The organism is Scytonema hankhaensis NUACC26 (genome assembly GCF_045865695.1).
GTDB lineage: Bacteria > Cyanobacteriota > Cyanobacteriia > Cyanobacteriales > Nostocaceae > Scytonema.
This window is the reverse complement of record NZ_BAACAP010000250.1, coordinates 115,343-167,926: the sequence shown is the minus strand read 5'-3', so window position 1 is coordinate 167,926 and position 52,584 is coordinate 115,343. Positions and strand designations below refer to the sequence as shown.

54 protein-coding genes (1 of these 54 running past the window's edge) are annotated in these 52,584 nt (G+C 43.6%); 30 read left to right on the top strand and 24 right to left on the bottom strand.

Going from position 1 to position 52,584, the window contains the following annotated elements; translation table 11 throughout:
- From ACKTT2_RS47505 to ACKTT2_RS47415, 19 genes are all read left to right on the top strand, one after another.
- On the top strand, positions 1–291 hold a 291-nt coding region (locus tag ACKTT2_RS47505; protein WP_407899928.1), incomplete at its 5' end, for an NHLP leader peptide family RiPP precursor.
- A 183-nt stretch (positions 292–474) separates the two neighbouring features.
- A complete protein-coding gene (locus ACKTT2_RS47500) occupies positions 475–801 on the top strand; it encodes an NHLP leader peptide family RiPP precursor (RefSeq protein ID WP_407899926.1) in 327 nt (108 codons plus the stop codon).
- Positions 802–1,161: 360 nt separating this feature from the next.
- Positions 1,162–2,670, top strand: a complete 1,509-nt coding sequence (locus ACKTT2_RS47495) for a radical SAM family RiPP maturation amino acid epimerase (protein ID WP_407899924.1) — start codon at positions 1,162–1,164, stop codon at positions 2,668–2,670.
- A 109-nt stretch (positions 2,671–2,779) separates the two neighbouring features.
- On the top strand, positions 2,780–4,768 hold the full coding sequence (locus tag ACKTT2_RS47490) for a RiPP maturation radical SAM C-methyltransferase (protein WP_407899921.1): 1,989 nt from the start codon (positions 2,780–2,782) through the stop codon (positions 4,766–4,768).
- Between the two features lie 77 nt (positions 4,769–4,845).
- The gene (locus ACKTT2_RS47485; protein WP_407899919.1) at positions 4,846–6,558 is read left to right on the top strand and encodes an ABC transporter ATP-binding protein/permease; all 1,713 of its coding nucleotides are present in this window, start codon (positions 4,846–4,848) and stop codon (positions 6,556–6,558) included.
- A 525-nt stretch (positions 6,559–7,083) separates the two neighbouring features.
- Positions 7,084–7,266: a hypothetical protein gene (locus ACKTT2_RS47480; RefSeq protein ID WP_407899917.1), complete on the top strand. Its 183-nt coding sequence runs from the start codon at positions 7,084–7,086 to the stop codon at positions 7,264–7,266.
- Positions 7,267–7,466: 200 nt separating this feature from the next.
- Positions 7,467–7,742: a Nif11-like leader peptide family RiPP precursor gene (locus ACKTT2_RS47475; protein WP_407899915.1), complete on the top strand. Its 276-nt coding sequence runs from the start codon at positions 7,467–7,469 to the stop codon at positions 7,740–7,742.
- Positions 7,743–7,774: 32 nt separating this feature from the next.
- Positions 7,775–8,071, top strand: a complete 297-nt coding sequence (locus ACKTT2_RS47470) for a Nif11-like leader peptide family natural product precursor (RefSeq protein ID WP_407899913.1) — start codon at positions 7,775–7,777, stop codon at positions 8,069–8,071.
- 127 nt (positions 8,072–8,198) lie between these two features.
- Positions 8,199–9,464, top strand: a complete 1,266-nt coding sequence (locus ACKTT2_RS47465) for a nif11-class peptide radical SAM maturase 3 (protein ID WP_407899911.1) — start codon at positions 8,199–8,201, stop codon at positions 9,462–9,464.
- Between the two features lie 5 nt (positions 9,465–9,469).
- Positions 9,470–9,673, top strand: a complete 204-nt coding sequence (locus ACKTT2_RS47460) for a hypothetical protein (RefSeq protein WP_407899909.1) — start codon at positions 9,470–9,472, stop codon at positions 9,671–9,673.
- 31 nt (positions 9,674–9,704) lie between these two features.
- A complete protein-coding gene (locus tag ACKTT2_RS47455) occupies positions 9,705–11,438 on the top strand; it encodes a Nif11-like leader peptide family RiPP precursor (RefSeq protein ID WP_407899907.1) in 1,734 nt (577 codons plus the stop codon).
- A gap of 40 nt (positions 11,439–11,478) precedes the next feature.
- The gene (locus ACKTT2_RS47450) at positions 11,479–12,252 is read left to right on the top strand and encodes a MinD/ParA family ATP-binding protein (RefSeq protein WP_407899905.1); all 774 of its coding nucleotides are present in this window, start codon (positions 11,479–11,481) and stop codon (positions 12,250–12,252) included.
- A 31-nt stretch (positions 12,253–12,283) separates the two neighbouring features.
- Positions 12,284–13,450, top strand: coding sequence for a DUF7005 family protein (locus ACKTT2_RS47445; protein ID WP_407899903.1), 1,167 nt, complete (start codon positions 12,284–12,286; stop codon positions 13,448–13,450).
- Between the two features lie 172 nt (positions 13,451–13,622).
- Complete coding sequence (locus tag ACKTT2_RS47440) at positions 13,623–14,702, top strand: cyclic nucleotide-binding domain-containing protein (RefSeq protein WP_407899901.1); 1,080 nt, start codon at positions 13,623–13,625, stop codon at positions 14,700–14,702.
- Between the two features lie 325 nt (positions 14,703–15,027).
- Positions 15,028–15,264 carry a hypothetical protein gene (locus ACKTT2_RS47435; protein ID WP_407899899.1) on the top strand — a complete coding sequence of 79 codons (237 nt, stop codon included), beginning with the start codon at positions 15,028–15,030 and terminating at the stop codon, positions 15,262–15,264.
- A 192-nt stretch (positions 15,265–15,456) separates the two neighbouring features.
- The gene (locus ACKTT2_RS47430; RefSeq protein ID WP_407899897.1) at positions 15,457–15,642 is read left to right on the top strand and encodes a hypothetical protein; all 186 of its coding nucleotides are present in this window, start codon (positions 15,457–15,459) and stop codon (positions 15,640–15,642) included.
- A gap of 39 nt (positions 15,643–15,681) precedes the next feature.
- On the top strand, positions 15,682–17,127 hold the full coding sequence (locus ACKTT2_RS47425; protein WP_407899895.1) for an NHLP bacteriocin system secretion protein: 1,446 nt from the start codon (positions 15,682–15,684) through the stop codon (positions 17,125–17,127).
- Positions 17,114–19,588 carry an NHLP family bacteriocin export ABC transporter peptidase/permease/ATPase subunit gene (locus tag ACKTT2_RS47420; protein ID WP_407899893.1) on the top strand — a complete coding sequence of 825 codons (2,475 nt, stop codon included), beginning with the start codon at positions 17,114–17,116 and terminating at the stop codon, positions 19,586–19,588. The genes ACKTT2_RS47425 and ACKTT2_RS47420 overlap by 14 nt, the downstream gene beginning before the upstream one ends.
- Positions 19,589–19,608: 20 nt before the next feature.
- A complete protein-coding gene (locus ACKTT2_RS47415) occupies positions 19,609–22,545 on the top strand; it encodes an NHLP bacteriocin export ABC transporter permease/ATPase subunit (protein ID WP_407899891.1) in 2,937 nt (978 codons plus the stop codon).
- Positions 22,546–22,657: 112 nt separating this feature from the next.
- Here the strand turns inward: ACKTT2_RS47415 and ACKTT2_RS47410 are convergent, their stop codons facing one another.
- Entirely contained in the window at positions 22,658–23,008 is a 351-nt protein-coding gene (locus ACKTT2_RS47410; RefSeq protein WP_407899889.1) for a YkgJ family cysteine cluster protein, read from the bottom strand.
- Between the two features lie 129 nt (positions 23,009–23,137).
- Here ACKTT2_RS47410 and psb30 point away from each other — a divergent pair, with 129 nt between their 5' ends.
- Positions 23,138–23,257 carry a photosystem II reaction center protein Ycf12/Psb30 gene (gene psb30 / locus ACKTT2_RS47405; protein WP_017740085.1) on the top strand — a complete coding sequence of 40 codons (120 nt, stop codon included), beginning with the start codon at positions 23,138–23,140 and terminating at the stop codon, positions 23,255–23,257.
- A gap of 43 nt (positions 23,258–23,300) precedes the next feature.
- On the opposite strand, the gene ACKTT2_RS47400 is transcribed toward psb30, so the two are convergent.
- The 5 genes from ACKTT2_RS47400 to alaS all read right to left on the bottom strand — a co-directional run bounded on the left by ACKTT2_RS47400 (position 23,301) and on the right by alaS (position 29,308).
- Positions 23,301–24,836, bottom strand: coding sequence for a glycosyltransferase (locus ACKTT2_RS47400; RefSeq protein WP_407899886.1), 1,536 nt, complete (start codon positions 24,834–24,836; stop codon positions 23,301–23,303).
- 364 nt (positions 24,837–25,200) lie between these two features.
- Entirely contained in the window at positions 25,201–25,509 is a 309-nt protein-coding gene (locus ACKTT2_RS47395) for a VanZ family protein (RefSeq protein ID WP_407899884.1), read from the bottom strand.
- 81 nt (positions 25,510–25,590) lie between these two features.
- Positions 25,591–25,971: a VanZ family protein gene (locus tag ACKTT2_RS47390; RefSeq protein WP_407899882.1), complete on the bottom strand. Its 381-nt coding sequence runs from the start codon at positions 25,969–25,971 to the stop codon at positions 25,591–25,593.
- Between the two features lie 330 nt (positions 25,972–26,301).
- Entirely contained in the window at positions 26,302–26,562 is a 261-nt protein-coding gene (locus ACKTT2_RS47385) for a hypothetical protein (RefSeq protein WP_155748133.1), read from the bottom strand.
- 94 nt (positions 26,563–26,656) lie between these two features.
- A complete protein-coding gene (alaS, locus tag ACKTT2_RS47380; RefSeq protein WP_407899880.1) occupies positions 26,657–29,308 on the bottom strand; it encodes an alanine--tRNA ligase in 2,652 nt (883 codons plus the stop codon).
- 262 nt (positions 29,309–29,570) lie between these two features.
- Here alaS and ACKTT2_RS47375 point away from each other — a divergent pair, with 262 nt between their 5' ends.
- Both ACKTT2_RS47375 and ACKTT2_RS47370 read left to right on the top strand, forming a co-directional pair.
- A complete protein-coding gene (locus ACKTT2_RS47375) occupies positions 29,571–29,780 on the top strand; it encodes a heavy-metal-associated domain-containing protein (protein WP_407899878.1) in 210 nt (69 codons plus the stop codon).
- 1,095 nt (positions 29,781–30,875) lie between these two features.
- Entirely contained in the window at positions 30,876–31,913 is a 1,038-nt protein-coding gene (locus tag ACKTT2_RS47370; protein ID WP_407899876.1) for a GGDEF domain-containing protein, read from the top strand.
- A 37-nt stretch (positions 31,914–31,950) separates the two neighbouring features.
- Here ACKTT2_RS47370 and ACKTT2_RS47365 read toward each other — a convergent pair whose 3' ends face one another.
- On the bottom strand, positions 31,951–32,670 hold the full coding sequence (locus ACKTT2_RS47365) for an ATP-dependent Zn protease (protein ID WP_407899874.1): 720 nt from the start codon (positions 32,668–32,670) through the stop codon (positions 31,951–31,953).
- A 150-nt stretch (positions 32,671–32,820) separates the two neighbouring features.
- Here ACKTT2_RS47365 and ACKTT2_RS47360 point away from each other — a divergent pair, with 150 nt between their 5' ends.
- From ACKTT2_RS47360 to ACKTT2_RS47340, 5 genes are all read left to right on the top strand, one after another.
- Positions 32,821–32,925: a DUF4058 family protein gene (locus tag ACKTT2_RS47360; RefSeq protein ID WP_407899872.1), complete on the top strand. Its 105-nt coding sequence runs from the start codon at positions 32,821–32,823 to the stop codon at positions 32,923–32,925.
- Between the two features lie 55 nt (positions 32,926–32,980).
- Positions 32,981–33,649, top strand: a complete 669-nt coding sequence (locus ACKTT2_RS47355) for a DUF4058 family protein (protein ID WP_407899870.1) — start codon at positions 32,981–32,983, stop codon at positions 33,647–33,649.
- A 76-nt stretch (positions 33,650–33,725) separates the two neighbouring features.
- Positions 33,726–34,205, top strand: coding sequence for a pentapeptide repeat-containing protein (locus ACKTT2_RS47350; protein ID WP_407899868.1), 480 nt, complete (start codon positions 33,726–33,728; stop codon positions 34,203–34,205).
- Positions 34,206–34,665: 460 nt separating this feature from the next.
- Complete coding sequence (locus ACKTT2_RS47345; RefSeq protein ID WP_407899866.1) at positions 34,666–35,007, top strand: DUF2281 domain-containing protein; 342 nt, start codon at positions 34,666–34,668, stop codon at positions 35,005–35,007.
- Positions 35,007–35,345 (top strand): PIN domain-containing protein, encoded by a 339-nt coding sequence (locus ACKTT2_RS47340; RefSeq protein ID WP_407899863.1) that lies wholly within the window; start codon positions 35,007–35,009, stop codon positions 35,343–35,345. The genes ACKTT2_RS47345 and ACKTT2_RS47340 overlap by 1 nt, the downstream gene beginning before the upstream one ends.
- A gap of 323 nt (positions 35,346–35,668) precedes the next feature.
- Here the strand turns inward: ACKTT2_RS47340 and ACKTT2_RS47335 are convergent, their stop codons facing one another.
- The 3 genes from ACKTT2_RS47335 to purU form a co-directional block, all read right to left on the bottom strand.
- The gene (locus ACKTT2_RS47335; RefSeq protein WP_407899861.1) at positions 35,669–35,953 is read right to left on the bottom strand and encodes a hypothetical protein; all 285 of its coding nucleotides are present in this window, start codon (positions 35,951–35,953) and stop codon (positions 35,669–35,671) included.
- A 359-nt stretch (positions 35,954–36,312) separates the two neighbouring features.
- Positions 36,313–36,540: a bromodomain-containing protein gene (locus ACKTT2_RS47330; RefSeq protein ID WP_407899859.1), complete on the bottom strand. Its 228-nt coding sequence runs from the start codon at positions 36,538–36,540 to the stop codon at positions 36,313–36,315.
- 137 nt (positions 36,541–36,677) lie between these two features.
- Positions 36,678–37,532: a formyltetrahydrofolate deformylase gene (gene purU, locus ACKTT2_RS47325; protein ID WP_407899857.1), complete on the bottom strand. Its 855-nt coding sequence runs from the start codon at positions 37,530–37,532 to the stop codon at positions 36,678–36,680.
- A 157-nt stretch (positions 37,533–37,689) separates the two neighbouring features.
- On the opposite strand from purU, the gene ACKTT2_RS47320 reads away from it, so the two are divergent.
- Entirely contained in the window at positions 37,690–37,962 is a 273-nt protein-coding gene (locus tag ACKTT2_RS47320) for a hypothetical protein (RefSeq protein ID WP_407899855.1), read from the top strand.
- A 405-nt stretch (positions 37,963–38,367) separates the two neighbouring features.
- Here ACKTT2_RS47320 and ACKTT2_RS47315 read toward each other — a convergent pair whose 3' ends face one another.
- From ACKTT2_RS47315 to ACKTT2_RS47300, 4 genes are all read right to left on the bottom strand, one after another.
- On the bottom strand, positions 38,368–39,561 hold the full coding sequence (locus ACKTT2_RS47315; protein WP_407899853.1) for a site-2 protease family protein: 1,194 nt from the start codon (positions 39,559–39,561) through the stop codon (positions 38,368–38,370).
- 301 nt (positions 39,562–39,862) lie between these two features.
- Positions 39,863–40,141 carry a photosystem I reaction center subunit PsaK gene (gene psaK / locus ACKTT2_RS47310; protein WP_407899851.1) on the bottom strand — a complete coding sequence of 93 codons (279 nt, stop codon included), beginning with the start codon at positions 40,139–40,141 and terminating at the stop codon, positions 39,863–39,865.
- A 204-nt stretch (positions 40,142–40,345) separates the two neighbouring features.
- Positions 40,346–40,567 (bottom strand): hypothetical protein, encoded by a 222-nt coding sequence (locus ACKTT2_RS47305; protein ID WP_407899849.1) that lies wholly within the window; start codon positions 40,565–40,567, stop codon positions 40,346–40,348.
- An 82-nt stretch (positions 40,568–40,649) separates the two neighbouring features.
- Positions 40,650–40,904 carry a photosystem I reaction center subunit PsaK gene (locus ACKTT2_RS47300; RefSeq protein WP_407899847.1) on the bottom strand — a complete coding sequence of 85 codons (255 nt, stop codon included), beginning with the start codon at positions 40,902–40,904 and terminating at the stop codon, positions 40,650–40,652.
- A gap of 121 nt (positions 40,905–41,025) precedes the next feature.
- Here ACKTT2_RS47300 and ACKTT2_RS47295 point away from each other — a divergent pair, with 121 nt between their 5' ends.
- A complete protein-coding gene (locus tag ACKTT2_RS47295) occupies positions 41,026–41,658 on the top strand; it encodes a phosphoribosylanthranilate isomerase (RefSeq protein WP_407899845.1) in 633 nt (210 codons plus the stop codon).
- Positions 41,659–41,751: 93 nt separating this feature from the next.
- Here ACKTT2_RS47295 and folE read toward each other — a convergent pair whose 3' ends face one another.
- The 10 genes from folE to ACKTT2_RS47245 form a co-directional block, all read right to left on the bottom strand.
- The gene (gene folE, locus ACKTT2_RS47290) at positions 41,752–42,459 is read right to left on the bottom strand and encodes a GTP cyclohydrolase I FolE (RefSeq protein WP_407899843.1); all 708 of its coding nucleotides are present in this window, start codon (positions 42,457–42,459) and stop codon (positions 41,752–41,754) included.
- Between the two features lie 137 nt (positions 42,460–42,596).
- Complete coding sequence (locus tag ACKTT2_RS47285) at positions 42,597–43,322, bottom strand: SDR family oxidoreductase (protein WP_407899841.1); 726 nt, start codon at positions 43,320–43,322, stop codon at positions 42,597–42,599.
- Between the two features lie 383 nt (positions 43,323–43,705).
- The gene (locus ACKTT2_RS47280; RefSeq protein WP_407899839.1) at positions 43,706–44,689 is read right to left on the bottom strand and encodes an acetyl-CoA carboxylase carboxyltransferase subunit alpha; all 984 of its coding nucleotides are present in this window, start codon (positions 44,687–44,689) and stop codon (positions 43,706–43,708) included.
- A gap of 166 nt (positions 44,690–44,855) precedes the next feature.
- The gene (locus tag ACKTT2_RS47275; RefSeq protein ID WP_407899837.1) at positions 44,856–45,875 is read right to left on the bottom strand and encodes a long-chain acyl-[acyl-carrier-protein] reductase; all 1,020 of its coding nucleotides are present in this window, start codon (positions 45,873–45,875) and stop codon (positions 44,856–44,858) included.
- A 133-nt stretch (positions 45,876–46,008) separates the two neighbouring features.
- The gene (locus ACKTT2_RS47270; RefSeq protein WP_407899947.1) at positions 46,009–46,704 is read right to left on the bottom strand and encodes an aldehyde oxygenase (deformylating); all 696 of its coding nucleotides are present in this window, start codon (positions 46,702–46,704) and stop codon (positions 46,009–46,011) included.
- 378 nt (positions 46,705–47,082) lie between these two features.
- Entirely contained in the window at positions 47,083–48,096 is a 1,014-nt protein-coding gene (locus tag ACKTT2_RS47265; RefSeq protein ID WP_407899835.1) for a hypothetical protein, read from the bottom strand.
- Between the two features lie 323 nt (positions 48,097–48,419).
- On the bottom strand, positions 48,420–48,557 hold the full coding sequence (locus ACKTT2_RS47260; RefSeq protein WP_407899945.1) for a type II toxin-antitoxin system HicA family toxin: 138 nt from the start codon (positions 48,555–48,557) through the stop codon (positions 48,420–48,422).
- Positions 48,558–48,597: 40 nt separating this feature from the next.
- Entirely contained in the window at positions 48,598–48,822 is a 225-nt protein-coding gene (locus ACKTT2_RS47255) for a type II toxin-antitoxin system HicB family antitoxin (RefSeq protein WP_407899833.1), read from the bottom strand.
- A gap of 214 nt (positions 48,823–49,036) precedes the next feature.
- The gene (locus ACKTT2_RS47250) at positions 49,037–49,663 is read right to left on the bottom strand and encodes a hypothetical protein (RefSeq protein ID WP_407899831.1); all 627 of its coding nucleotides are present in this window, start codon (positions 49,661–49,663) and stop codon (positions 49,037–49,039) included.
- Positions 49,664–49,871: 208 nt separating this feature from the next.
- Positions 49,872–50,753 (bottom strand): 4-hydroxybenzoate solanesyltransferase, encoded by an 882-nt coding sequence (locus ACKTT2_RS47245; protein ID WP_407899829.1) that lies wholly within the window; start codon positions 50,751–50,753, stop codon positions 49,872–49,874.
- 279 nt (positions 50,754–51,032) lie between these two features.
- On the opposite strand from ACKTT2_RS47245, the gene ACKTT2_RS47240 reads away from it, so the two are divergent.
- On the top strand, positions 51,033–52,584 hold the 5' portion of the coding sequence (locus tag ACKTT2_RS47240; RefSeq protein ID WP_407899827.1) for a Ppx/GppA phosphatase family protein. It continues 101 nt past the right edge of the window; the window shows 1,552 of its 1,653 coding nt (coding positions 1–1,552); it begins with the start codon at positions 51,033–51,035; its stop codon lies beyond the right edge, outside the window.

Here is a 52,584-nt window from a genome sequence, read left to right as displayed (position 1 = left end):
GAATTTGAATTGGAGTTGATTGCTAAATCTTGGAAAGATCAAGCCTTCAAACAAGAACTGCTCAATAACCCGAAAGCAGTGTATGCCAGAGAGTTGCAGCAAGAACTGCCGCAAGGATTAGAAATTCGGGTACTAGAGGAAACTCCCAGCACTCTCTATTTAGTCATTCCTCGCAATCCGATGAACGCGCAAGTTACTGAAGATTTATCTGAGGAAGCACTCGAGTCTGTTGCTGGCGGAGGTTTTGTTGGTGGGATCAGTGTAATAGCCGAGGGTCATCTGATCACCTAACTTGAAGTTGGTGTTTTTTTTAGTATAGTCAACTTGGGAAGACTTGTAAGAAAAATTAAAAGTTTATGGCTAAGAAGCTGCTAGCTATTTTTTCTAAAGTTTTCCTGAAAAGTTAATCTTTTTCTGCCGATTTTCGCGCTAATAAACTACTCAACGTTAACCCTGAAACTTGGAGAGTTTGATATGTCTGAACAACAGCCCAAACGCCTGAACCGACACGAATTTGAATTGGAGTTGATTGCTAAATCTTGGAAAGATCAAGCCTTCAAACAAGAACTGCTCAATAACCCGAAAGCGCTGTATGCTAGAGAGTTGCAGCAAGAACTGCCGCAAGGATTAGAAATTCGGGTACTAGAGGAAACTCCTAGCACTCTCTATTTAGTCATTCCGCGCAATCCGATGACAGCGCAAGTCACCGAAGATTTATCTGAGGAAGCACTTGAGTCTGTGGCTGGCGGAGGTCTTGCTGTTAGTGTTGGCATAGCAGCTGGACTTGAAGCAATCTGGTGATTTGAAGTTGGTGTTTTCTCAAAGTAGTTAACTTGTCAAAACTTTAGGGGGAACTCAGAGTCAAGGCTACGCTAGTTGTTTTCTCGAACTGAGACTACCCCTAGAGTGATTTCATCTGACCCGAAAGGCATTAATACTTACATCCAGCACTTTACTTATCCTGACTGTTTTATTAGTAAAATCAACTGGAGTAGACTAATCCTCAAACTCCTACTTCATTCTAGTTAGACAGTCAGGACATTACTAAAGTAGAGCAAATAATTTTTGCTTCTCCCAAAGTTTAGTCAGTAAATTACCTATTTTTAATGCCGCTATCGGTATTAAAGCTCTGATGTAATTATTGTTTCACAGGATAAAATCATGAATAAGCTATCTCCAAATATTACCCAATATATTTCAAAAGAAAAAACTGATTTTAGTTTACAGGAAAAAAATCTTTTGAAGCTGGGCTGGTCTAATGATTTTGTAATATTAGATGAAGAAGAATTATTATCTGTAAGTCATCTAAAACGTTTCTTTGAGCGGTGGCATGGTGATTCAGATTTTCGCAACCAGTTATTGGCAAATTCACATGAGGCTGTTCTTCGCTACAATATAAAGGTAGATCCAGAGGAAATCAGACCATTATGGGATAAAGAATCTGCGGAAAAGTTTAGTGAAGAGAAACATCCTGAAGAAATACCTGCTTCGGAATTGTTAGAGCATTATCGGTCATTTACTCAGAAGACTAGACCAGAACTGATGAAATCTGTTGGGTCTTCTTCAAGTAATCCGCGATTCAAAGGATGGCGACAGCGGCAGATTGCTCGTACTACAAGTCAGTTTAAACAGCTGCTTCATGATGCTCTTGCACACGCTCCTGTTTGTTTTGAACTTAGTAAAGGATGTTCTGTTGGTTGCTGGTTCTGTGGTGTTTCTGCACCTCGGTTGAGCGATATTTTCTTTTACACTCAAGAGAATGCTAAGTTATGGCGCGAAGTACTTGAATTAATGAAAGAAATACTTGGATCGGCAGCGGGTGCTGGCTTTTGCTACTGGGCATCAGACCCCCTAGATAACCCAGATTATGAAAAATTCTGTAGCGATTTTCACGAGATATTGGGAGGCTTTCCCCAAACAACTACAGCTCAACCAATGAAAGACCCAGAGCGGGTTCGAGCCTTTTTAAAGTTATCAAAAGAGAAGGGATGCCCCCTGAATCGTTTCTCAATTCTTTCTTTAAAGGTATTGAATCAAGTGCATGAAGAGTTTAGCGCTGAAGAGTTAGCTCTTGTCAAACTAGTACTTCTACATGAAGAGGGAAACATCCCCAAAGCTACAGCAGGTCGAGCACGAGAGCGACAGCTAAAGAAGGGAGAGAAAGACAATAAAACCTATTCTCCAGATCAAGGAACTATTGCCTGTGCAACAGGATTTTTATTCAACATGGTCGATCGGAGTGTCAAACTCATCAGTCCTTGTAATGCTGATGAGCGTTGGCCCTTGGGCTACATAATTTATGATGAAGGAACTTTTTCCAATGTCAATGACCTGAAGCTTCTCTTGGAGAGGATGATAGACAATCATATGTCTCTTACTGTAAGACAGAATGATTCGATCGGTTTCCGTCGTGACTTGAGATACGAAAGCCTTCCTGATGGTTTTCAACTCTCAACCAACCTCAAAACTTTTAAGTTTCAAAACGACCCTTATCTTAGAGAGTTAGGTGAGTTAATCAATAAAGGTGACAAAACCGCCGCAGAGATTGCTTTTTTGTTCGACATTCGTGGAATCTCACCCGAACATACATTTCACAATCTTAATTTGCTCCTTAGTAAAGGGGTTTTAGACAACGAACCCAAGTCTAAAACTGCTGCAGTTACAAATTAGAGTTAACGAGTTTTAATCGATAAATCTGAGCAATTTAACTGTTTTTCTGTGGCTGTTTTTTAACTTGAAGTCATTTTTTGCAACTAAGCTAATTCTCTAGGAGAAAGCTATGACTGATGTGTGCTTGGTACTGATGCCTTATGCTTCAGTTGAACGACCTTCGATCGCGCTTGGATTGTTAAAGGCTTGCCTACAGCAAAGTCAGATCCAAACAGCGGTTATCTATCCAAATATTTGGTTTGCAGAAGAAATTGGTCTGGACGTATATACGTCTCTCAGCGATGTTCTGGTGATGCACTTTTTGGGCGAGTGGACATTTTCTGGAGCGGCATTTCCAGACTTTCAACCCGAGCGCTCAGAATATTTCCGCCTTGTCAAGTCACTTAACGCCAACTTAAAGACGGATATATTTTGGGAGGTTCGCCAGAAGGCAGTATCATTCGTTGAGCGTGTGGCTCACTCCATCCTGGATTTACGACCTCGTCTTGTTGGCTGTAGTTCCACATTTCAGCAGCACTGTGCTTCGTTGGCTCTCCTCAGGAAAATTAGGGAACTAAACCCTGACGTCATCACATTTATGGGTGGAGCCAACTGCGAAGCAGAGATGGGTCTAACCACTCACCGGGAGTTTCCTTGGGTGGACTTTGTTTTATCGGGTGAAGGGGATGATTTGCTGCCTAAATTCTGCAAAAAAGTTTTGGAGCATGGTCGTGACGTTAGCCCAACAAAGCTGCCCTACGGTGTCATTGCCCCTGCTCATCGTCATGCCAGTATGGTTGGAATTCAAGCTCCAAGAGCTTCCGCAGACAAATTGGATCGGCTGCCAACTCCTAATTATGACGATTACTTTGAAACTCTCCGCACTTCCCAAATTGCTCCATACATCAAGCCTGGACTACTGATTGAAACAGCTCGCGGCTGTTGGTGGGGGCAGAAACACCATTGCACGTTCTGCGGTCTCAACGGAAGCGGTATAACTTTCCGGTCGAAGTCTCCGACGCGGGTGATGGAAGAGGTCACTCAATTAACGCAGCGGTACGGGATGCGAAAGCTTGAGGTTGTCGATAATATCATGGATATGGATTACATGAATACGGTTCTTCCAGCTCTTGCTGCAGAAGAGGAACCGTACAGGATCTTTTACGAAACAAAGGCGAATCTGAGGCGCGAACATGTGCAACAACTGGCAGAGGCTGGTGTTCGTTGGATTCAGCCAGGAATTGAAAACATGCATGAAGGTCCTTTAAAGCTGATCGATAAAGGGACGACTGCTTGGGTAAATGCGCAGTTACTAAAGTGGGCAAGGGAATTTGGCATTAGAGTGGCATGGAATTTCTTAAGCGACATTCCAGGAGAGCTAGACGAGTGGTACAGCGAGATGGCAGCATGGTTGCCGCTAATTTTTCATCTACAGCCGCCCTCTAATGTAACCGGAATCCGATTTGACCGATTTAGCCCCTATCACGAACGGTCAGCCGAGTGGGGGCTAAAGCTTGTACCCAACCCGATGTACTCGTATCTATATCCTTTATCTATAGAGACGATTGCTGGTCTAGCGTACTTTTTTGAAGATCCAGCTGATATGCAGCGTCGGACACCTGATGAGAATGGCAAGCGGAAAGACCGACCAGGGCTAGAAGCACTAAAAGCTTGTGTGAGCGAATGGAAACAGCTAGACCAAAAAGAGTCACCGATGTTAAGCATGAAAGACGATGGCGATCGCTTGACTATCACCGATACTAGACCGTGCGCGATTGAGTCCCAACTTAGCTTAGAGGGATTAGCCTATTGGGTGTACAAAGCATGCGATCGCGCTCTCACGCCTCGGGAGCTAGTAAAAGCGTTGCGTACACAGTCAGAACTCAACGTTTCTTGGGAAGATCTTGAGCCAATTACAACTGAACTACAGGAGCGCAAGATTCTGATAGACCTTAACAATCGGTTGCTGAGTTTGGCAGTGAACGAACCCTACTTACCTTACCTATCACCAATAGAATCCCCTGGAGGATATGTTGACGCTACTGGGTTCATTCGTAGCAAGCGTAAACCACGCACCACTTTAGAGATGTGGGGTTTTACTGGGAATTTAAAGAAGTAGTGGGTTGTGTGGGTGGCTTTGCAGATCAAACCCAACAGCAAAAAAGGCATGCGCGAACACAAGCAGGTAACAAAGTAATGAATCGGTTTAACTGGCAGTTGTGGCAGCGGTTTTGGGCGATCGCTAAACCCTACTGGTTTAAGAGTGAGAAATGGCGTGCGAGAGGACTGCTGGCTATTTTGCTGATGTTGGCACTAGTTGCCGCTGGTCTGCAAGTGCTGATCAGTTTTATGAATCGAAATCTAGTCAACGCGCTTACACAAAAGAATATAGAAAGCTTCTATCGCACTGTCTGGATTTTTGTGTGTGTAATTGTCGTGGCAATCCCTTTGGTCGTCTTTTTCGACTACGTCCGAAAAAAGCTGAGTTTGTACTGGCGGCGGTGGTTGACTAATCAGTTTCTTGACGAGTATTTTCAAAACCGGGCTTACTACCAAATCAACTCCGACCCTCAGGTTGATAACCCCGATCAACGGATATCTGAAGATATTAACAGCTTTACTAAAGTTTCTCTAGACTTTTTGTTAATTGTTCTAACTTCAGTGACAACTCTGATTGGTTTTATAGGAGTGCTAGGGTCAATTTCTATCACCCTCGTCATCGTCTTGGTAGTGTACGCGCTCGCGGGCACCGTGATTACTGTGTTGATTGGCAAACGACTGATTGGGCTAAACTTCAATCAGCTCAGGAAGGAAGCAGACTTTCGCTATGGTCTAGTGCATGTGCGTGACCATGCCGAATCGATTGCCTTTTATCGGGGGGAAGCACAGGAATCTGAGGAGGTGAAGCAACGATTCGATGAGGCGTATCGGAACTTTAATCGCGTGATTGCCTGGGAACGGAATTTAGGTTTTTTTACTACAGGTTATGATTATGCGATCGTGCTTTTGCCTTTTGTGGTACTTGCGCCTGCGTACTTTGCGGGTCAAATTCAATTGGGAGTTATTACCCAAGCGGGTATTGCTTTCACTCAGGTATTACGTGCGCTGTCTGTAATTGTGAGTAAGTTTGAACAGCTGAGTGCGTTTGCGGCTGGAGTGAATCGTTTAGCTTTGTTCGATCGGACCCTAAACACTGCTCATCAAATCCGAAAAGAAGGAGCGACGGTAATTGATACAGCGCTTGATTCTCAACTAGCACTGAAACACGTTACCTTGAACACCCCCAACTATCAAAAGACTTTAGTTAGGGATTTGTCAATGGCGTTACCACCGGAGGAAGGGTTGCTGATTGTGGGTCAAAGTGGCACTGGCAAGAGTTCTCTACTGCGAGCGATCGCTGGCTTATGGAACGCAGGCACAGGCTGCATTATCCGACCAAAACTTGAGGAGATGCTATTTTTACCCCAACGACCCTATATGCTTTTGGGTTCTCTGCGTAGCCAATTGTTATACCCTAATACCAACTGTGAAATCTTGGAAGAGAAACTTTACCAGGTATTACAACAGGTGAATCTTGCCGACCTGCCAAACAGAGCTGGTGGTCTTGATGCAGAGTTAGACTGGGCTGATATTTTGTCCTTGGGCGAACAACAACGTCTTGCCTTCGCCCGCCTGCTGCTTACGCAACCCCGCTATGCCATTTTGGATGAAGCAACTAGCGCCTTAGATAGTCAAAACGAGCAGCGTCTATATACGCAACTACACACAACTGCCACAACGTTCATCAGTGTTGGTCATCGCCCTAGTTTGGTGCAGTATCACCAGTACGTCTTAGCACTCTTAGGAGATTCTAGTTGGCAGCTTATGCCTGCTCAAAGCTACACATCCAGTGCTAATTTGATGGACTAGCGGGATTTTTTGAAGAAGGTAAGTCTTTCGATAGTTGACAACACCAGTTTGCGTATACGTTTTGCTACTTTTTCTTCTTTGGCTGACAGTTCTATTGGCGGGTTCCAGACTAATGGACGCATAGTGGCTGCACTCCTGATACCATGTTCTCCTCTTTTTACACTCTGCAAAAACTGTGCATCTTGTCAACTACTTTTACTGGACTGGCGCTCTAGCTGTGAGAATTTATTCTCTGGTAGTTGAACAAGAGAATGAAACAGCCCTACACAAATACTGTACATTTTAACCAGCTTTTTTATCCTGAAAATTTCCAACTTACAGAAAGTATTATCCAACTAAAAAAATGTGATTTCTTACATAAAAATTGTGCATTGTATCTATATTTTTTACTGGTTAAGGTTATTATTAGCAATCTAAAATTACAGTTTTACTTTAGTCAATCTTGACTAAAGTAACAACAGCAAAAGTGATTAATAACCTTTAGTCACTTGTATCTCGATGAAGTAAACAAAGGAGAAACATATCATGACGAACAATCCCATAGACCCTAAAAAGAAAATCAACCCCAACCAGGAACCAAATGAGTTATCTGAGCAAGAGCTTGAGTCTGTTGCTGGTGGTGGAATAATTGACGACGTTAAGGACTTTGCTAAGGACGTTTACAAAGAAGGCAAAGAGTTAATTTCAGATATCAAAAAAGCTCTCTAGACATATCTAACAAAGTATCTGAAAAAAGATGTCTAAAAATTAAGTAATGCCAAATAATTTTCAGACATCTTTTTTTTAGAATCGCCCTTTACTGCACACTCAGCAAAACCAAAAAAATAGTGAGTCTGATAGAAAGATACTGCATTGTAATCAGAGGTTATCTCACTAATCGCTGCTAAGTATCAATAGGAGGAAGGTATATGTCCATTGAAAGTGCAAAGGCATTTTATTCACGGATGACCACGGATGAAGCGTTCCGAACGCAACTAGAACAAGCTGCAAGTAAGGAAAAACGTCAGCAAATCATCCAAGCAGCTGGTTATGAATTCACCTCGGAAGAATGGCAAGCCGCCACGGCTCAAATTCACGAGTCAAAGGCTGATAGCGAACTGGGTGAAGCACAACTGGAAGCTGTCAGTGGTGGGGTAGTACAAGCAATATATGGTGCGATTTGGGCTGACGACTGGTTCAAGTAAAACCAATTAGCGAGTAAATCAAAGAGGAATCTATGTCTATTGAAAGCGCAAAAGCATTCTATTCCAGAATGACTACGGATGTAAAATTCCGGACTCAACTTGAACAAGCAGCAACTAGTGAGCAACGCCAACAAATCATCCAAGCCGCTGGTTATGAATTCACCCCAGAAGAATGGGAAGTGGCTAAAGCTCAAATTAACGAAGAACTCAGCGACGCAGAATTAACAGCCGTTAGCGGTGGGTTGTCTATTCTTCCCGGTGTCCCCGATGTCCCAGGTTTTCCCATCACTCCCTTATACGGGAAGCCAACTATCTATACTGAGCCTTAATAACCGAGCGGTTAACCAAGTAGAGCTAATGACCAAAAGGGAGAGAAAATACGCTTTTCTCTCCTGAAAGAGCACAGAACACAGCATACACATAACTTGATTTATTCCCTATATGGACAAAAATGTTGTGTCAAATAAATATCGCAGAATTAGTTATGCCGTTTGGGAGATTACCCTGAAGTGCAACCTTGCTTGTAACCACTGCGGTTCTAGAGCTGGGCAAGCCCGCACTAAAGAACTCTCCACAGAAGAAGCCTTGGACGTAGTTAGGCAATTGGCTGAGGTGGGGATTAAAGAAGTCACTCTAATTGGCGGCGAAGCGTTTATGCGTCCCGACTGGTTAGAGATTGCTCAAGCCATCACGCAAGCGGGTATGATTTGTGGCATGACTACAGGGGGTTTTGGTATTTCCCTAGAAACCGCACGCCGGATGAAGCAGGCAGGAATTGCCGCTGTCTCTATCTCTGTAGATGGTGGCACAGCAGAGACTCACGATCGCCTGCGGGGGAAAAAAGGCGCTTGGCAGTCTGCGTTTAAAACCATGAGCCACTTCCAAGAAGTTGGCATCTATTTTGGCTGCAACACTCAAATCAACCGCTTGTCTGCTCCGAAATTTCCCCTTATCTACGAGCAGATCCGTGACGCTGGTGCTAGGGCTTGGCAGATCCAACTGACCGTTCCTATGGGTAACGCCGCAGATAACGCAGACATTCTGCTACAGCCTTACGAACTACTAGACCTCTACCCCATGCTTGCCCGTGTTACCAAGCGGGCTAACCGTGAAGGAGTTCGGGTACAACCAGGTAACAATATCGGTTACTACGGTCCTTATGAACGGCTTATGCGCGGAGGCGGGAATGAATGGGGATTTTGGCAAGGCTGTGGCGCAGGACTTTCCACCCTGGGTCTTGAAGCCGACGGTGCAATCAAAGGCTGCCCTTCACTGCCCACAGCAGCTTACACTGGCGGTAACATCCGAAACCGCTCCCTACGGGAAATTATTGAGCAGACCGAAGAATTGCGGTTTAACCTCGGTGCAGATACTCCCCAAGGAACAGAACACTTGTGGGGATTCTGCAAGACTTGTGAGTTTGCACAACTCTGCCGTGGCGGCTGCACTTGGACGGCGCATGTATTCTTCGATCGCAGAGGGAACAACCCTTACTGCCACTACCGCGCTTTAGAACAGGCAAAGCGGGGGATACGGGAACGAGTATACCCAAAGGTGCGGGCGCAGGGACTGCCCTTCGATAATGGTGAGTTTGCCTTAATTGAGGAGCCGCTTGACGCTCCCTGGGTTGAGAATGACCTACTTCATTTTACAGGCGATCGCATTCAGTGGTCAGATAGCTGGCAGGATGAACCCAAATCTTCTTACGCTCTAGCAAGATAAATACTATGAGTAAAACAACTGGTGATTCCCTTAGTTTAGAGAAAGAATCTTTACCCTACAAGGGAACTGACAATTTTGAAACCTCAAATGCTCATCTTCCTCTTTTACCGCGTTCTGGTTGGCAAAACCAACGAGCTTTTTTGAGTGTTCTTGTTAAGGCAAAGCGATCCCTAGACATAGCAGAGATTGCTGCTACTCTTTGGGATTGAGGCAACTTATTTAATCGCCTCGGAAAAATGTATGTCTGTTGAAAGCGCAAAAGCCTTTTATGAGAGAGTAGCGACGGATGAAGCCTTTCAAAAGCAACTCCGAGCAGCCAGTGACGATCGACGCCAAGAGATTATACTAGCTGCTGGCTACAGTTTTACATGGCAAGAATGGGAAGTCGCCCAGGCACAAATCTCAAAGTCAGATGACGGTAAACTCAGTGACGCACAGCTAGAGGCGATCGCTGGGGGAGTTGGAGCTGTCGCTGGGGGGCAGGCATCGTTCAACGAAGAGCCACGCGGTAGAGTACGGTTGGGTTTAAAGCAATCAATCGGCTCAATCAAGCTCTTACATCGGTTATTTTACCCGCCTACCTGGTCGATCGGGACTAAACTCTCGGTAGCACTGCTCTCAGTTACGCTGATACCGATGAGCTTCACCACTTATCACAACCTGCAAGAGAGCCTCAAAAATGCAAAGGACAGCGAGTACCGTAAACTGGAACTTTTAGCCACCAGTAATGCTAGTCGCCTCGACCAGCTAATTATTGATATCCAGCGCGTTGCTGTCCAAGTAAGTACTGACAAAGATGTGGTGGGTTTCCTCGCTTCTACCACGCCCCAGAAACAAGAATCTTTCCGCTCCTCCATGCAACGAACGCTGGATAACGTCTTTCGCTCTAATCCAGACTATGATGTAGTCTACGTCATAGACAGCAACGGTCGTTGCCTAGCTGCTACCGATCCAACATTTATTGGTCAAAACTACGCTTTCCGCAAGTACTTCGGCTCCAGCATCCAGGGACGCCCTTACGTCTCTAGCATTCTGGTTGGTAAAACAAGCAAACGACCTGGTATCTACTTCTCTAACCCTGTGCGGTCTGAAACTGGCAAGATTGTGGGAGTGGCAGTTTTAAAGATTAAGGGAGAGGACATATGGTCGATTGTGAATGCACTGCAGGCAGGTTCTCAGAGCCATGCCTTCTTGGTTGACCAGTACGGGGTAATTATTAGCCACCCCGATAAGTCCCTACTTTACCATAGCCTTACAAAGTTACCACCAGAAAAACTCAAGCAGATTGAGAGCGACCGACCTGATGATGTCAATCAGATTAAAAACCTTGACGTTCCGGAGTTAGCAGCGGTAATGGTGGGAGCCAAAGATACCGGTCGCACCAGCTATTACTCCCCGTTGGAGAAAACGCGCCAGACGATCGGCTTTGCCCCTTTAGAAGTGCAACCTTGGGTTTTGGGGGTGAACAAACCCAACGAAAAGTTTTACGATCCCCTAAATCACTTAATCTGGCAAAATAGCCTCAGCTTATTGGCAGTGGGAGCGATCGCCGCAATCATAGCACTGATCCTGGCGCGAAGCATTGCTAGACCGATTCGTGCTCTTACCAAGGCAGCGGAAACACTAGTGGAGCAGGACGATTTCGATTCTCAAAAGTTAACTGAGGTATCTCGCACGACGGACGACATTGGTCAACTGGTGCGCGTTTTCCTACAAATGGCTCAACAAGTGAAGGCGCGAGAGCAAAAGCTCAAACAGCAAGTCAAGGAATTATACATTGAGATTGACGAAGCGAAAAAAGCACGTCAGGTAGCTGAAATTACTCAAACGGATTACTTCGAGCAGTTGCAGAAAAAGGCGCGAAAGCTCAAGGGTCGAACGGTAAAAACTGGTGAAACTGAGCCAGATTACTTCGAGCAGTTGCAGCAGAAGGCGCAAAAGCTCAAGGGACGAGCAGTAAAAGTGGTTGAATAAAATGGCTTTAACACAATTCCATACTTAAAGGTATTGCATTATGTCTCAAATTGTGTCTATTCACTCATTCCGTGGTGGAACTGGCAAATCAAACCTGACTGCTAACCTAGCTGCTACTCTTGCATACGGGGGGCAAAGGGTCGGTATTATTGACACCGATATTCAGTCACCTGGGATTCACGTTATTTTCGGTCTAGATGAGGAAAAAATAAACCGCTCCCTCAATGACTACTTATGGGGTCGCTGTAGTATTAAAGATGCTGCCTACGATGTCAGTGACGCTGTAGCAGCCGAGGAGGAAAAAGCTGTGGCAGGCAGCCTCTACCTTATTCCCTCTAGTATTAAAGCGTCGGAAATTTCTCGAGTTCTGCGCGAGGGTTATGACGTGGGCAGACTCAACGATGGCTTTGAGGATCTTATTCACGATTTGAATTTAGACTACCTTTTGATTGATACTCACCCAGGTCTCAATGAAGAAACCTTACTTTCCATCGCTATCTCTGATATATTAGTTGTCATCCTGCGTCCAGACCGCCAAGATTTCCAGGGTACTGCTGTAACGGTGGATGTGGCGAGAAAGTTGGAGGTGTCCAAAATGCTGTTGGTAGTGAACAAGGTGCTGCCAACCTTCGATTTCGATGCCTTAGAGGAACAGATGGAGACGACTTACAACACCCCAGTGGCAGGCATTGTACCCCTTTCTGAAGAGATAGTTCAGCTAGGTAGCGGTGGTTTATTCTGCCAGCACTACTCTGACCATCCCTTCACCCAAACAGTGACAAAAATCGCCAAACAGATTGTTGGAAAGGGTTGAGGGAAGTAAGTTTCTTATTGGGGTCCGCTATATGAACCAACAGGAATTTCGGAAGAGTGTACTTGCGTCCTATGGTGCTAATGCCTTAGAGATAGAAGAACTGCTTGCCTACAATCAAAACGTCTTCGATCGCAGTTGTTTAAAACTCCCCGTCAAGTTTCCGCTTGCACCCGAAGCTCATGTGACCGCTTGGGAGGAATACGTCGTTGCAGCTAGGGAAATAGGAGCATTTGAGGCACTGAAGCAACGGCTGGTGCAGTTAAAGTTTCCCATACTCAAGGGTATCAGCCACACGTCAGCATATCGCTCTGCCACCCGTAAGGGTGTTCCGGTGGATACTATGCCCCAGGCAACTAGTTTGATTTTGAAGCAACCTGAGAAACTCCAGTTAATGATACATCAAAGCTTAGCAGGAGCCATCCCCGTTTTGCTCACTGGTAACCGGGAAGATTTTGTTTCTTTGGTACAGGCGTTAACAATGCGGAATGAACCACTACCAGTCCCTGCTTCTATGGGAGCATGCATGGTCGCTGGTTTCAACAACTGGGATCGGGTTCGCTTGTATCGCAAACAATGGGAAGGGCAAAATCCGGCGAATTGCTCCGAAGCCAGTTGGGCTGCGGAGTTTGGGCGGCTCATCCCCCAAAAAGATTTGTATCAGGATCGGTTTATTATTTTAAGTGATGGTTTTTATAGCGACGTTTCAGCCAATGATATAGGACTCCCGGAACCAGAGTGGCGGCGTCTATCCTTGACAATTCGGCTGGAACATGAATGTACCCACTACTTCACGCGCCGCTTGTTTGACTCAATGCGCGACAATCTGCTCGACGAACTGATTGCCGATTACAGGGGCATTGTGGCAGCGATAGGACATTATCGGGCTGACTGGTTTTTGCGCTTTGTGGGACTGGAGTCTTTTCCAGATTACCGTGAGGGGGGTAGACTACAAAACTACCGGGGTCAGCCACCACTTTCGGATGGAGCTTTTAAGATTTTACAGGCGTTGGTGAAGGATGCTGCCGAAAATTTGCAACGCTTTGATGCTGAGTATGCAGTCAAATTAAAAACCCTTAATGGTCAAATCTTTATGTTGATGGCATTGACCTATTTAACATTGGAAGAATTGGCTTCACTAGAGGCGAGCTTGTATATCCAAACGACTATAGAACAATTGCGAACAACTTTTTGTATGTAAATTTTAATTGTGTTTTTTTTACACAATACATGCACTTTCTTCTCGTTCCTACGCTCCGCGTGGGAACGCATTCTGGAGGCTCTACCTCCAATAATATACCAGAGGCAGAGCCTTTGGGTAGGCATTTCCAGGCTGGAGCCTGGGAACGAGAGAAACAATAAAGGTATAAATTATGAAAGAGATTTTACTGCAGGAATTAAGTAATAGCGACATCGAATGGATGGTCGCTACGGGTCATCGCAAGGAGATACCTGCTAACACTGTAGTTGTCCGGGAAGGAAAAACCCTTGATACCTTACATATCATACTGGATGGAACCTTGACAGTTACCGTCTCTCAAGCTAGTAACAATCCTCTGGATCGTGCTTTTGCAGCTATAGAGGGCGATGAAATCTTAGGTCGGGAAATTGCTAGGTTATCAAGTGGTGATGTTGTGGGAGAAATTCCCTTTGTCAATGTCCGCTCCACCGCTACCACGATTGAGGCTGTGGAAAAGTCGCTGGTGATGTCGATTCCAAAGCAAAAATTGGCGGCAAAATTGCAGCAGGATGTCGGTTTTGGTGCGCGATTTTATCGAGCGATCGCCATTCTGCTTTCTGACAGAATTAGTCAGCTTGGTCGTAGTAAACTTGTTTCCAGCCAGACACTCAGAGATATGCTGTTTGTTTTGGGCGAATTAAATGATAGTGACATTGATTGGATGATTGCTACAGGTAGTCGCCAAAAAATTGCCGCTAACACCGTAATTATACGTGAAGGAGGACCTGTGGATTCGCTGTTTGTTCTACTGAGTGGAACAATGTCAGTTTCTGTTTCTGAGGATAAGTATAATCCCTTAACCCGTGCCTTTGCAGCTTTAGAGGGTAGTGATTCAGGCAAAGAGATAGCGAGATTATCGAGGGGTGAAATCGTAGGAGAAACTCCTTTCATCGGCGAGCGCCTGCCTTCTGCAACTGTTAGGGCTACTGAAAACTCGCTTGTGTTGTCAATTAAGCGACAGCAATTAGCCGCAAAATTACAACAGGATGTCGGCTTTGCTTCTCGCTTTTATCGCGTGATTGCCACTTTGCTTTCAAATCGACTACAGGCAATGTTCAGTAGACTTGGTTATGGCAGGCGCGTTTATAGCAAAGGTCAGCCACTGAATGGAAATGTTGAATATGAGGATGAACTGGATTCTAACGTTTTAGATAGCATGGCATTGGCTGGAACTAGATTTGATTGGATCTTGAGCCGTCTAAGAGGAATTTAACTTTCTTCGACATAGAGTGTAAGGTGTTAGGTTTTAGCTTAACATCTATTTTTTTATTTGCAGTCTTTACCATGATAATTTTCAATATTATTCGTGTCCAGCAACTTATTAATGAGATTTATTTAGCTACAAAATCATTAGTCAAAACAAAAAATAGTGTAAAATTAAAATCAAAAAAAATACTAGTTTTATCAAAAAAAAGTGGATTGTTATCAAATGTTTTACTCCTTAAGCTATTAAATATAGCAGGTATGAATGAGAGGCAGGAAATAATTATCCGGAAAATATCATAAAGCCTGCAAGTTAAACACAAGGAGAAAGAATCATGGAAAACATTGAAGAAAAAAACTTGCCACTTTCCCAAGAGCAAGCTGAAGCTCAAGTTGAAGATGAGCTAAGTGCTGAAGAGGAAGACGCAGTTGCCGGAGGAGGAATTATTGGTGCAGCCTTAGGTGGTGCTGTTGGAGGTGCTGTAGGCTTTATTACAACTGGGACTTTAGACGGTGCTAAAGCTGGTGCTGCTGGCGGTATCGCAGTTGGAGGTTTCTTACCTGAGCCGTAATAATTTACGGCTCTCCTCTTGCTCATAATCAAAGCACCCCTCCCCGCCTCCGGCATCCCTCCACCACGTGGTAGAGGGATTGGGGGTGGGGTTCTGCGGTAATTGTGCGTAATTAACCGGACATGATATAAGGTATCTGCTTAACAGCTTTCTTTACTCTCAATGTAAACTCTAAACCTACGATAATTTGAGATGCTGAAGCAATCTAAGACAAACAAATTTACTCAAGCTGCCTTAAGGTTTGTAATTTTCACAATAGCTCTCGTTATTGTGCTAAAGCTTCAGGGAACGCCACTTATTCGAGCATTTCTGGATGCATCAGTGGGTGGCGTGGTATTTACAGCTTTGATGGAATTAATCGCTTGGTTTCGGAAGTGAGGGTTTTCCCCAATTTTTGTGACACTAAAGTGAGGATCAATGGTTGAACAAAAGCAAAACCTATTCCGAAAAGAATCACTGGAGCGTTTATCTTCTCCTGAAAGACTAGACCAGCTCATGCAGGTGGTCAGTCCCAAGAGCTGGCTGCCTTTAACCGCCTTGGGCTCCTTGGTGGTGGTGGCTGCGATCTGGAGTATTTATGGACGCATTCCCATCACCGTTGAGGGTCGAGGAGTACTGATTTATCCGCGACAAGTTGTGCCATTGCAGTCAAAAAGCGCAGGGCAGTTAATAGCTCTGAATATTAATGCTGGGGATACGGTCAAGAAGGGAGACGTACTGGCAACGGTTGACCAGGTAGATCTACGCAAGCAGCTACAACTAGCGCGTGCCAAACTAGTCCAACTAGAGGAGCAGGATCGCAACGCTAACTCGCTTCAAGTGCAGCGTCAGCAGCTTGACAAAAAGGCATTCCAAGAACAACGTCAGAATCTTCAGCAAAGGCTAAAGATCGTGCAGGATTTAACACCAATGCTGAGGGAAAAAGGGCTTGTGTCAATAGGGCGCGAGCGCCAGAGCCTACAACAGCGCTTGAAAACACTCCAAGGGCTGCTTCCTACCCATAAAAAGAGATTGGACAACCGCCAGATGCTATTTAAAGAGGGAGCGGTTCCCGATGATACGGTGCTAGAGGCGCGGCAGCAATACGAAGATGCTCGCGCAAGCATTAATGAAGCTGAATCTCAGCTGAAGCAACTAGACGTTAAGGAAGCAGATGCACAACGGCAATACCTCTCGAACCTGAACGAAATTAAAAACATCCAAGCCCAGTTGCAAGAACAAAACACTAAAGAAGCTAGTGTAGCTCAAGAAGACCTGCAAACTTTAACTACCCGGAAAAACGAGATTCAAGAAGTCAAGCGAGAGATTGCGAAACTGGAACAGCAATTAGGCACTAACAGCCAAATTATTAGTCAACACAACGGACGGGTTCTAGAAATCACTGTGACTCCTGGGCAGGTTGTCGATGCAGGAACCCGTCTGGGGAGCATAGATGCGGAAAATCAATCCAGCAAAATGGTTGGTATAACCTATTTTCCGGTTGGGGAGGGCAAGAAAATTCAACCGGGTATGACGATCCAAATTACGCCCCAAACCGTGAAGCGGGAGCGCTTTGGCGGCATAGTGGGTACTATCACCACTGTCTCACCCTTTCCAATTACAAGGGAAGCCGCCGCTAGTGTGGTGGGTAATTCAGAAGTGGTGACAGGTCTGGTAGGTGAGAAACAGGAAGGAGTTATGCAAGTATTCGCTGACCTCAAGCCGGATTATACCACATTCAGTGGCTACAAGTGGTCTTCTTCTACCGGACCGCAATTAAAAATCTCTTCTGGAACTACTACAGTTGTTCGAGTCAACGTGGAAGAGCGAGCTCCAATCACGTTTGTTTTACCTATTCTGAGGTCGGTCAGTGGTATCTATTAATACTTATTTATTGAAATCTATTAATCCTTTGCAGTACCTGCAAAATCTGCTGCAAAATCAAGGCAAGCGGGTAAAGACTCCCACGCTTTTGCAAATGGAGGCAGTGGAATGTGGTGCCGCAGCTCTGGGAATTATACTGAGTTACTACGGAAGAATTGTGCCGCTGCCAGAACTGCGTCGAGAGTGCGGAGTCTCTCGCGATGGCAGCAAAGCTTCTAACGTGTTGAAAGCTGCCAGAGCCTACGGAATGGAGGCCAAAGGCTTTAAAAAGGAACTGGATCAACTTTCAGAGTTGCGCCCTCCCTATATTGTGTTCTGGAACTTCAACCACTTCCTAGTAACGGAGGGATTTAGCAATGATGTCGTCTATCTTAATGACCCCGCCTCTGGACCGCGAAAGGTATCTCGACAGGAATTTGACGAGGGGTATACCGGAGTGGTGCTGGTCATAGAACCAGGTCCGGAGTTTGAAAAAGGGGGTCGTAAACCCAGCCTAATTCTATCCCTATGGGAACGGCTACAGGGTGCTACTGGTGTCCTAATCTACTGCTTGCTGGCGGGATTTTTGTTGACACTTGTCGGCCTAACGGTACCCGTGTTCAGCCAAGTATTTGTAGACGAAATTCTGGTTCAGGGACGGCAACATTGGCTGCGTCCTTTGCTTTTGGCAATGGCGATCGCAACGGTGCTCCAAGGATTACTAACACTGCTGCGGTTGCGCTATCTGCGACGTCTGAAAGTCAAGCTGTCTGTAGCGATGTCCAGCCGCTTTTTGTGGCACATCTTGCGTCTACCCGTTGGTTTTTACGCCCAACGATTTGCGGGAGAAATCAGTAATCGCACCAGTCTCAACGACCAAGTTGCTGATGTTCTTTCCGGGAAGTTGGCAACTACAGTCATTGATGCGGTGATGGTCATTTTTTACGCGCTAATCATGCTCCAATATGACTTGGTACTAACTTTGGTTGTAATTAGCTTTGCTGCGGTCAATGTCTTAACCTTGCAGTGGATCTCCCGTCAGCGCGTAGATGCTAATCAGCGATTAATCCAAGAGTATGGCAAAGCTGCTGGGGCATCCATAGCCGCTCTTCAAAGTATAGAAACCATCAAGGCATCTGGGTTAGAGTCAGATTTCTTTTCCCGGTGGTCAGGTTACTACGCCAAGGCAATTAATTCGCAGCAGGAATTGGGGGTGACAAACCAGACGTTCTCAGTATTACCCACGCTTTTGTCTTCGCTCTCATCTATGGCTTTATTGGTTGTTGGCGGTTTACGGGTAATGGATGGGCATCTCAGCATCGGGATGCTCATAGCTTTTCAAGGACTGATGCAGAGTTTTTTGCTGCCTGTCAACAATCTCGTCAGCTTCGGCAGTACCCTTCAAGAAATGGAGGGCAATTTGATTCGCCTGGATGATGTGCTGGACAACCCGGTAGATTCACAAGGAGTCAGGACTCAGGAGTCAGAAGTCAGGAATCAGAAGTCAGAAGTTAGAACTCAGGAGTCAGGAGTTAGAACTCAGGAGTTAGAACTTAAAAGTCAGGAGTTAGGAGTCGCCAGTGCGGTGGGCGGGTCTCCCGACTTGATGCAACTGCCGTTTAGTAGTCAGGAGTCAGTAGTTAGTAGTCAAAAGGCAGAAGGCAGAAGGCAGAAGGCAGAAGTAAAGATTCCTCCCTCACTCCCTCACTCCCTCACTCCCTCACTCCCTCACTCCCCCTCTCCCCCTCCTCTTTCCCGTCTACAGGGGTACGTCGAGCTGGAGAACATCACATTTGGCTATAGCCGCCTAGAGCCTCCCCTGATTGAAAACTTTAGCCTCTCGGTCAAGCCCGGACAACGAGTAGCTCTGGTAGGCGGGAGCGGCTCTGGCAAGTCTACCATAGCCAAACTGGTAAGCGGACTCTACGAACCTTGGGAGGGAGAACTTCACTTTGATGGTATACTCAGAAAGCAGATTCCGCAATCAGTACTAACTAATTCCGTCGCTATGGTAGAGCAGGAGATTTCGATGTTCGGCGGAACTGTTAGGGACAATTTGACTTTATGGGATACCACGGTATCAGATAAAAGCTTGGTGCGGGCTTGCCGCGATGCTGCTATTGATGATGTGGTTCTCTCAATGTCTGGGGGATTTGATGCGTCCCTTCTCGAAGGTGCTACCAACTTAAGTGGAGGACAGCGACAGCGCCTAGAAATAGCCCGCTCTTTGGTGAACAACCCCTCCATCCTCCTCATGGATGAAGCCACCAGCGCCTTGGACACAGAGACGGAAAAAATCATTGACCAGAATCTGCGGCGACGGGGGTGTACTTGCATTATTGTCGCACACCGCTTAAGCACGATCCGAGACTGTGATGAAATCATCGTCCTCGAACGCGGAAAGGTAGTGCAACGAGGAACTCACCAAGAATTGAGGCAAGTGGAAGGGGTGTACTCGCGCTTGATACACAGTGAAAGTTAAGCGCTTCCGGGAGTTTAAATATGGTCAACCAAGTTAGTATCACAGATTTACAAGGACAACTGTGCAGCGTTAAAGGTAATGAGCCAATACTGCTGGACGACCCCCAGACCGTTTGGGTGGTTCAGTCCGGCTCTGTAGCGTTGTTTGCCGTTACAGTTGAAAATGGCGTTATAGAAGGGACTCGCCGTTATCTGTTCAGTTGCGATCCTGAAGAGGCACTGTTTGGAACCGCTGCTATAGAGACGCAAGATCTCGCGTCTCTACATGGCGATCGCCACCGCCGACTCTTGGCAGTACCGATTGGGGAGACAGAACTGCTGAAGGTAGATCGGGAATGCTTTAGAAAGTTAGTCGCCCCTTCAAATGGCAAAGTGGTTGCTTTGGTAGAGAACTGGCTCCAGCAAATCGACGCTGTACTATCCCACATCGCTACACCAACGATTCAAGTTCGGGCAAAGGGAGAAGCACGATTTTCCCTAATCGATGGTCAAACTCTCCAACCCGAACCAGAGGCGATCGCTTGGGTACAGGTTCAGCAAGGAAATGTCCGGTGGATGGGGTTTGAGGAACTAATTCTAGATCCGGCTGTGGGAGTTTTTCCCCTCAGCGACGGAATGTGGTTAGAAGCCGTAGAGCAGGTTCAGCTTGCCACCCAGACCACAAGCGCAATTCGGAACCCGGATACTCTGCTAGGGGGGCTGTCCCTACTTCATACTCAACTCCTTGACTATATTAACCTCTTAGAACAGCAGGAGGCGCAGGAAGAACAGCAGCGGCTACGCGATCGCAAACGTCTCAATTGTCAGGTGACAGCGGAGGCTTTGGGCGAACTAGCATCGTCATTAGGAACTCAAGAAGCAACTTTTTTCCTAGAAGGTACACCCTTATTAGTCGTTGCGGGTGCTGTAGGAAGATCGCTAGGTGTGACAATTCGTCCTCCTGCTCGGTCAGAAAACCTCCAGCGAGTCAAAGACCCTTTAGAGGCAATTGTGCGATCCTCGCGGTTACGAATGCGGCAGGTTCTGCTACGGGACAACTGGTGGGAGAAGGACAGTGGTCCCCTAGTGGCGTACACCCAAGAGGACAATCAACCAGTGGCACTGCTGCCTATTTCTGCTACTCGCTACGAAATCTTTGATCCAGTCGAACGAACCCGTGTTCCTGTGGATGCCCGTAATGCAGGGACACTAGCTCCGGTTGCTTATATGTTTTATCGGTCTCTGCCCGATAAAGTCCTCAAAGCTGGGGATCTATTTCGGTTCGCGCTCAAGAATCGCGGTCGGGATCTGCTTGTCATTTTTTTGACTGGCATTGCCGCTACGCTGTTAGGGATGCTCACACCCCATGCCACTGCCATTTTGATTGACAACGCGATTCCGGATAGTGACCGGGGGTTATTGCTGCAAGTCGGGTTGGGGCTGCTGGTTGCTGCCTTCGGGACAGCACTATTTCGGCTGGCTCAGGGGTTTGCCCTCCTACGGGTGGAAACTGTTTCAGACGCCTCTACCCAAGCCGCTGTGTGGGATCGGCTGCTGAACCTGCCAGTATCCTTTTTCCGCCAGTATACCACAGGTGACCTTCAGTCCCGCGTTACATCGATTAGTACAATTCGTCGTCAACTCAGTGGCACAACCCTAATCACTCTCATCACTGGTTTGTTCTCATTACTGAACTTAGCGCTTTTGTTTTATTACAGCTGGAAATTGGCACTAGTCGCTGTTGGTGTGGCAATAGTGGCGATCGCTGTCACCACACTCTCTGGCGCACTCCTCGTCCGTAAAGTTCGTCCACTACTGGAAGTAAAGGGAAATATTTTTGGGCAGACAGTACAACTTATAAATGGCATTTCTAAATTGCGTGTTGCTGGGGCTGAGGAACGCGGTTTCGCCTCTTGGAGTAAAAACTACAGTCGGCAAATAAAACTAGAACTTAGCACGCAGAACGTTGAAGACTTTGTCGCGCTTTTCAATACAGTGATGCCCACGCTGACTTCTGGAGTCCTCTTTTGGTTTACTATTCAGTTGCTTCAGGAGGCTCAAACTACAGGCGGTATTGGACTGACCGTTGGCACTTTCCTGGCTTTTAACAGTGCATTTGGTACCTTTATCAAAGGTGCCACAGACGTAAGCAATACAGTAACTAACACTTTGCAAGTCGTCCCCCAGTGGAAACGCGCTCAGCCAATTCTAGAGAATATACCGGAAGTGGATCTTACCAAAGCAGACCCTGGTAAGCTCAAAGGCAGAATAGTTGTGGATCGTATCGCATTCCGCTACCGACACGATGGACCCCTGATACTAGATGATGTAAGCCTATATGCACAGCCTGGGGAGTTTATTGCACTTGTAGGCGGCTCCGGTAGCGGTAAATCTACTATATTTAGATTGCTACTGGGGTTTGAAACTCCCGAAGATGGCACCGTTTATTACGATGGTCAAGATTTGTCTGGATTGGATGTTGACGCAGTACGTCGGCAGTTGGGTGTCGTTCTGCAAGCTGGTAGGATTACGTCAGCTTCCATTTTCGACAACATCGCCAGCGGTGCTAGGGTTACACTTGATGAAGCCTGGGAAGCAGCCCGAATGTCTGGATTTGCTGACGATGTTGCTGCTATGCCCATGCAAATGCATACGGTCATCAGTGAAGGAGGTGGCAATCTCTCTGGGGGACAAAGGCAACGCCTGCTGATTGCCCGTGCTTTGGTATTAAAACCCCGGATTTTGCTATTTGATGAAGCTACCAGTGCTTTAGATAACAGAACTCAGGCAATCGTTAGTGAAAGCTTAGACAAAATGCAAGTGACTCGCTTAGTCATTGCCCACCGTCTCAGTACTATCCGCAATGCTAATCGTATCTATGTACTCCGATCGGGTAGAGTTGTCCAACAGGGTAGTTTTGACAAATTAGCTTCTCAGGAAGGAATGTTTGCCCAGTTGATGGCTCGACAAATGGCTTGACTTATAGCGATTTTCATCCGAATGAGGTACGGCTTCATCCGTGTGTATCCGCGTGAAGGGTGCGGTTCCATTTTTTGTGTATTGCACCCAAGTGAGAACCGCCATATCACCGCTAGAAACCAACAGCTTGGTCGAAACGTAACATTTCTAAACTGCGATCGCCATAAACTCCCTCTATTTGCTGACGACAGCATCCTATGGCAAAATCGTTTAATTCTTCTGGTTCTATACCGTACATATCTTGAAACACCTCTGTTTCCACTCGACAGAAGCGCGGGCGATTTAGGTAGATACGGCACTCCCGATTCTCTTTGTCGTAATTCATACACCACCCATCTTCACTTACCATACTCAGGTAAAGTTCCAATTCTTCAGGTGATAGATACTCATGTAAGTCTGGGCGCTCTGACGGGTCGAGATGACAGCACGCTCCACATTGCTTTACACATTGCCAAGTTGCCACTGTTAAAACCTTTATTTTTTATTTCTTATACTTTTGTTAAGTTACTTAAAGTCTACCGCCAAATGCCAGATATGATCGTTTGCAAGTATTACAACTGTATTTAATCTCTTAGGTCAATTGGGAGGAAAAATGGAAGCGTTAGCCAATATTAACTGGGAAGTGATTTTCCAGCTGACATCTGTTGCACTTATTATGTTAGCCGGTCCTGCAGTAATTTTCGTTCTAGCATTTCGCAACGGTAACCTTTAATAAAGTAAACTGACCCCCGGAGTCACGCACGGGGGCTTTCGCCTTACACGCTCAATGGAGTCAGTGCTGGTTGATAACAACCAAAGTAGAGGATACTTAATTCCTCCACAGAAACATCAGTTTCCGATTCAGGATTCAGGAAGTAAGGATGGATTGGTAGAAATTCAACTTGAGGCTTTGCTTTGGGTGAAGACACAATCTGCTCTATTAAGGTCAAATAGTTTTGGGCAGTCGTATCCCAAGTGTAATTCCTTCTGACTCGTCGCTGACCGACAACAGCAAAATGCTCCCACTCTTGAGGATCGCATAACAACCGCTCCAAACCACGGGCAATATCAGCCGGGTCTTCTGGATCGACAAGTACGCCATATTCGCGATCGCCCTGTTGCAAGCTCTCGCTGGGACCGCCGTTTTGAGTTGCGACTACTGGTAACCCTGCTGCTGCTGCTTCTAAAGGAGCCAAACCAAAGGGTTCGTAGAGTGCAGTGAGGGCAAACACCGATCGCCTTTTAGCCATAAACCGATAAGCCGCAGCAAGAGACTCCTGTGAAGAAATAGGCAAGCCAAAAGCACCAATTTTTCCCCACAAATTATTTTCCTCAACCACCTTCCGAATAGGAGCTAACACCTCAGTTTCAGTCATTTCGTCGCTAGCTGCTTCTCGCAGAGGATCGTCTAGCCCTCCTGTTAGCAGCAACAAGTTCGCTCGTTCTTGAAGGGTTTCACTTATTGCAAAAGCTTGAACCAACCCTAATAAATTTTTTTTCAGTTCCAATCGACTCGATGCCAAAATAGCAGGCAATTCCCGACGTGACTCTGCAATATCTCGTGCTAACCTATCTTGAAGGAACTTACAAATAATTTCCTCGTTTTCGGTACGCGCATCTTTACCAAAAATAGAGAAATCAGTCCCTGGAGGAATAACCGCAAAACGGTTGTCGTCATTTACATCCACCGCATCCTTATACACGCAATGAGAGTACTGTTCAAAGCGTTCTTGTCGCGTACTGGTAATATTCATAGCCGAACGGTTCATGCTCAGACGTTCGGCAAAAATGCGGTATTTGAAATTGAATTGCTCGTTTATTTGAGCCAAATTCTCTGGTGTAGCCTCCAATTTATCTATCTTTTGAGCACCGAGAGAATGAGCGGTAAAGGTGAAAGGTATTCCTGTCTTCTCTTCAATAAGAACGGCGCTGAGTCCTCCATCACCGTAGTGGGCAGTCATAACATCGGGGAACCCACCTTCCTGCTGATAGAATTTTAGAATGTTGGGTACCCAATCTTTGACTAAATGAGGCCACAAAAACTCTTTAGGCAAGAATTCATTCGGTCCTGCTGGTAACCGAATGATGCGGACGTTATCAATATCTGGATAATAATCAAACGTTTCGCCAAACTCCGGCCAATTCGGATCGATAATTTGACGGGTGATAATATCAACTTTATGACCTTTTCCAGCCATTGCGATCGCAACTTGCCTAATGTAGACTAGCTGACCGCCAAAATCTACATGTTCTGCTATGTGACTGTTGCCTGAATCAAAGTTGCCCTGAGGGTTGAGAAATCCAATATGCATTGCCCACTTCCTAATACAAGTTGATTTCCACCTAGATTTCCGCCTAAACGCTGCAACATAACAGCTTGACAAGTTTACCTTGACTTGACTTGACTGAGGAACTCAAGCACAGAGACTGTATGCGAGCGCCATCAAAAAGTTAGCCCAAAGGCTTTCACAGATTTTCTGCAACGTACATTCAGCCGATTCATGCATTTTTTCCTAATACTTAAGTTAATCGCTAATCGGGCTGACTTACCATATATCCGATGACATAAACAGTGAGCAGTAACCAGTGACCAGTGACCATTACGGATTGTTTGTACGTTTTACAAATTTTCGCTTTCGGTCTCTGTAGAGGATTCCTTTTCTTGCCCCCCTACTATCATCCTTTAGAAGACTTTTTCACCTGAGTCATTTCTGCCAACCAGGTAAATAAAATGATACCGCAAAAATCAGCTGCTAAATCTACCAAATCAAAACTACGATATGGTGATAATTTTTGTAGAAACTCTTCACTGATTGTAAAACAACTAACTACAAGAGGAGCCATTGGCACAAAAAAATTCAAAATTTGAAATTGACGTTTTTCTAAAGCCAAATGCCCTAAATATGCTGCCATACCTATTAAAAAGAAATGCAATATTGTATCATAGTAAGGAAATTGTGCTATTTCAGTTGGAATAATTCTCATGTAAGCTGAAATACATATTGATAGCAAGATGCCAAGATAAAACCAAAAAGCAAAAATCCAAAAGTGGTTTGACAACATTTTTTAGTGAGTGTTTTTCAAGTTTTTACGTTCCGCCAACCAGGTAAAAAAGATGATGCCGCATAAATCGGCTAGAAGATCGAACTCATCGATCCCTGCACGCCATATAAATTTTTCTGTAATTTCATCTATACTACAAAAAAAGAAAATTATTATTGGTGCAATAGGTAAGGAAACTTGAAAAAATCTAAAATTATATTTCTTTATAGATAAATGCGCTATATAAGAAATAAATCCTATTAAAATGAAATGCCCCATTAAATCTATAGGGGCGCTTTTCGTAACTTGAGATGGAATAACTTTTGTATAGACCGCAAAAGATAGTAAACCCAAGAGTGTCAGATAAAAACAAAGTACAACAATCAAAGGGCGATTGATTTTCATTGGTTATACTATTTTAGATTTTGGATTTTGGATTGAGTAAACGGCGATTGGATTTAATCTCAATTAATTATAGCGGTTTTCAATTGAGTGCAATACATAAAAAAGTTATGGAACCGCAGCCTGTAGCAGCCCGTAGCGGATAAATCTGTACTTCATTTAAGTGATAACCGCTATATATCGTATTCTTTTTTCAGTTGGTTGTTATTAGTTATGTAACTAGTTAGAAATTCAAAATAAATAAAGAGCATTCCGCAAAGGAACACTCTCTATCTGGAAAATTCATATTAACTTTATAAAATAGCTAACAAAATCCCAATTTAAGTGAAATCTCTAGGCATGAAGATTTGCTTGTTCTTGTAACCAAGGATCGACAGGTGTGCCATCTTTACGACGCAATTCAATTTCAACCACCATGACCTCTTGTGAACCAGGAGGTGCAGGTTTTTGGTGGAAAAGAATATCAAAATCAGCAGGATTTTGATTGCGTTCCTTCAACCATTCCTGCACTTTAGTGATGGCAAATAATGATTGTCCCTGTTCAAACATTCGGGTAATTTGCATTTGTAGTGAGAAGGGATTTAAGCGACCCATTTTTTACCCCCATACGATTTTAGATTTTGGATTTTGGATTTTGGATTTTATTCCACCAATATGGTGTTTTTGGTGGGCATTGCCCACCCTACCATTAGCCATTAGCCACTAACAATTTCAACAACTCACCTTTTGCTGTCTCCAAAGCCTCTGGTAATTTACTAGCATCGCGCCCACCAGCTTGTGCAAGGTTGGGACGCCCACCACCACCACCACCACAAATTTTAGCGATCGCACCAATAAATTTTCCAGCTTGCAAACCTTTCTTATTCACTTCTGAACTAAAGGCTGCAACCAAGCTAACTTTATCTGCTTCTGGAACAGAACCCAGAACCACAGCACCGTTACCAAGTTTTTGCAGCAACCGTTCGGCTACTGTTTTCAAAGATTCGGGATCGACATCTTCCATCTTGGCAACAAGAACTTTAAACTCGCCAACGGTTTCAACTTTTTCTAATAAGCTATCAGATTTGGCAATTGCCAACTGTGACTTGAGTGTTTCTAATTCCTTCTGAGCGGTTTTCAGTTCGTTTTGCAGGATGGTAATTCTATCTGGTAGTTCTTCAGGTCTTACCTTAAAGCGATCGCTCAAATCCTTTACAACTTTATCTCGAACATTCAGGTACTCTAGAATAGAAGCGCCAGATACTGCTTCAATCCGCCGAACTCCGGAAGCAACTCCAGATTCAGAGATAATTTTGAAAACCCCGATTTCAGCAGTATTGCTCACATGAGTCCCGCCGCACAGTTCCATGGACACACCAGGGAAATCAATCACCCGGACTTGTTCGCCGTATTTTTCGCCGAACATAGCAACAGCACCTCTTGCTTTTGCTTCAGCTAAGGGGAGGACTTCCACTTTAGCAGAGTGAGCTTCACCAATCCAAAGATTAATTGTTTCCTCAACTTGCTGCAATTCTTCCGGCGTGACAGCACGCGGACAGTTAAAGTCAAACCGCAATCGGTCGAATGATACTAGCGAACCTGCTTGCGAGATTCCTTCATCAACAACTTTCTTCAAAGCGGCTTGTAAAAGATGAGTTGCAGTATGGTTAGCTTGGACGCGACGGCGACAAGCAGGATCGATTTGAGCCATGACTTCATCTCCTACCCGGAGAGTTCCCCGTTCAATGCGTCCGAAGTGAACAAAGAAATCAGATTCTTTCTTCACATCGTGAATCGTCACGAGAACACCATCACCAGATATGTAACCGCGATCGCCAATTTGTCCCCCCGATTCAGCATAAAATGGGGTTTGGTCGAGGACAATTTGTACCTCTGTTCCTGCTTCTGCTTCCTCTTGCGAGACACCACCCACTAACAACACTTCCACTTTTGATGTTGCAGCGCTTTGGGTGTAACCCAAAAATTCTGTAACTTGGATATGTTCGGCGAGTTGGTCGAGAGAACCCTGTACCGTGAGGTCGATGGTTTCGTGGGCGTCTCTTCCACGTTGTTTTTGTTTTTCCATTTCCACCTCGAATCCCGCCTCATCAACTGTGAGGTTGTTCTCAGCAGCAATTTCAGATGTCAGTTCTACAGGGAAACCATAGGTATCGTACAAAGTGAAAGCACTTTCTCCACTAATTTGAGTTTTGCCTTGGCTTTTGACTTCAGCAATAATTTCCCCAAGCAGTTCTTCGCCACGTTCCAAAGTTTTGAGGAAGCGAGACTCTTCTCTTTGTAATTCTGCTTTAATTGCTGTTTCTCGCTGACGCAAATTCGGGTAAGCTTCTTCAGAAAGAGCGATCGCAACTTCAGCCACCTGGGTTGTAAATTCACCTTGAATTCCCACCAATCGCCCGTGACGCACAGCGCGACGAATCAGGCGGCGCAACACATAACCCCGTCCTACGTTAGAAGCGCGAATCTCATCAGCTATCATGTGAACGATCGCACGAATGTGATCCCCTATCACCTTCAAAGAAACTTTGGTTTCTTCATCAACTTTGGTGTAATCAATACCAGCAATTTCAGCTGCTTTTTTTATGATAGGGAAAACCAAATCGGTTTCGTAGTTGTTAGGAACTCCTTGGAGAATTTGAGCCATCCTCTCCAAACCCATCCCCGTGTCAATGTTCTTGTTAGCCAGGGGAGTTAAGTTACCGTTCGCATCCCGGTTATACTGCATGAACACGAGATTGTAAACCTCGATAAACCGGGTGTCGTCTTCTAAATCGATATTCTCATCGCCACGTTCTGGGTGGAAGTCGTAGTAAAATTCCGAACAAGGACCGCACGGACCTGTTGGACCAGAATTCCAGAAGTTATCATCCTCCCCCAAGCGCTGAATTCGTGCTTCCGGGACGCCAATTTTATCGCGCCAGATTGCAAATGCTTCGTCATCTTCCCGAAAGACACTCACTACCAAACGTTCGGGGGGCAAATTAAACACCTTTGTGACCAGCTCCCAACCCCAAGCGATGGCTTGTTCTTTAAAATAATCACCAAAGCTGAAGTTTCCCAACATTTCAAAAAACGTATGGTGTCGTTTGGTGCGTCCGACATTTTCGATATCGTTGGTGCGAATACATTTTTGAGAAGTTGTAGCACGCTTGAACTCAGGTGTCCGCTGACCCAAAAATATAGGTTTAAATGGTAACATCCCCGCGATCGTCAGCAGCACGGTTGGATCTTCTGGTACTAAAGAGGCACTTGGAAGAGCCTGGTGTCCCCGTTGAGCATAGAAGTCGAGGAATGTTTTGCGAATTTCGTTACCGCTGAGGTACTGGGGATTTACTGACATAAGCTCTTACAAATATGAAGTATGAAGTGTGAAGTCAAAGCAAAAGCATAACTCACATACTACATTGTAGTATAAATTTCATGCTTTATCCTTTATCCTTAACCCTCTCTTAGGTATATTTTTGCATTTTGCGTTTAACAATGCCCAATCCCCAATTCCCAATCCCTAATTAATCATAACTTTGGTAGGATGAGTGAGCGCGGTCATGGTTTTTAGAATTAAAGCAGAAGAAAAACACAAAATTTCCCAATAGAGGTAAATTATGGCATTAAAATTAAAAGTTCCTTCAATCGCCTGTCAAGGTTGTGCAGAAACCATTACCGAAACGATTCAAGTTATGGAACCAGATGCCAAGGTAGATGTAGATGTCCCAGGCAAAACTGTAACTGTGGAAGCCAAAGCTTCGGAAGAATCAATCAAACAAGCAATTGTGGCGGCGGGTCACACTATTGAAGGTTATCAACATGGCTAATAGATGCCAGTTGGCAAGAAAGTATCCACTTGTGTAACAAGATGTCAGTTACACAATTTTAAGTTTGTAAATGTGCTTGAGCACTAAAGCGCAGCTACAACTCATTATTAGGTTATTTGTACCAACTTGCTTGGCGGATAGGTTATCTCTAAGAGGATGTTTGTAAAGTCTACCGTTGTCTTAAGATCCCCCCTAACCCACGCCAGTCGCTGTGAATTCGGGAGACCCTCCACCAGAGCGCTGGCTCCCCTTAAAAAGGGGGGAAATATTCTAAAAGTCCCCCTTTTTCAGGGGGATTTAGGGGGATCGAGAGTTTTGAATACCTCAGTTATCACTTTTAAAACATCCTCTAAAATGGGTAACTTGTCCGCTATATTTTTTTTATGGTATATCCAAAAAATATAGCAGTTCTTATTTGGATTCAATACAATTTTTGTGGTACGGGCAAGATGCCCGCACATAACGGGCGTCTCGCCCGTTCCACAAGATGTTTTATTCCTGTATTACACTCAACTGAAAATCCTATAAATTCTCATCTTCTTAATTCAATGTTGGGTTTCGTTCCTCAACCCAACCTACACAATATCTTATGTTTGGCGATTTAAGATTGATTTTACAAATCAACTCTCAAGGTTTTTGCGGAAATATACGGAAAATTATAAAGTGTCGTTATCGAAGTACAATAAGTAATAGAAACTTTACTGAGGTTATCTTACCTTGAAAAAGCTAAAAAATTAGCAAACTCAATCTCATACAATATTTTTTATACTCATGGATGAATATTTTTACTGAAATTTATTTCAAGAATTAAATAGAGTTTATATATTATAAGATGAAATTGTCCGTAAATATACTGTTAAACACAACAAATCTAACAAAAGATTTTGGGTATCAGAAATTGAAACAACAGCAATTGTAGTTATCAAAGTCGGATATGATGGGAGGTCAAAAATTAAAAATTCATGTTGTGAAACATTCATCTATGTGTTAACACTCTCTCATTTGAGTTCGACTAGATATTACAAATCGCTGGAAGCATGAAATAATTTCACGAAGTACAAACCCTTTAGGTACAGGTAGGGCAAACGTAAAGCAATGAACATTTCCATTCTGCTCTTTGGAAGCGATCGCTTTCTCGCTAAACTTCCAAAGTATATTCAAAATGAATCTTCTTTTAGCGTAGAACACATCAGCAACTTCGATCGCACAACTTCGCATATTTTATCGACCCCACCTGATGTTTTACTGGTGCAAGCAAGTTGGGATGGCAGTATGGAATTATGTCATTGGTTGAAAGAACAAACAAAGATATCCTGGATTTACTGTATTTTGATTGAAGATCGTCCCCAAATACTTGCTTGGAAACACACAAGTGGTGAGGATTGGGAGTTGGAGAGAACTTCTTTGGCACTACAACAAGGAGCAGATGCTTACATTTGGTCTGTAGAGACAAGAGGTGAGGAGTCAACACAAGAAGAAATGGCTAGCCATCGCTTGCTACTCGCTCATATAAATGTAGGTTTGCGGAAAGCACAAAAATATCGAGAACTCATTAGAAAGAATGACCTACTCTCAGTCATGGCTCTAGCTGACTCACTGACAGAACTTAAAAATCGCCGTGCATTGGAGTGGGATTTGCCCAATCAAATTCAAAAAGCCCGTAGTTATGAAACTCCACTCTCTTTAATTATTTTAGATGTAGACTATTTCAAAAAAGTTAATGATAGATACGGGCATTTGGTAGGCGATCGCCTTTTACAATTACTCTGTAGCCGCTTGCGCCATAATATGCGGTTTCAAGATACTCCATTTCGCTATGGTGGAGAAGAATTCGTAATAGTTCTTCCTAATACAACTTGCGATGAAGCATTCAGTGTAGCCAACCGTCTCAATTCCATAGTTAGCAAGGAACCATTTGCGATCGACAACAAACTTTCTATCAGTGCCACAATTAGTTTAGGAACATCTTGTTTACAAGCAGAAGACGATGCGAAGGGAGTCAGCCTGCTTCAGCGTGCAGATCGACACTTGTTGACAGCGAAAGCAACAGGGCGCGATCGTGTTGTGGGTTGCATTAGCCACACACTCCATCATGTTCCTCAGCAGCGCCAGAAGGTTTCTTTTTTCTGCTAAGACCTATAATTAATTGATTGTAACAATACTATGACAATCATTCTGTTTCCCTCTGTAGGGGCGTAAGGCATTGCACCCCTACTCCCTGTGTTTCAAGAACGCGAGTACATTCTGCCACAGAAGCCCGTTGTCGCATAACATCAACAAGGGCTTGGTATGCCAACCAATTTTCTTCCAACAAAGTTTTTGCTTGGAGGAGACAAAAGCGCTGTTTGAGATTGGTATTGGTTGTAGAAAATCCCAAACTTTTCAACACTCCTGCTAACTTGCTTTTATCGTCAGCACCCCCCTCAGTATTGTTGTAAACCAGAGTTTCTGCAGCAATACCAGCCATCCAAGTTGTGCAATAACGATCCAACATTTGAGCGGTTATCTTACCTTGTTCGAGTTGAGATGCTAATTCTCCATCATCAAAACTTACACCGCCTTGTCCCGGTTGTTTTTGTTTGATTGCTTCCCAAGCGCTGAGAGTGTAACCAACAACTGGAATTCCCAACAGATAAGCGACAAGAAAGTGTCCCGCTTCGTGGTGCAGGATACGTTCTCTGTGTTCTGGTGAAAAACTAGCTATCCAATCTAAAAGAAGATTACCGCCTTGTCCTTGTAAACTAAACGAATCGAGAGTAGCGATTCCTAAAATTGTGAAAGTCGCCACTGCTGGTATTGTAGGCGATAAATGAACGAGCGGTCCAAGCAAGGTGGACATAGTTATAGCAAAGACAGATATTGCGATGAGATTCAGGGCTGTTTTGCTCATACTAAAAAATTGAGTTATGTAATGTAATATTTCTTAATGTGTTTCTAATATTATGCGCCAATCTCGCCTGAGAAGATCGACTCAAGCAAAAATTTCTCCCCAAAGGAGAGTGGAAATGTCAAGATGAGTATTAAATTCTGAGGTTACGCCATGTCTTCACCATTTCCAGGAGTCGATCCTTACCTCGAACATCCCGAACTATGGGCTGAGGTACACAGTCGCTTGATTATGGCGATCGCGATAAGCGAAGCTTAACGGCTAAAGCCGTATCGCTCTAGCGCCAAGTCTCCGTCCGAAGTATCATGTAGCAGTGGAGAAACGTACCTATCTTAGTGAGGTCGATCTATTAGTTGGTATCCCAGATGTAACGGTATTTTCTCAGAAATCAGCCTTCGGGCGTTCTTTTCCAAATGATTTTTCGTCAAATACAACTGTCAGTACACAAGAACCAGTAAAGGTTTCTGTACCATTGGTTGAAACTGTGGAAGAAAAATATTTAGAAATTCGAGAAATGGGAAAGAATTATGCAATTACAGTTGTAGAAATCCTGTCTCCAAAAAACAAACGTGCGGGAGAAGGAAGAGATGCATACGAACGCAAGCGGCGACAAGTACTAGCAAGTATCACCAGTTTAGTAGAAATTGACTTGCTCAGAGGAGGGAAATCTATGCCAATTATGGAAAACTTACCCAATACCGATTATCGTATCCTGATTAGTCGTGGCGATCGCCGTCCCGAATCCGATTTGTATGCTTTCAGTTTGCGACAATCAATACCTTCATTTCCGTTACCGCTAGTTCCTCTCGACATTGAACCTGTTGTAGATTTACAAACCTTACTAGACGAAGTTTATGACCAAGCAGGATTTGACATGAGAATAGATTATTCTCAACCTTGCGCGTTACCACTTAAAGAAGCGGATACCGCTTGGACTAATGCTTTATTGCAAGAGAAAAGATTAGGGATGTTCAAAAAATAAAAGATTTACATTATATTACATAAATATGCCCTAAGTAGGTTGGGTTGAGGAACGAAACCCAACATTTAATAGAATTATGGTGTCTAATAACCTGCGTAACAGTACCATTCAGTTTTTAGAACAAAGTCCTCAAGAACGACTACAAACCCTCAAACAACTTGGTATAGCCCGATATGATTTTCTAACTAAAATGCGTCTCAATGAGGCTAACATTATTTGTGTTATGAGGTTTTTACAAAATCCCACTCAGTTAAAATTTCCAAATTTGATAGGAGCAGATTTATCAGGATTAATTTTAGATGAAGTTAACTTTATCCGTGGTAATTTATCGGAGGTAAACTTACGCGGAAGTCGTTTAATTAATGCAGATCTCATATTTGCCAATTTTACTCGTGCTGATTTAAGAAATGCTAACTTAAGTGGTGCAACGTTAAATCAAACAGTTTGGTTAAATGCTTTTGTAGAAGGGTGCGAGTTTGGTGAAGGTATTGGATTAACCCAATATCAACGCGATGATTTGCGGCTTCGTGGTGCTAAATTTACAGTGACCAGTTAACCAAAATTTGTTAGAGTGCGATCGCAAGCCGTATTCTTTGTTTTTTTCTGGTTAACGTTACTGATTTTGCTTGTGTATTCTATAATTAGAATAAGGAGTAAAGTCAATTAATAACAAAAACTCTCTTTGCAAAATTTTATTGTAAGTAAAAACGCCCTCTGTTAGGGAGTATCCCAATTTGGAAAAAACATGCCTGCGATTAGAAATCACGGCTATACAAACGAAACCTGCCTACGCAGGTTATTCTAGAAAAGTCCACGTAGGTGGACTTTGTTTGTATAGCCCCAGAATTCTATTCTTGCAGGCTTTTGCCAAAAGGGAATGCTCCCCTCTGTTACCTTTTTATAAAGAATGCTACTAGGCACATTTGTCTTAACCACCAATTTTCTACTATCTCTCCTCAAAAAAGAGATATTAAGTTTAATCAGCTAAATAAATCTAATTTTACTAAGTGGGTACAATGACTATTAAACAAGAGCTAATTCAAGAAATAGAATCTACTTCAGAATCTCTCCTAGCAGAAACATTAAATTTCTTGCGTTTCTTGAAAACGAAGCAGAATGAATCTCAAGTAAAAATGGATTCTCAAGTTATAGAATCAGAACTGCCAGAATCCACCTATTCTGAGAGCTTGCAAAACAATTCATCGGAGCTTTCTCAACTACCTTACAGCCCTGCTTCAGGTCGTTCTATCCTCAGACATGCGGGTACATGGGCTGGAGACGACTATCAAGAATGCCTTGAGCTAGTATACACATCTCGCGGGAAAGCACAATTCGATTATGACAACCCATTAGAGTAATGTATTTATTAGATACAAATCACTGTAGCAGCATTCTTTTAGGAACACCAACAGTTATTCAGCAAATTGTAGAAGTTGGCGAGCTAAATATTTCTACCTGTGTCATCGTACAAGGAGAACTTACCTATATGATGGAAAATTCTCAACAAAAGCAGGTAAACTTAGCACGCCTCGTGGAGTTTCTTAAAGATATTCGTATTTATTATATAGATAGAGAAACAGCAACTTTATACGGTCAAATTAAAGCTGCTTTGTTTAATCAGTTTGCACCTAAAGAAAAAAGTAAGCGAAGAAAAACAAAAATTACCGATCTAGGATTTGATGAAAATGATATTTAGATTGCAGCTACTGCTTTACAGCATAATCTTACTGTAGTTTCATCTGATAGTGACTTTGTTCGTATTCAACAGGCGACATCTTTTTCTTTGGTGTCTTGGCTTTGAAGTTTAAAAAGGATTAGGCGCATAGAATTTGCTAGTATACAAACTTAGTCCGCGTAGGCGGACTAACGAAATTAAGGTTTTAAAACCCACGCAGGTGAGTTTTGCTTGTATAGCCGCGAATTCCATTCGCTAGGGCTGTAGAAAAAAATGCAAACGTTGGATGCGATTATTTCCCAATTCCAATTCCATCACACAATTTGCGATCTTCTTCATTAGCATTAGGGTTGTGCTGCTTCCCCTGCCTCGTCTTCCAAAAGAATACCATCCTCCCCTGCACCATGCCCGCAAAAGTGAACGATTTGGGGTTGAGTGTCAAGAATTGCCCGGTAAAAGTCACGAGATCTAACTGCCCATCTTTGCTCTAATTTAAATTGTTCGCGTTTGTTCGCTCGTCGCAAACCCTCATCAATCTCCTGTACCTCTTTATCCAAGCGCAATCGAGAGGTGTTTTTAGGGTTTGCAGCCAGAATCAATATAGTTTTGACACGCTGATTGTCTCTCATGCTAAGGGCTGGGGTTTGGGTATTAGGTGTGCTGTTGTTTTATTGACTCCTGGTGCGTGCAGATCGCGATACTTACTTCATATTAGGAGAAAAAAAGTTTGACTTATGCAGAAGTTTACCAAGTTTTTGAAGGGAATCTTAAATTCTTTATGAAAAATTCTAAGGGATGTCCAAGAAATAAATTATTCATCTTGTGTGACGGGCTTCTAGCCCGTTCTTTATGAGAGACGGGCTAGAAGCCCGTACCACAAGAGAAAGTTGGTTATTTTTTATTTGGAAGTCCCTAAGTAGAGTGAAAAAGATGTAGGGGCGCAATGCCTTGCACCCCTACCAAGATTTTTGGGTAATGGACAATTAATTTACAATAGATCGCTGTCATCGCTATCAGTAGAAGGAGCGTGAGGGAGTACAGATCGATCCGCATCTATTGTTTTTGCAGGGACACCAAGACGCTTGCGAGCATCTTGTTCTGCCATTTGCCAATCTTTTTTGCTACTAAATTGCCCTTTATCTAGGAGTGAGTCGCTGGTTGCTGCTCGATCGCGAGTTGGTTGACGACCATCTTTCCATCTGTATTTAAAGTCCATAAACAAAGATGCCTTACAATGACAATATTTCGCTTAATCTAATAAGTAGACTGGTTTACTTACCTCTGACTTAAGATAGGGTTAATGGTATGAAACCGCAGCCTGTAGCAGACGAACGCGGATGTTTAGAGAATGAATCACTCAAATACAACTGTACGATTTCCATAGACTAGAACGCGATTTTGTAAATGCGATCGCACTGCTCTAGCTAGCACAATTCGCTCTAAATCCTTGCCTTTTCTCACTAAATCTTCGACTTCATCTCGATGACTGACGCGGACAACATCTTGCTCGATAATCGGTCCTGCATCCAGAGCGGCAGTGACGTAGTGTGCAGTAGCTCCAATAATTTTCACACCTCTTTCAAAAGCTTTATGATAGGGATTTGCACCTACAAAAGCAGGCAAAAATGAGTGATGAATATTAATTACACGGGGGAATTGAACAACAAATTCTTGGCTTAAAATTTGCATATATTTTGCCAAGACAACTAAGTCAATTTTATACTTGTGTAGTAGTTCTAGCTGTTTAGCTTCCTGTTCTTGTTTGTTATCCTTATTAATTGGGATGTAGTGATAGTCAATACCAAATTGCTCAGCAACGCTTTTCAAGTTGGGATGATTGCTAAGAATGAGCGGAATTTCAGCAGTAAACTCTTTTGCCCGTTGTCGCCAAATCAAATCAAACAGACAATGATCTTGTTTGCTTACCCAAATGGCAATACGGGGAACGGTATCAGAAAAGTGGATTTCCCATTTGGCTTCTAAGGGTTGTGCTATGGCGTTAAACGCCGGTGCAATTATGTCGCGGGGCAAATTAAAACCCTCTAACTGCCATTCAATGCGGGTGAGAAATAACCCAGCTGCAAAATCTGTATGTTGATCCGCGTGGATTATATTACCACCATAGGTGTATATGAAGTTGGCGATTTTCGCCACCAGTCCCCGTCGGTCGGGGCAAGATATAAGTAGTATTGCTGTGGGAGTAGTCATGACTACTCATACTACGACATAATTAAGGTGGTAAGCAAGAGAAGAATAATGATTAAGTATTTTTAAGGTTTCTTAATGAATGACTCCGAAAGATAATGTCTATATGTACTTGTAAAGCAAGACGGTTACACTTAGTTTTTTATTATTTAAATTATTTATGATGTCAACTATCCTTTTTTATATAGCTATTGTATTTTACTTCATAATGGCTTTTTCTTTTTTTCAAAAATGGCTAGATTTTTTTATTGCAGATGCAGAAATGACTTCTGATGACAGGTTTTTTTCTATGATTCTTTTGCTCGTAGCCACTGTTTTCTGGCCAGTTATAGTACCTTTTGCATATCTGGAAGTTTTAAAGTTTCATCAAAAACATAAGGAAGTGATTGATTCATTGCTCGCTTCTTCAAAGTCTAGGTTGCAGGATAAGTAGGCTAGATTTCGCTTTGCTCAACCCAATCTTGTAAAGCCTACGGTGTACACATAAGTCGAAATTACCCCCCTTAATCCCCCCTTGTAAAGGGGGGAAACTAGATTTCTGATTTCCCTTGGAAAGGGGGGAAACTAGATTTCCGGTTCCCTCCCCTTGTAAAGGGGCTACGGTGTACACACAAGTTGAACTTACCCCCCTTAATCCCCCCTTATAAAGGGGGGAAACTGGATTTCCATTTCCCGGACCAATCCATCGGTCCGGGTTAGGGTGGGGTAAAACTGACGCTAAAACTTCAGTCTATTAATTATTTCAGACTTGTGTATACACCGTAGTTGTAAAGGGGAGGGTTAGGGTGGGGTACAATATTTGATACATCAATCATGACTTTTCAAACATTCTCTTAACTCACTGTGTAGATTTTGCGATCGCGCCTAATTGGAAACCTGGAGGAAAACTTCCTTCTTCTTTGATGCGCTTAATCTCGGCTTCTGTTATCCGCAAATTTAACTTTTGAGCTAAAGCCCGGACAAGATCTCCTCGGTCGATGACGCCAGAAACAGCACCTGCAGGAGAAAGTACGGTAATGCGCTGTAACTGTTCATTTTCCAGCTTATTAATGATATCAACGACAGAAGTTGATTCAGTGACGCTAGGAATTTCTGTCAGAGGATGCACTATGCTTTGCACAGTTAGGGTTTCCCATTGGCTTCTTTCTACCAAACGCAAATCTTCTATGGAAACCATACCACGGTAGCGTCCATCCGATTCAGCATAATAAACTTCTGAAGGATTGCTATCTAACAAGTAGGCATCGGCAAAGGAACGTAAAGTTTGGTTGGCATCTACAACACGAAACTCACGTGTCATGGCGTTGGAAGCTACCAAACTCAGTAAGGTTTCTTGTAAAACTGTGACGCGATCGTAACTGCTAGCGTTGCGGATGCCAAACCAACCTAGTAGAGCTATCCACAAACCAGTGACTAACTCTCCTGTAAAGTAATCAACTGCTAGACCAAGAGCGATCGCACCATAACCTAAAATTTGCCCTGCTCTTGCTGCTAACTTTACGGCTTGAAAGCGATTGCCTGTTGCTTTCCACAGTGCGGCTTTTAACACTTGTCCCCCATCTAAGGGCAAACCCGGAATCAAGTTGAAAAGTGCTAGAACTAGATTAATTCTCGATAAATCCCCAATCATCACGCTAGCAGGGCTATTCTCTGGCAAAACAGTTACCAACAATCTTAAGAGAAAAAATAACCCAACACTGACTACGGGTCCTGCGATTGCCACTTGAAATGCTTTTCCTGGGGTTTTGGATTCTTCTTCGATAGCAGCAATTCCACCGAATAAAAACAAGGTGATGGAATTGACTTTTATACCTTGCGATCGCGCTACCAAACTATGACCCAATTCATGCAGCAAAACCGAGCCAAATAATAGTAGTGCCATAACAATTCCAGCACTCCAAGCCAGAACAGGACCCCATCTTTGGTAAGCCACCCCAAAATTAAGGGTTGCCAGCCCCAATATGACAAACCATAAAGGGTCTAAAAACAGTGGAATTCCAAATAAAGACCCAATTTTCCAATTTGTTTGCATTATATTTTCCCAAAATCTACACGTTTACGACTACGCAAGAACATATATTATGTGTAATTTTTCTGACTTATATAGTTGTGTTCCACCAATAATTCCAGACAGAGATTGGAAAAATCGGCAATTGCACTTTTGCGATGCTCTACTTCTAGAATAAACAATTACTGCTAGAGAACAAATCTCAAATAAGGTGGAACGTTTTAAGAATTAAAAACAAAAGGTGGTAGGTCTTCTTAATCTTACGGATTAATCCGCAAGTCAAAAGACCTACCAACTTTTTAAGAATTATGAAAATTGTGAAAATTTAAATACGACCAAGATTGGTCAAACCCAGAACTGCACCAATGCCAATCAAGTGACCTGTACTCATTGCAGCAAGAAATGTACCAACACTAGGATTGTTAAACAAAGAAGGGAAAGGAAGGGGCATCTTAGGTCCAACCTGAGGATAACGAACCACTCTAGGAATAATGAACAGAGCTAAAAGACTGCTAACAATAATGATAATTGTGCCACTGAAGTTCAAACCAACACCAGTGTTGGGGGTTGTAGATTGAACGGCGAATAATAAAGATGAAATCACTACTCGTCCTCCGGCAAAATGTAAAGTACCTGGTGTAGAGGCGCAATACAACTTTGCTCCGCGATAAAGCTTGAGTACTCTCTTGTAAACGCATCTCTACAACCTTCGTTTATCCTCCTTCTGAGGAGGCAATGAATCTTCTCTCTAGGGAGAGGAATTAATCTCCCCCCTTAGCTAGAGCAAAACCGCTACAATTATTTAACCTCATTTAATACTTTGTAGCTTCTCGTTCCCAGCCTCTGGTTGGGAATGCAGCACAGCAGGCTCTGCCTCCCGTTGCAGATCGTTACAGGAGGCTCCGCCTCCTAAATAGGCATTCCCAGGCTCTGCCTGGGAACGAGGTGAAGGATGAAGTGAAGGACGAGGTGAGGAACCAGACCCACTATTCGCCAACAGCATTCTTGAAGAAGTTGGGGTTCTGAGCAAATATACTCTGCAAAGTTAATGTGACATATTACTCACCGGTCACTGGTCAGGTGGTCACTGGTCAGGTGGTCACTGGTCACTGTTATATAGCACCAATGTTGGTTAAGCCCAATACGATGCCGATCCCGACAATATGACCAAAACACATAGCACCGATGAATGCTGGAATACTCAAAGGCAGTACGGGCAGTTTCAAACCAACTTGAGGCTTTTCAATCCTCGTTGCTAGTAAAACGGATACTAAACAGCTAACACTGATAATGGTTGCCACAGTGGGATTGATTGCTGGTGTTGCGGGAACTGTTGTGGCAGCTGCTAGTAAAGTTAATAAAGTCAAGGGTTTTCTCCTTCAGACAACGAATAAGCATAAAGAATTATAAAATCATAATAGGGGAAAACTCTAATTTTCTTATACAATTTAATTTTTGTATTAATTTATACTAAATCGGGAAAGCTCTATGCGAGTTAAGATTTGCGGAATTACACAACCACAACAGGGAAAAATGATTGCCTCTTTAGGTGCCACAGCGTTAGGATTTATGTGCGTGCCATCTTCCCCCCGTTATGTAAAAGTAGAGCAAATTCGGGTCATTGTAGAAAATTTACCGGAAAAAGTAGACAAAATTGGGGTTTTTGCCAACGCTTCTTTAGAAGAAATTAAGCAGACAGTTATAGATTCTGGATTAACTGGCGTTCAACTGCATGGAGATGAACCTCCAGAATTTGCTTTACAGTTACGCGAAATTTTACCCAATGTAGAAATTTTAAAAGCTTTGAGAATACGTAATACGGAATATCTTGAAAAAGTATTTGATTATACAAATTATGTAGATACTATACTATTAGATGCGTACCATCCACAACACTTAGGTGGTACGGGTAAAACTTTAGATTGGGGGATGTTAGAGCAATTTAGTCCCGATCGCCCTTGGTTTTTAGCAGGGGGATTAACTCCAGACAATATTTTGGAAGCATTAAAACAAGTTCATCCCAATGGCATTGACCTCTCTAGCGGAGTAGAAAGCAGCCCTGGAGATAAGGATTTAGACAAAGTAGCGAAGTTGTTTGAGCGACTGGGAACTAGGGACTAGGGATTGGGGAATAGGAAAATACAAATTCAAAATATCTTCCACTCCCTACGCCTTTTCCCTAGTCCCCAGCACCCAGTACCCAGTCCCTACTCCCTAAAAAAACGATGCTTGATGGCGAATCAAGTTGAAATACTCTTCACGAGTTTTCTGGTCTTCTTGGAACACACCTAGCAAAGCACTTGTGACAGTCCAAGAACCGGGTTTTTGTACGCCTCGCATGACCATGCACATATGAGAAGCTTCAATCACAACGGCTACTCCTTGGGGTTCTAGAATCTGGTGAACGGCTTCGGCAATTTGGCGAGTAAGCCTTTCTTGAACCTGAAGACGACGGGAATACATCTCAACAATACGGGCAAGTTTACTCAGTCCTACAACTTTCTGATTGGGGATGTAGGCGACGTGCGCTCTTCCCATAAACGGCAGCATATGGTGTTCGCACAAACTAAATAAATTGATATCGCGTACAAGTACCATCTCGTTATGACCTTCATCAAAGATAGCGCCGTTTACGAGATCTTCTAAAGATTGGTTGTACCCACTCGTTAGAAACCGCATTGCCTCTGCCACTCGCTTGGGTGTTTTCAGCAATCCTTCACGTTCTGGATCTTCGCCCACACCCACTAGTAAAGTTCGCACGGCTTCCATCATCTGCTCCATTTGCTCCTCTGTTTGGGGATGCAAATCAGCTTCCCGCCCGTTATGAGTGTTGCGATCGGGTCTTGGGGTAATGGATTCCGTTAAATCGGGAATAAGAGGAGATTGGGAGCGATTAGTACCGTTGGAATGAGCAATAGTCATGATGTCACAGTCTGTGTAAAGGTTTGAAAGTTGGTCAAAAGGTCATTAGTCATTAGCATTGGTCATTAGTTATTAGTTACTCATGTTTTTACAAATCACAAATGACAAAGGACAAATGACCAATGACCAATGACAAATTACAAATCACCAGCATTAGGCAGAAGAATTAATTCGTCAATGACTGCTTGTTGTGGTAGCAAGGCAGTATGAAGAATTGATTGAGCCACAATTTCTGGGGTTAACATTTTTGAGCGATCCAAGTTAGCATTAACAGTTGGTGTATCCCACAGTTCTGTATTGACTGCACCGGGATAGATAACAGTCACGCGAATACCACGGGTGCGTTCTTCTTGTGCCAGAGTTTGGGAAAGAGCTATCAAACCTGCTTTGCTGACACTGTAAGCACCCCAATTGGCAAATGCTTGCTTGCCAGTGATTGAAGAAACATTGATAATTGTGCCTGTGCCACGAGCTCGCATTCCTGGTAAAATTCCCATGATGCACTGAAAAATGCTGGTTAAATTTATATCTAAAACCAGATTCCAGTCTGCTAGAGAAGTGTCACTCAAAGAGCCGGTGTAACCTATAGCAGCACAATTCACCAAGATATCTATATCCCCAAAATCACTAGCTATTTCTTGCATCTTTTGTTGCACTAGAGAGACACAAGACAAATCCAATGGATATGCTTTTGCTTCTACTCCAGCGTGCTTTGCAGCTTGATAAACCGTTGCTAACTTTTCTATGGAACGGCTCACTAGGGCGACATCTATACCTGCTCGTGCAAACGCCAAAGCAGTTTCTCTGCCAATACCACTACTTGCCCCAGTAATCAAAGCACGTCGTTTCTGCTCAACACTCATTCTGTCTCCCCACTTTGTGGCGATTACTAAATTGCATTGCCATTTGGATTATGAGAATTTTTCGGCTCTAATAAATTAAACCAAGCTAAAAATTTACTGAATTTTTTATGGTGGCGGCTTCACTCCATGTATCTCAATCCTGTCTATGTCTGAGGTTTCCTAAGTAACAAAAGCAAACTTTTGTATAGAAAACGCTATCTCACCCCGATATTGAATAGTTAGTCCACATTCAAGAGCCTACGCCAAAAGTGTATTTGCTGTTGACGTTGACTATCGACTATTGACTAAAAATGTAAATGCCTGTGGCTTAATAGATTGTTAAAAATCTTTAAGTACCACAGGCAATTATAGCATTGCTGCTAAGTTAGTAAATGACCTCAGCCTTATGAGTGGGCAACTTCAGTAAAAACACCCATTTTACGGAATTTTTCGTAACGCAATTGGCGTCGTTCTTGGGGGGTAAAGCGATTGAGATCCTCCAAGTTGTCTAATAAAGCTTGCTTGAGTGTATTGGCAGCTTGTAAAGGGTCGGAATGAGCGCCACCTACTGGTTCGGGCAGTATCAGGTCAATAATTCCCAAGTTCTTGAGGTCATGAGAAATAATTTTTAAAGCAACTGCTGCTTGGGGTGCTTTACTAGCATCTTTCCATAAAATGGCAGCGCAAGCTTCAGGGGTAGCAACAGTATAAACAGAATGTTCAAACATTAAGAGCCGATCGCCTACACCGATACCTAAAGCACCACCAGAACCACCTTCACCAATAACAGTGCAAATAATGGGGACATCAAAGCAAAACATCTCGCGTAAATTGTAAGCGATCGCTTCACCTTGACCTTGATGTTCGGCTTCAATTCCTGCCCAAGCTCCTGGCGTGTCGATAAAAGTGACAATGGGCATACCAAACTTGTTGGCGTGCTCCATGAGCCGTAGTGCTTTGCGATAGCCCCCTGGGGATGCCATCCCAAAATTACGGGCAACATTATCCTTAGTATCGCGACCTTTCTGATGACCCAACATAACAACAGGTTTTCCACCCAAACGACCCACGCCACCAACTAATGCAGGGTCATCAGAACCACAGCGATCGCCATGCAACTCCATCCATTCATCACTAATGGACTGGATGTAATCGAGAGTACTAGGGCGGCGTGGGTGACGAGCGACTTGGAGTCGCTGTGACGGCGACAGACTACTGAATATTTCTTCCCGCAGTTGCATGGCGCGTGCTTCTAGTTGACGAATCTGACTCGTCACATCAACGCCATTTTCTTCCGCTAATTGCCGAATTTGGTCAATTCTAGTAGCAAGTTCGGCTAACGGCTTTTCAAAATCTAACAGTAGCTGTTTACGCTCAGTGGTTGCCATTTTCAGAGTGAAAAGTGATGAGTGGTTAGTGAAGAATGATTAGGGATTGGGGACTGGTGAACCCGAACGCGAGTGCGTCTCCGCGCTTGAGATAGGGCGACTGGCGACTAGGTACAAGTTGATTCAATCTTTAAATCCCCAATCCCTAATCCCCAATCCCTAATCCCTATACCAGCAATGGTCTAAATCCGTGTTTTACCGACACCTGACCTATCTGCTCCATTTTCTCTACGGTAATCCGATTTCGCCCCCAAGAGAAGTTAGTGTATAACTTCTCAAATTCCAACAGCATTGATTCGGCAAAACAAGCAAACAATTGACGTGCAGGCACATCCATATTGACAATTTGCATGATTTTCCAGTCAATATCAAGAGAGTGCTCGACAATGCCCCCATTTAGAACATACACATCGGGATGCTGAATTTTACTGGCTAGATTTTTTGGATAACCGCCATCAATGAGCAAACAAGGTCGCTTGAGAACAGTGGGGTCAATTTCCACGCCTTTAGGCATACTAGCAACCCAAACAACAATATCAGCTTGGGGCAATGCTTCTTCGAGAGACATGATTTTTCCCCGACCGAGTTCTTCTTGCAGGTTTTGCAATCTGTCGCGATCGCGAGCAATCAGCAGAAGTTCTCCGACCTCTGTTCTTTTATCTAACCACCGACAGACGGCGCTGCCAATATCTCCTGTTGCCCCACAAACAGCAACAGTCGCCTTCGATAGTTCAATTCCTAAGCGTTGCGATGCTTGTTCTACCTGTCGGCAAATAATGTAAGCTGTGTGAGTATTGCCCGTAGTGAAACGTTCAAACTCCAATTTAATATTGCGAACTTGTCCAAATTGCTCTAAGTTAAAGTTTTCAAAAATGATTGAGGAAAACCCACCTAAAGCTGTGATGTTTATGCCGTGCTTTTGAGCGTGAGCCATAGCATTGAGAATTTTTCGCGTTGCTGCTTTGATCCGCCTCGACGCCAACATTTCTGGCAAAAAACAGGATTCTACATACCGCCCTTCAATTTTTTGACCAGTAACACTAGTAACAGTGATATTGTCAACGATTTGGGGCGGAGCGCTGCACCAAAAATCTAAATCTTGCTCTGCATACTCAGGGTAGCCTAAGTTTCTAGCTACCGCTTGTGCGTGTTCCAAACTGGTAAGGTGTCCGATTAGACCAAACATGAACTATTTTGTTAAGCGTATCCTTTGTATAGGGGGTGGGGGATAGGGGATAGGGGGTAGGGGATAGGGGGTAGGGAATAGTTTAAAGCTATTCAATTACAATTGCTGTTGCCCCATGCCCATTGCCCTTGTCCTACGATCCAGCGATGCCGAAAGCGGAGAGACGCATAATGTCGCGGGTTGTAAAACCAATATGACTCAGCGCTTCTCCGTACTGGATCATGAAGTCTTCTACCAAAGCTTCCTTTTCCATTGCTAAGACACGGGCATCATCTTCTACTTGATTGAGCATTTTCCAAACGATTGGCAGGTTTTTGCGGTTAGCTTCTTCTAATTCTGCTTTTGATTGTTCAAAATGTTCTTTTAACCAAACTTCTCCAAAGTTAAGATGGCTATATTCGTCTTTAACAACGCCCTCAGTGATTTTACGAGCAAACGGATCGGCAACTGGAATATAAATGTTGTAAGCAGCGATCGCAAAGCATTCAATAATCAAAGACTGAATGAGCAAGCAAGTCACAATTTTCCCCTCAGCTGCTGCTGATTGAAAATTGCCATGCAATCCTGCAAAAAACTCCTTGGCAAATTGCAAATCCGGCGTTACCTGAAGATTGCGTCCGCAAGATTCAAAACCTTTCTTGTGACGGCTTTCCATTTTGGATAGACGAATAAGTTCATCCTTACTTTCTGGCAGCAGTTCAGCAAGTGCTAAGTAATTTTCGTGGGCTTCTTGTTCCCCCTCAATTACAATCGCATTAATCCGGCTATATGCGTCCTTGTACACTTCGCTATGAAAATCAATTTCCGATTGAGCTGCAAGCTGCTGCATGGTACTGTTCGCTCCTGTGCTGTGAATCATTTGATACAAACCTTCACCAAAGGATCGGTAAGCGGACAATTTTCAGTGAACTTTGGCTGAAAACTCATAACCGATGGCGATCGCTTTTTGGTAACTGTGGTTTAATTTAACTTAACAAGTCTATATGTTAATAGATTAACCTTTGCTGGCAGCATTATCTCAAGCTCGTCCATAGGAGAAGTCAGGAATTCAGGAGGAAGGTGGTTTTTCTGACATCTTTATGCGCCTTTTGATTTTGAGCTTCGGTTTTTACCCAAAGAAAATTAGCCCTTGGCAGATGACCAAGAAGCTTGGCGACGAGGTAAATTTTTACTGGCATGTCAATTCTACTCTAGTCGCCATCGCCTCCTAATTTGTTTCCTGAATTTGCAGGCGGATAGTCCGTTCGGCTGGTCCTCCAAGGTTTAATTCCATCACTTCACTACCAAGAGGTTCCAAACACTCAAGGAGCGATCGCAAATGGGGTGTACTCGCACCCGTATCTACGTAAAGGCGATCTGCTAGGTTACTAATTCGCTTCCAACTCATGTACAGCTTACCGATCGTTTGTTCGAGTTGAGAAGCTTGATTGACTAAATCCGCCGCGACATTCAGACAACCAACTCTTTGAGCTTCTACCAGTGCGGTTTCAATATCAATTTCTTCAGAAGTCAGCGCTTGGACTTGAGCGGCTGCTTTTAAATACTTTGCCAAGTTACGGGCTTCTGTCGTAGCTTGCTTGATAGTATCTAAATCGGGATTTTGTGCTATTTCCCTCTGTATCGCTGTTTGGTGGGACTCTGGTAGTTTCTCCATTTCCTTAACCAGAGGCGCAATATAACGAGGAGGAAGGGCATTCTCAGCTGCCTTGGTCTTCACTGGTTCCGGTAGCAAATCGGAAGACATAGCCGTCCATTCATCAGTAAGTTGACGAACTTCCCGTCTTGTGATTTTGTCCCCATTTTGGGCTGCTTCTGTCACCATCTGTTGAACTTCTGGCGCTGCTTTGGCAGTTTCTACAAACGCCCGTTTGCTAAAGTTATTAATAGCCCCTGGGTCTAGTTTTCCTTCTTCTAAAAGGGTATCAGCACTATTGGCTAGTTGGATTAAAGCATAAGCTTGGCTTTTGCTAATATCTCGTTCTTTCAACCATTTTAAAAAACCCGAACCCCTACCTTCACCTTCTTTCTTCTCGCGATCGCGAACAGCCCGTAAAATTCGCCCTCGCCAAATGTCCGTTTGCAGGTCAAAACGGTTACACACTTGCCAAGCCACTTCCACTTGCTGAAGAAATTCCATTTCAGGAATATCCTCATCCTCTGGATTCGGCAGTTGAAAGTCAAAATCAGCTGGCTGCTGCAGAAGCGCAGCCAAGTCATCCATGGAGTCGTTATATTGCACGATACATAAGTTATTACTCTATGCGCGGTTTATTATACACATTCTATAGAGACAGATCGTCTACCGTATTTAAATGTTATTTTTAATACTTGGCATTGCAATCAGATCTTGTGGGACTATTTCAGTTAGGTCTTGTTGAACTATTTCAATTAGGTCTTGTGGAACGGGCATCCTTGCCCGTCTACAAAACAATCAAAGTTTCCGTTTCTTCTTGAAACTCCCGTGCTAATTCCCGCAGTAAGGATATAGCTATAGAATTTCCTCATCTATTTCATCTTCCTCAGTCATATCACTTTCAACAATGTTTATAGCCTGCATAACCTGTCGAACACTTTTGGATGTAGAACTTTTCCGGAGTGAAAAGGAATCACAACTCTTATTTCTTCTCGGCGATAAACTCTATGACTTCCTTTACTTCTAATTTGGGTAAAGCCAACATCCAACAAAAGTTTTTCAGTTTACTTGACTGTCAGTCTTGGAAGTCTAGGCAACTTGTACCTCCAAGGTCATTGTTAATATTTGCTTGCTAAGAAGCGCCTGTTTCTCTGAATTTGATAAAATTTCTATGTACAGTTCAACTGCTTCTTTAATATTTGCTTGTACTTCTTCCAAAGAATCTCCCTGAGATTGACAACCAGGAAGCTCAGGACAATAAGCATAATATCCATATTTATCTTTTTCGATAATAACGCTGACTTGATACGGCATATTGATTATCTCTTCGTCTAACTTCTTGTCAATGTTACTCCTATCCCAATACTACTCGGATAAGAATTTCTGTGGGTTGGGCAAACCCTTGGCGAAACTCAACAAATACCTGTAAATGTTGGGTTTCGTTCCTCAAACGCCACGTCACTCAACGGGGGAAACCCCCGCACTTTTTGTGGCTCCCCAACCTACGATCGACATCTCTAACAAAAAATTACCATTCTTCAGCCCAATAAATTATTTCTGAAGTCGAACTATTAATCGCAACCCCAAAACTATCTCCATGATTCCATTTAAAATTGGTACTACCCTTGTCATGCGCTCCTAACACAAGAATTTCATAGGAGGAAGGAAAAGATTCTTCTTGAGAATCACTTGTATGGAAGAAAGTTGTTGGTACGCCATTCACCTGATTTGCGTGATCGTTCGTGTTACCACCTTGATATTTATGTGTCGCGATCGCTCTATACTGTGAAAGGAAATTTTGAATCTTTTGTGGCGATTGCTTTAACCGTAATTGGAAAAAACGATTCGCTTCAGAAGCGCCGGAAGAATAAGCAACACGCACATCTGCTGCATCAGTAGGGATATTTCCAGGAAAATGTTTAATTTGTTCCCGATTAGACCATAATTTATGGCGAATATCTTTGTATTGGGTGCGATAACTTCGTTGCGCTTCGCGAACGCTTACTATCTCCGGTTGATTTCCACTGCTGATGACTTTTCTTAAAAAAAAACCACTCCCTGCAACACCAAGACCACCTAAAACTAGTATTGCAACAGTGGCAATGTTAACAAAATGTGCGGACAGATGATGTGCTGTTATTAAGCTACGCTTCATGAAATTACGTGTATCTGACTAAAAATGTAGTACACTTAACTACTACCGAAAACAGGAACATTGCGTAAGTAGTATAAGAAAATTTCATGAAATATTCATAAAATCTTTATGAAGTCTCAGTAGAAATCCGGTTTTCTATAGCAGTCGTATTTAATTTTTCACAAATCATTTATGATTCATATAGCAGAAGTCGCGTTGACGCCAACAACTAGAAACTTCCAGCAATCATCCCAGAAAGTAAGATAAAACCAATCCAAACATTCTGCCGGAACATTTCACCATAACTTGAGTTAGGCAAGTCTTTCTGTCCCAAGCGGATGCACTGCCAAACCCATCCAACAGTAGCGAAAGCAAGACATATCCAGAAAATCAAATGCAGTTGCAAAATCAAACCCAGCCAACCGAGTAAAATTACCGTGCCGAAAAAGAAAATTCCAATCGCTACAGGGGCATACTTACCAAAAAATAAGGCACTAGAATTCACGCCAATTCTTCTGTCATCTTCGCGATCGCTCATAGCATAGACAGTATCAAATCCCAATGTCCACAGTACCGTTGCTCCCCAAAGTACCCAAGTTGGAAGCGAAAGGTTGCGCGTAACTGCACTCCAGCTAATTAAAACTGCAAAACCCCAAGCAATGGAAAGTACGAGTTGTGGAACGGGAAAAACTCGTTTGGCTCCAGGATAAAGCAAAATAACAGGAACCGCTGCCACGCACAACCAAAATGTCAGCGCGTTAAGATAGAAAGCGAGAACAGCAGCACACCCCATCGCAACTGTAGCGACAACAAGACCGACTTTTACGGAAAGCGCACGGCTAGCGAGAGGGCGCTCGCGAGTTCTTTCAACCTGTGGATCTATATCTCTATCCCATAAATCATTGACAACACATCCCGCAGCGCTCGTAGCGAGAGTCCCCAGAACGATCGTACCAACAAGTGGTAAAGGCGGTTTCCCAGAAGCCGCTAAAAACACAGCCCAAAGGGCAGGAATCATTAAAATTAATCGTCCTTCTGGTTTATGCCATCGCAAAAGCCGGACGATCGCAAGCCATGTGGGTTCGGTGTTGCTTAGGGGCGGAGTTCGCATAGATCTGCAAAAAAATAGATATAGACAGAGAACTTTATTAAGCTTTACATCTATAGGATATCTTTATTTGATATTTGTAAAGACACAACTATAAAGTGGCAACTTTGAATGTGGCAAAGAAGTCACTGAGGTTGTAAGTAACAGGGTCAATCTGAGCTTCTCAGGTAAAGTCTATAAAAAGCCGAACTTGAGAACAAACTATATTCCACATCAATAAATAATTATGCCGACTTGCTCGGCACAACCAGCTTTCCCATGCCAAGCAGAGAGAAAACGTAGATGGTGAATTTAGTTTCGGCAAGCTGGGCGAGTATACCGACTCAACCAGTTGACCAACATCGGATTATAGCAGCCATTGATTTGGGGACAAATTCACTTCACATGGCGATCGTGCGAATTGAACCCACACTCCCAGCTTTTAGCATTATCGCTAGAGAAAAAGAAACCGTGAGGTTGGGCGATCGCGATCTCACAACAGGGAATTTAAAACCAGAGGTGATGGAACGGGCGATTGCTGCTTTAGGACGTTTCCAAACAATCGCAAAAACCCTGAACACCGAAACAGTCATTGCTGTTGCTACAAGTGCAGTACGAGAAGCCCCCAATGGAAAAGATTTTCTCAAACAGCTAAAAGAAGAATTGGGCTTATGCGTCGATCTCATTTCCGGTCAGGAAGAAGCACGGCGCATTTACTTGGGCGTTCTATCGGGGATGGAATTCAACAACCAACCCCATATCATTATTGATATAGGTGGTGGTTCCACAGAATTAATTCTAGGCGATAGCCATGATGAACGTACCCTCACGAGTACCAAAGTAGGTGCAGTGAGACTAACGGGTGAATTAATTAAAACCGATCCCATCAGCAACCTTGAATTTCAGTACTTACAATCTCATGCACGCGGAATGTTAGAGCGAGCTGTAGAAGAAGTACAGGCAAACATCAAGTTTGGCGAACATCCTCGCTTGGTTGGGACTTCTGGTACAGCTGAAACTTTAGCAGGGATTGATGCGCGTGAAAAGTTGGGTTATCTCCCCTCTACTCTCAACGGTTATGAAGTGAGTCTAAGAGATTTGCGCGAGTGGGTCAATCGCTTGCGAAAAATGAGTCAAGTAGAACGAGCGACTATTCCCGGTATGCCAGAAAAACGGGCGGAAGTGATAGTAGCTGGTGCGGTTATATTGCAGGAAGCCATGACTCTTTTGGGAGTCGAGTCCTTTATTGTGTGCGAACGTTCTCTCAGAGAAGGCGTGATTGTAGACTGGATGCTTGCTCACGGTTTAATTGAAGACCGTCTTCGCTACCAGAGTACTGTACGCCAACGAAGCGTTCTTAAAATAGCAAATAAATTCCACGTTAATATAGAGCATAGCGATCGCGTCGCCGTGTTTGCTCTAAGTCTATTTGACCAAACAAAAGGAATACTTCACAATTGGGGTGCGGAAGAACGACAATTACTTTGGGCTGCTGCAATACTACACAATTGCGGTCATTACATAGGTCATTCCTCACACCACAAGCACTCATACTATCTCATTCGTAATAGTGAATTGCTAGGTTATAACGAAACAGAGATAGAAATTATTGCTAATTTGGCACGCTATCATCGTAAATCCGCACCTAAGAAAAAGCATGATAGCTATGGGAGTTTGTCGAGTAAAACTGATAGGCAAATTGTTAACCAGTTAAGTGCTATTTTAAGATTGGCAGTGGCTTTAGATAGGCGACAAATTGGAGCCATTACACGAGTGCAATGTGAATATTTGTCTAAAGAGAAGGAATTCCATCTCAAATTTTTTCCAGCACATTTTGATGATGACTGTGCTTTAG

Coding starts and splice junctions, on each gene's coding strand:
- ACKTT2_RS47450 (WP_407899905.1), top strand. CDS start 11,479: ATGTCTCAAATTGTGTCTATTCACTCATTCCGTGGTGGAACTGGCAAA.
- ACKTT2_RS47390 (WP_407899882.1), bottom strand. CDS start 25,971: ATGAAAATCAATCGCCCTTTGATTGTTGTACTTTGTTTTTATCTGACA.
- folE (WP_407899843.1), bottom strand. CDS start 42,459: ATGACTATTGCTCATTCCAACGGTACTAATCGCTCCCAATCTCCTCTT.
- ACKTT2_RS47245 (WP_407899829.1), bottom strand. CDS start 50,753: ATGCGAACTCCGCCCCTAAGCAACACCGAACCCACATGGCTTGCGATC.
- ACKTT2_RS47265 (WP_407899835.1), bottom strand. CDS start 48,096: ATGGATGACTTGGCTGCGCTTCTGCAGCAGCCAGCTGATTTTGACTTT.
- ACKTT2_RS47285 (WP_407899841.1), bottom strand. CDS start 43,322: ATGAGTGTTGAGCAGAAACGACGTGCTTTGATTACTGGGGCAAGTAGT.
- ACKTT2_RS47495 (WP_407899924.1), top strand. CDS start 1,162: ATGAATAAGCTATCTCCAAATATTACCCAATATATTTCAAAAGAAAAA.
- ACKTT2_RS47335 (WP_407899861.1), bottom strand. CDS start 35,953: ATGAGAGACAATCAGCGTGTCAAAACTATATTGATTCTGGCTGCAAAC.
- ACKTT2_RS47270 (WP_407899947.1), bottom strand. CDS start 46,704: ATGCAGCAGCTTGCAGCTCAATCGGAAATTGATTTTCATAGCGAAGTG.
- ACKTT2_RS47440 (WP_407899901.1), top strand. CDS start 13,623: ATGAAAGAGATTTTACTGCAGGAATTAAGTAATAGCGACATCGAATGG.
- ACKTT2_RS47365 (WP_407899874.1), bottom strand. CDS start 32,670: ATGAGCAAAACAGCCCTGAATCTCATCGCAATATCTGTCTTTGCTATA.
- ACKTT2_RS47470 (WP_407899913.1), top strand. CDS start 7,775: ATGTCTATTGAAAGCGCAAAAGCATTCTATTCCAGAATGACTACGGAT.
- ACKTT2_RS47345 (WP_407899866.1), top strand. CDS start 34,666: ATGACTATTAAACAAGAGCTAATTCAAGAAATAGAATCTACTTCAGAA.
- ACKTT2_RS47370 (WP_407899876.1), top strand. CDS start 30,876: ATGAACATTTCCATTCTGCTCTTTGGAAGCGATCGCTTTCTCGCTAAA.
- ACKTT2_RS47500 (WP_407899926.1), top strand. CDS start 475: ATGTCTGAACAACAGCCCAAACGCCTGAACCGACACGAATTTGAATTG.
- ACKTT2_RS47475 (WP_407899915.1), top strand. CDS start 7,467: ATGTCCATTGAAAGTGCAAAGGCATTTTATTCACGGATGACCACGGAT.
- ACKTT2_RS47455 (WP_407899907.1), top strand. CDS start 9,705: ATGTCTGTTGAAAGCGCAAAAGCCTTTTATGAGAGAGTAGCGACGGAT.
- purU (WP_407899857.1), bottom strand. CDS start 37,532: ATGACTACTCCCACAGCAATACTACTTATATCTTGCCCCGACCGACGG.
- ACKTT2_RS47375 (WP_407899878.1), top strand. CDS start 29,571: ATGGCATTAAAATTAAAAGTTCCTTCAATCGCCTGTCAAGGTTGTGCA.
- ACKTT2_RS47330 (WP_407899859.1), bottom strand. CDS start 36,540: ATGGACTTTAAATACAGATGGAAAGATGGTCGTCAACCAACTCGCGAT.
- ACKTT2_RS47400 (WP_407899886.1), bottom strand. CDS start 24,836: ATGCATATTGGATTTCTCAACCCTCAGGGCAACTTTGATTCAGGCAAC.
- ACKTT2_RS47350 (WP_407899868.1), top strand. CDS start 33,726: ATGGTGTCTAATAACCTGCGTAACAGTACCATTCAGTTTTTAGAACAA.
- ACKTT2_RS47445 (WP_407899903.1), top strand. CDS start 12,284: ATGAACCAACAGGAATTTCGGAAGAGTGTACTTGCGTCCTATGGTGCT.
- ACKTT2_RS47490 (WP_407899921.1), top strand. CDS start 2,780: ATGACTGATGTGTGCTTGGTACTGATGCCTTATGCTTCAGTTGAACGA.
- ACKTT2_RS47280 (WP_407899839.1), bottom strand. CDS start 44,689: ATGGCAACCACTGAGCGTAAACAGCTACTGTTAGATTTTGAAAAGCCG.
- ACKTT2_RS47340 (WP_407899863.1), top strand. CDS start 35,007: ATGTATTTATTAGATACAAATCACTGTAGCAGCATTCTTTTAGGAACA.
- ACKTT2_RS47485 (WP_407899919.1), top strand. CDS start 4,846: ATGAATCGGTTTAACTGGCAGTTGTGGCAGCGGTTTTGGGCGATCGCT.
- ACKTT2_RS47435 (WP_407899899.1), top strand. CDS start 15,028: ATGGAAAACATTGAAGAAAAAAACTTGCCACTTTCCCAAGAGCAAGCT.
- ACKTT2_RS47250 (WP_407899831.1), bottom strand. CDS start 49,663: ATGAAGCGTAGCTTAATAACAGCACATCATCTGTCCGCACATTTTGTT.
- ACKTT2_RS47275 (WP_407899837.1), bottom strand. CDS start 45,875: ATGTTTGGTCTAATCGGACACCTTACCAGTTTGGAACACGCACAAGCG.
- ACKTT2_RS47395 (WP_407899884.1), bottom strand. CDS start 25,509: ATGAGAATTATTCCAACTGAAATAGCACAATTTCCTTACTATGATACA.
- ACKTT2_RS47295 (WP_407899845.1), top strand. CDS start 41,026: ATGCGAGTTAAGATTTGCGGAATTACACAACCACAACAGGGAAAAATG.
- ACKTT2_RS47385 (WP_155748133.1), bottom strand. CDS start 26,562: ATGGGTCGCTTAAATCCCTTCTCACTACAAATGCAAATTACCCGAATG.
- ACKTT2_RS47360 (WP_407899872.1), top strand. CDS start 32,821: ATGTCTTCACCATTTCCAGGAGTCGATCCTTACCTCGAACATCCCGAA.
- ACKTT2_RS47460 (WP_407899909.1), top strand. CDS start 9,470: ATGAGTAAAACAACTGGTGATTCCCTTAGTTTAGAGAAAGAATCTTTA.
- alaS (WP_407899880.1), bottom strand. CDS start 29,308: ATGTCAGTAAATCCCCAGTACCTCAGCGGTAACGAAATTCGCAAAACA.
- ACKTT2_RS47480 (WP_407899917.1), top strand. CDS start 7,084: ATGACGAACAATCCCATAGACCCTAAAAAGAAAATCAACCCCAACCAG.
- ACKTT2_RS47425 (WP_407899895.1), top strand. CDS start 15,682: ATGGTTGAACAAAAGCAAAACCTATTCCGAAAAGAATCACTGGAGCGT.
- psb30 (WP_017740085.1), top strand. CDS start 23,138: ATGGAAGCGTTAGCCAATATTAACTGGGAAGTGATTTTCCAGCTGACA.
- ACKTT2_RS47255 (WP_407899833.1), bottom strand. CDS start 48,822: ATGCCGTATCAAGTCAGCGTTATTATCGAAAAAGATAAATATGGATAT.
- ACKTT2_RS47320 (WP_407899855.1), top strand. CDS start 37,690: ATGATGTCAACTATCCTTTTTTATATAGCTATTGTATTTTACTTCATA.
- ACKTT2_RS47415 (WP_407899891.1), top strand. CDS start 19,609: ATGGTCAACCAAGTTAGTATCACAGATTTACAAGGACAACTGTGCAGC.
- ACKTT2_RS47315 (WP_407899853.1), bottom strand. CDS start 39,561: ATGCAAACAAATTGGAAAATTGGGTCTTTATTTGGAATTCCACTGTTT.
- ACKTT2_RS47430 (WP_407899897.1), top strand. CDS start 15,457: ATGCTGAAGCAATCTAAGACAAACAAATTTACTCAAGCTGCCTTAAGG.